The sequence below is a fragment of the Bordetella flabilis genome, from assembly GCF_001676725.1.
Classification (GTDB): Bacteria; Pseudomonadota; Gammaproteobacteria; order Burkholderiales; family Burkholderiaceae_B; genus Bordetella_C; species Bordetella_C flabilis.
In genome coordinates this window covers 5066797-5124195 of the sequence record NZ_CP016172.1, presented here as the reverse complement: position 1 = coordinate 5124195, position 57399 = coordinate 5066797, and the positions used below count along the sequence as shown (strand labels likewise).

The 57399-nt window shown below is 65.2% G+C and carries 50 protein-coding genes (2 of these 50 cut by a window edge); 33 read left to right on the top strand and 17 right to left on the bottom strand.

Going from position 1 to position 57399, the window contains the following annotated elements:
• The 6 genes from BAU07_RS22825 to mpl all read right to left on the bottom strand — a co-directional run.
• A protein-coding gene (locus BAU07_RS22825; RefSeq protein ID WP_066662863.1) for an ABC transporter substrate-binding protein crosses the window boundary here: on the bottom strand, nucleotides 1-751 show its 5' portion. 344 nt of this gene lie to the left of the window's left edge; only the first 751 of its 1095 coding nucleotides appear in the window; its start codon is at nucleotides 749-751; the stop codon falls past the left edge of the window.
• An 81-nt stretch (nucleotides 752-832) separates the two neighbouring features.
• Entirely contained in the window at nucleotides 833-3403 is a 2571-nt protein-coding gene (locus tag BAU07_RS22820) for a sensor histidine kinase (RefSeq protein ID WP_084025933.1), read from the bottom strand.
• A 1-nt stretch (nucleotide 3404) separates the two neighbouring features.
• Nucleotides 3405-4076, bottom strand: coding sequence for a response regulator transcription factor (locus tag BAU07_RS22815; protein ID WP_066662862.1), 672 nt, complete (start codon nucleotides 4074-4076; stop codon nucleotides 3405-3407).
• 49 nt (nucleotides 4077-4125) lie between these two features.
• Nucleotides 4126-6045 carry an RNB domain-containing ribonuclease gene (locus BAU07_RS22810; protein ID WP_066665654.1) on the bottom strand — a complete coding sequence of 640 codons (1920 nt, stop codon included), beginning with the start codon at nucleotides 6043-6045 and terminating at the stop codon, nucleotides 4126-4128.
• Between the two features lie 60 nt (nucleotides 6046-6105).
• A complete protein-coding gene (locus BAU07_RS22805) occupies nucleotides 6106-6720 on the bottom strand; it encodes a YqiA/YcfP family alpha/beta fold hydrolase (protein ID WP_066662861.1) in 615 nt (204 codons plus the stop codon).
• On the bottom strand, nucleotides 6717-8105 hold the full coding sequence (gene mpl / locus BAU07_RS22800; RefSeq protein ID WP_066662859.1) for a UDP-N-acetylmuramate:L-alanyl-gamma-D-glutamyl-meso-diaminopimelate ligase: 1389 nt from the start codon (nucleotides 8103-8105) through the stop codon (nucleotides 6717-6719). The genes BAU07_RS22805 and mpl overlap by 4 nt, the downstream gene beginning before the upstream one ends.
• A 65-nt stretch (nucleotides 8106-8170) precedes the next feature.
• On the opposite strand from mpl, the gene BAU07_RS22795 reads away from it, so the two are divergent.
• From BAU07_RS22795 to BAU07_RS22760, 8 genes are all read left to right on the top strand, one after another.
• Nucleotides 8171-8689 carry a TlpA family protein disulfide reductase gene (locus tag BAU07_RS22795; protein ID WP_066662857.1) on the top strand — a complete coding sequence of 173 codons (519 nt, stop codon included), beginning with the start codon at nucleotides 8171-8173 and terminating at the stop codon, nucleotides 8687-8689.
• A 170-nt stretch (nucleotides 8690-8859) separates the two neighbouring features.
• Nucleotides 8860-9294, top strand: coding sequence for a type II 3-dehydroquinate dehydratase (aroQ, locus tag BAU07_RS22790; RefSeq protein WP_066662856.1), 435 nt, complete (start codon nucleotides 8860-8862; stop codon nucleotides 9292-9294).
• 94 nt (nucleotides 9295-9388) lie between these two features.
• Nucleotides 9389-9847, top strand: coding sequence for an acetyl-CoA carboxylase biotin carboxyl carrier protein (accB, locus tag BAU07_RS22785; protein WP_066662852.1), 459 nt, complete (start codon nucleotides 9389-9391; stop codon nucleotides 9845-9847).
• Nucleotides 9848-9855: 8 nt separating this feature from the next.
• A complete protein-coding gene (gene accC / locus BAU07_RS22780) occupies nucleotides 9856-11202 on the top strand; it encodes an acetyl-CoA carboxylase biotin carboxylase subunit (protein WP_066662849.1) in 1347 nt (448 codons plus the stop codon).
• A 77-nt stretch (nucleotides 11203-11279) separates the two neighbouring features.
• Complete coding sequence (prmA, locus tag BAU07_RS22775) at nucleotides 11280-12209, top strand: 50S ribosomal protein L11 methyltransferase (protein ID WP_066662846.1); 930 nt, start codon at nucleotides 11280-11282, stop codon at nucleotides 12207-12209.
• Between the two features lie 20 nt (nucleotides 12210-12229).
• Nucleotides 12230-13819, top strand: a complete 1590-nt coding sequence (locus BAU07_RS22770) for a DUF3426 domain-containing protein (RefSeq protein WP_066662843.1) — start codon at nucleotides 12230-12232, stop codon at nucleotides 13817-13819.
• 32 nt (nucleotides 13820-13851) lie between these two features.
• On the top strand, nucleotides 13852-14799 hold the full coding sequence (locus BAU07_RS22765) for a carbohydrate kinase family protein (RefSeq protein ID WP_066662840.1): 948 nt from the start codon (nucleotides 13852-13854) through the stop codon (nucleotides 14797-14799).
• A 167-nt stretch (nucleotides 14800-14966) separates the two neighbouring features.
• On the top strand, nucleotides 14967-15473 hold the full coding sequence (locus BAU07_RS22760) for an outer membrane lipoprotein (RefSeq protein ID WP_066662837.1): 507 nt from the start codon (nucleotides 14967-14969) through the stop codon (nucleotides 15471-15473).
• A gap of 84 nt (nucleotides 15474-15557) precedes the next feature.
• Here the strand turns inward: BAU07_RS22760 and BAU07_RS22755 are convergent, their stop codons facing one another.
• The 6 genes from BAU07_RS22755 to BAU07_RS22730 all read right to left on the bottom strand — a co-directional run bounded on the left by BAU07_RS22755 (nucleotide 15558) and on the right by BAU07_RS22730 (nucleotide 23619).
• On the bottom strand, nucleotides 15558-16118 hold the full coding sequence (locus BAU07_RS22755; RefSeq protein ID WP_066662834.1) for a YggT family protein: 561 nt from the start codon (nucleotides 16116-16118) through the stop codon (nucleotides 15558-15560).
• A 217-nt stretch (nucleotides 16119-16335) separates the two neighbouring features.
• Nucleotides 16336-16848 carry a histone H1-like DNA-binding protein gene (locus BAU07_RS22750; RefSeq protein WP_066662831.1) on the bottom strand — a complete coding sequence of 171 codons (513 nt, stop codon included), beginning with the start codon at nucleotides 16846-16848 and terminating at the stop codon, nucleotides 16336-16338.
• A 269-nt stretch (nucleotides 16849-17117) separates the two neighbouring features.
• The gene (locus BAU07_RS22745) at nucleotides 17118-18296 is read right to left on the bottom strand and encodes a ribonucleotide-diphosphate reductase subunit beta (protein ID WP_066662828.1); all 1179 of its coding nucleotides are present in this window, start codon (nucleotides 18294-18296) and stop codon (nucleotides 17118-17120) included.
• A gap of 25 nt (nucleotides 18297-18321) precedes the next feature.
• Nucleotides 18322-21267, bottom strand: coding sequence for a ribonucleoside-diphosphate reductase subunit alpha (locus BAU07_RS22740; RefSeq protein WP_066662825.1), 2946 nt, complete (start codon nucleotides 21265-21267; stop codon nucleotides 18322-18324).
• Nucleotides 21268-21585: 318 nt separating this feature from the next.
• Nucleotides 21586-22548, bottom strand: a complete 963-nt coding sequence (locus BAU07_RS22735) for a Bug family tripartite tricarboxylate transporter substrate binding protein (protein WP_066665653.1) — start codon at nucleotides 22546-22548, stop codon at nucleotides 21586-21588.
• A 243-nt stretch (nucleotides 22549-22791) separates the two neighbouring features.
• Nucleotides 22792-23619 (bottom strand): alpha/beta hydrolase, encoded by an 828-nt coding sequence (locus BAU07_RS22730; RefSeq protein ID WP_066662822.1) that lies wholly within the window; start codon nucleotides 23617-23619, stop codon nucleotides 22792-22794.
• An 85-nt stretch (nucleotides 23620-23704) separates the two neighbouring features.
• Between BAU07_RS22730 and BAU07_RS22725 the strand changes: the two genes are divergently transcribed.
• Nucleotides 23705-24601 (top strand): LysR family transcriptional regulator, encoded by an 897-nt coding sequence (locus BAU07_RS22725; protein ID WP_066662819.1) that lies wholly within the window; start codon nucleotides 23705-23707, stop codon nucleotides 24599-24601.
• A gap of 204 nt (nucleotides 24602-24805) precedes the next feature.
• Nucleotides 24806-25309: a hypothetical protein gene (locus BAU07_RS22720; RefSeq protein ID WP_066662816.1), complete on the top strand. Its 504-nt coding sequence runs from the start codon at nucleotides 24806-24808 to the stop codon at nucleotides 25307-25309.
• Between the two features lie 122 nt (nucleotides 25310-25431).
• On the opposite strand, the gene gltX is transcribed toward BAU07_RS22720, so the two are convergent.
• On the bottom strand, nucleotides 25432-26844 hold the full coding sequence (gene gltX, locus BAU07_RS22715) for a glutamate--tRNA ligase (RefSeq protein WP_066665652.1): 1413 nt from the start codon (nucleotides 26842-26844) through the stop codon (nucleotides 25432-25434).
• A gap of 57 nt (nucleotides 26845-26901) precedes the next feature.
• On the opposite strand from gltX, the gene BAU07_RS22710 reads away from it, so the two are divergent.
• A complete protein-coding gene (locus BAU07_RS22710; RefSeq protein WP_066662814.1) occupies nucleotides 26902-29343 on the top strand; it encodes a bifunctional acetate--CoA ligase family protein/GNAT family N-acetyltransferase in 2442 nt (813 codons plus the stop codon).
• Here the strand turns inward: BAU07_RS22710 and BAU07_RS22705 are convergent.
• Together BAU07_RS22705 and yjgA are read right to left on the bottom strand one after the other, a co-directional pair.
• Nucleotides 29303-30019: an alpha/beta hydrolase gene (locus BAU07_RS22705; RefSeq protein WP_066662812.1), complete on the bottom strand. Its 717-nt coding sequence runs from the start codon at nucleotides 30017-30019 to the stop codon at nucleotides 29303-29305. The genes BAU07_RS22710 and BAU07_RS22705 overlap by 41 nt on opposite strands.
• Before the next feature lie 8 nt (nucleotides 30020-30027).
• Nucleotides 30028-30582, bottom strand: a complete 555-nt coding sequence (gene yjgA, locus BAU07_RS22700) for a ribosome biogenesis factor YjgA (RefSeq protein WP_066662810.1) — start codon at nucleotides 30580-30582, stop codon at nucleotides 30028-30030.
• Nucleotides 30583-30640: 58 nt separating this feature from the next.
• Between yjgA and pmbA the strand changes: the two genes are divergently transcribed.
• The 11 genes from pmbA to erpA all read left to right on the top strand — a co-directional run bounded on the left by pmbA (nucleotide 30641) and on the right by erpA (nucleotide 40636).
• Complete coding sequence (gene pmbA / locus BAU07_RS22695) at nucleotides 30641-32005, top strand: metalloprotease PmbA (RefSeq protein WP_066662807.1); 1365 nt, start codon at nucleotides 30641-30643, stop codon at nucleotides 32003-32005.
• A gap of 195 nt (nucleotides 32006-32200) precedes the next feature.
• A complete protein-coding gene (locus BAU07_RS22690) occupies nucleotides 32201-33355 on the top strand; it encodes an ABC transporter substrate-binding protein (protein WP_066662804.1) in 1155 nt (384 codons plus the stop codon).
• 88 nt (nucleotides 33356-33443) lie between these two features.
• Nucleotides 33444-34325: a branched-chain amino acid ABC transporter permease gene (locus BAU07_RS22685; protein WP_066662800.1), complete on the top strand. Its 882-nt coding sequence runs from the start codon at nucleotides 33444-33446 to the stop codon at nucleotides 34323-34325.
• Nucleotides 34326-34327: 2 nt separating this feature from the next.
• The gene (locus tag BAU07_RS22680; RefSeq protein ID WP_066662797.1) at nucleotides 34328-35194 is read left to right on the top strand and encodes a branched-chain amino acid ABC transporter permease; all 867 of its coding nucleotides are present in this window, start codon (nucleotides 34328-34330) and stop codon (nucleotides 35192-35194) included.
• Complete coding sequence (locus tag BAU07_RS22675; protein ID WP_066662793.1) at nucleotides 35187-35972, top strand: ABC transporter ATP-binding protein; 786 nt, start codon at nucleotides 35187-35189, stop codon at nucleotides 35970-35972. Before BAU07_RS22680 ends, BAU07_RS22675 begins: the two co-directional genes overlap by 8 nt.
• Nucleotides 35969-36679 carry an ABC transporter ATP-binding protein gene (locus tag BAU07_RS22670; protein ID WP_066662790.1) on the top strand — a complete coding sequence of 237 codons (711 nt, stop codon included), beginning with the start codon at nucleotides 35969-35971 and terminating at the stop codon, nucleotides 36677-36679. The genes BAU07_RS22675 and BAU07_RS22670 overlap by 4 nt, the downstream gene beginning before the upstream one ends.
• A 465-nt stretch (nucleotides 36680-37144) precedes the next feature.
• Nucleotides 37145-37573 carry a 50S ribosomal protein L13 gene (gene rplM / locus BAU07_RS22665; RefSeq protein WP_066665651.1) on the top strand — a complete coding sequence of 143 codons (429 nt, stop codon included), beginning with the start codon at nucleotides 37145-37147 and terminating at the stop codon, nucleotides 37571-37573.
• 9 nt (nucleotides 37574-37582) lie between these two features.
• Complete coding sequence (gene rpsI / locus BAU07_RS22660) at nucleotides 37583-37975, top strand: 30S ribosomal protein S9 (protein ID WP_066355857.1); 393 nt, start codon at nucleotides 37583-37585, stop codon at nucleotides 37973-37975.
• A gap of 239 nt (nucleotides 37976-38214) precedes the next feature.
• On the top strand, nucleotides 38215-39279 hold the full coding sequence (gene argC / locus BAU07_RS22655; protein ID WP_066662786.1) for an N-acetyl-gamma-glutamyl-phosphate reductase: 1065 nt from the start codon (nucleotides 38215-38217) through the stop codon (nucleotides 39277-39279).
• Between the two features lie 49 nt (nucleotides 39280-39328).
• Nucleotides 39329-40174: a DUF6776 family protein gene (locus tag BAU07_RS22650; RefSeq protein ID WP_084025932.1), complete on the top strand. Its 846-nt coding sequence runs from the start codon at nucleotides 39329-39331 to the stop codon at nucleotides 40172-40174.
• Between the two features lie 90 nt (nucleotides 40175-40264).
• Nucleotides 40265-40636 (top strand): iron-sulfur cluster insertion protein ErpA, encoded by a 372-nt coding sequence (erpA, locus tag BAU07_RS22645; protein ID WP_066662783.1) that lies wholly within the window; start codon nucleotides 40265-40267, stop codon nucleotides 40634-40636.
• Between the two features lie 165 nt (nucleotides 40637-40801).
• Here the strand turns inward: erpA and BAU07_RS22640 are convergent, their stop codons facing one another.
• Together BAU07_RS22640 and BAU07_RS22635 are read right to left on the bottom strand one after the other, a co-directional pair.
• Nucleotides 40802-41920 (bottom strand): anhydro-N-acetylmuramic acid kinase, encoded by a 1119-nt coding sequence (locus BAU07_RS22640; protein WP_066662780.1) that lies wholly within the window; start codon nucleotides 41918-41920, stop codon nucleotides 40802-40804.
• Between the two features lie 33 nt (nucleotides 41921-41953).
• The gene (locus tag BAU07_RS22635; RefSeq protein ID WP_066665649.1) at nucleotides 41954-43372 is read right to left on the bottom strand and encodes a M23 family metallopeptidase; all 1419 of its coding nucleotides are present in this window, start codon (nucleotides 43370-43372) and stop codon (nucleotides 41954-41956) included.
• 143 nt (nucleotides 43373-43515) lie between these two features.
• Between BAU07_RS22635 and tyrS the strand changes: the two genes are divergently transcribed.
• The 11 genes from tyrS to BAU07_RS22580 all read left to right on the top strand — a co-directional run.
• Nucleotides 43516-44745 (top strand): tyrosine--tRNA ligase, encoded by a 1230-nt coding sequence (gene tyrS, locus BAU07_RS22630; RefSeq protein WP_066662777.1) that lies wholly within the window; start codon nucleotides 43516-43518, stop codon nucleotides 44743-44745.
• A gap of 58 nt (nucleotides 44746-44803) precedes the next feature.
• Nucleotides 44804-45457, top strand: coding sequence for a YbhB/YbcL family Raf kinase inhibitor-like protein (locus tag BAU07_RS22625; protein ID WP_066662775.1), 654 nt, complete (start codon nucleotides 44804-44806; stop codon nucleotides 45455-45457).
• A gap of 360 nt (nucleotides 45458-45817) precedes the next feature.
• Complete coding sequence (gene glyA, locus BAU07_RS22620; RefSeq protein WP_066662773.1) at nucleotides 45818-47062, top strand: serine hydroxymethyltransferase; 1245 nt, start codon at nucleotides 45818-45820, stop codon at nucleotides 47060-47062.
• A gap of 29 nt (nucleotides 47063-47091) precedes the next feature.
• Nucleotides 47092-47571, top strand: coding sequence for a transcriptional regulator NrdR (gene nrdR, locus BAU07_RS22615; protein WP_066662770.1), 480 nt, complete (start codon nucleotides 47092-47094; stop codon nucleotides 47569-47571).
• A gap of 26 nt (nucleotides 47572-47597) precedes the next feature.
• Entirely contained in the window at nucleotides 47598-48704 is a 1107-nt protein-coding gene (ribD, locus tag BAU07_RS22610; RefSeq protein WP_066665648.1) for a bifunctional diaminohydroxyphosphoribosylaminopyrimidine deaminase/5-amino-6-(5-phosphoribosylamino)uracil reductase RibD, read from the top strand.
• A 141-nt stretch (nucleotides 48705-48845) separates the two neighbouring features.
• Entirely contained in the window at nucleotides 48846-49499 is a 654-nt protein-coding gene (locus tag BAU07_RS22605; protein WP_066662769.1) for a riboflavin synthase, read from the top strand.
• Nucleotides 49500-49792: 293 nt separating this feature from the next.
• The gene (locus BAU07_RS22600) at nucleotides 49793-51718 is read left to right on the top strand and encodes a PrkA family serine protein kinase (RefSeq protein ID WP_066662768.1); all 1926 of its coding nucleotides are present in this window, start codon (nucleotides 49793-49795) and stop codon (nucleotides 51716-51718) included.
• A 10-nt stretch (nucleotides 51719-51728) separates the two neighbouring features.
• Entirely contained in the window at nucleotides 51729-52994 is a 1266-nt protein-coding gene (locus tag BAU07_RS22595) for a YeaH/YhbH family protein (protein ID WP_066662766.1), read from the top strand.
• Complete coding sequence (locus tag BAU07_RS22590) at nucleotides 52991-54526, top strand: SpoVR family protein (protein WP_066662764.1); 1536 nt, start codon at nucleotides 52991-52993, stop codon at nucleotides 54524-54526. The genes BAU07_RS22595 and BAU07_RS22590 overlap by 4 nt, the downstream gene beginning before the upstream one ends.
• A gap of 227 nt (nucleotides 54527-54753) precedes the next feature.
• A complete protein-coding gene (locus tag BAU07_RS22585; RefSeq protein WP_066662761.1) occupies nucleotides 54754-56568 on the top strand; it encodes an ABC transporter ATP-binding protein in 1815 nt (604 codons plus the stop codon).
• A 71-nt stretch (nucleotides 56569-56639) separates the two neighbouring features.
• Nucleotides 56640-57399, top strand: the beginning of a protein-coding gene (locus BAU07_RS22580; RefSeq protein WP_066662760.1) for an ABC transporter substrate-binding protein. 770 nt of this gene lie beyond the right edge of the window; only the first 760 of its 1530 coding nucleotides appear in the window; the start codon lies at nucleotides 56640-56642; its stop codon lies off the right edge, out of view.

The following is a 57399-nucleotide window of genomic DNA, read 5'->3' as shown; positions in this document are numbered from 1 at the left end:
CTTCCGCATACGAACCGAGGATGTTGTAGCCGATCAGGTTTTCACCGGACGACACGCGCTCCATCATCGTGCCGGTGGACGACTGTACCACCAGGCCGCCCTTCGCGGTATCGCGCAGGGTGTCGAAATAGTGCGGGTCGTTGGCCTTGTCCTGTACCGCGAGCATGAAGCCCACGGCGGATTTTTCGATATCGTAGGTGGTGACCTTGTTCTTGAACTTGTCCGTCTGCGCCGCGACCAGCTTTGCCAGTTCCCCATGCGTCTTGGGGACGTCCTGCGCGGGCACGCCGTTCTTGTTGTAGATGAACACCGCCGGCTCGTAGGTCGTGCCATAGGCGCTGTCCTTCCACACCGCCCATGACGGCAGCTTGCCGGATTCCGGCGACTTGTACTGCAAGGCGTAATCCTTGGCCAACTGAAGCGCCGAATCCATCGACGAGCTCCAGATCACGTCGCCGCTGGCGCCGCCCGCGGCCTGTTCGCCGATGTAGCGGTTGTAGAGCTCCGTGCTGTTCATGTCGTTGTACTCGACCTTGACGCCGGGATAGGCGGCTTCGAAGCCCTTGATGAACGGCGCGGCGGTCTTGGTGTCCGTCGTCGAGTAGATGACGACCTTGCCTTCCTTCTTCGCGGCGTCCACGGTCTTCTGGTAATCGGCGGGGTAGCCGGCCGGCGTCTGGGCCAGTGCGTTGGCGGCGGCTAGGGAACAAACGGCGGCGCAAGCCACCGCCAGGCGTGACGGGACGGACATGGTTGTCTTCTCCATTGGAATAGTCGAGCTGACATGGCCAGCGTGGGCGCATCTTAGTGGCCGCATGCTGTCGCCGTCCTGTCATGGCGGGGTGGGGCGTTCCTGTCCTTGCGCGTCTATGGCCTGCCGGCGTGGCGCCGTGGCCGCCGCGGGCGTGTCCGTGACCAGGCGGGTCCAGTTCTGTACGAAGCGGGCATGCCGCTGCCGGTCCAGGCCCACCAGCAGCGCGGGTCCCAGCACGACGGGCTGCACGATGCCTTGCGAGCGCGCCAGGACCGCGTCGGCGCTCCAGGTGCCCGCGTTTTCGACGATGGGACCGAGCCCGCTGACTCCCGCCGCCGCGGCCTGCCCGGCCGGAGACAGCAGCCAATCGATGAATGCGCGCGCGGCGTATGCGTGAGGCGCATGGCGGGCAATCAGGGCGGAGCGCGGCAACACCAGCACATAGTCCTGGGGAAATACCACGCCTATTCGCCTGCCGGCGGCCTGCCGTGCCAGCGCATAGGAGCCCAGCACGTTGTAGCCGATATCCAGTTCATCGCGCTCGATGGCGTCGAGGATGGCGGACGTGGTGCCGCTGAGGCGGACGCCGACCTGGCCCAGGGCGTTCGTCAGTCCCCAGAAATTGGACGAGACCTGCTCATCCTCCTCGGCGAGCACCTGCCCGACGCTGCTGCGGCTGATGTCATAGGTGCCGACGCGGCCATGCAGTGAGCTCCGTTCGGTTTCCAGTAACCGCAGCAGTTCCTGCCGCGAGCGCGGGACGGTGGATTCGGTGAAGCGGCGCGGGTTGTAGGCAATCACAGCCGGTTCGAAGGCGAAGCCGAACACCTCGTCGCGCCAGACCGCCCAGGCGGGCAACTGGTCCGCGCCGGTGGCTTCGTAGCGCATGGCATACCCGTCGTTGGCCAGTCGCATTTGCAGGTCCGCCGCGGAGCTGATCAGGACATCGGCATCCTTCAGGCGCCCCGCCACGGTGTCCTCGTAGAGCTCGCGACTGCCCATTTCGCGATACTCGACCGCGATGTCGGGCTGCGTCTCCTGGAAGGCGGCGATCAGGGGTGCGGCGGCTGGCGTGTCCGTCGTGCCGGCGATGACCAGCGGGCGTCCCGGCGGCCGCGGGGCGGGAAAGGCCGTGAGGGTCGTGAGCGTCCGAGGCGGCGCGCCGGCCGCGGTATCGGCGAGCGCGGGCTCTGCGCGCAGCGGCGCGGCCGGCAAGGCGAGCAGCCCGGCCACCCCGGCGGCCGCCAGCGCCAGCACGGCGCGCGGATAGGCCGGCCGGGCGCGCGGCAGCACCACGCGCGCCGACAATCCGCCGCCGGGCCGGTCCAGCAGCCACAGGCTGCCCCCATGGGCCTGGGCCACGGTGTTGACGATGGACAGGCCCAGCCCCGAGCCCGGTTTGCCGGGGCTGCTGCGGCCGCGGGTGAAGCGGCCCAGCACTGCTTCCTTTTCGTCGTCTTCGATGCCGGGCCCGCAGTCGGATACCGTCAGGGCGACCCGGTAGCCCGAGACGGGCGTGGCATGGATTTCCACGGAGCCCTCGGGCGCATAGCGCAGTGCGTTGTCCACCAGGTTGCGCAGCATCTCGCGCAACGCCACACGGTCGCCCACCACCCGCGCGCGCCGCACTTCCGGCGCGATCCAGATACGCAGGCGCTGCGCTTCCAGCGGGCCGATGCGGCGTCGCGTTTCATTGATGGTTTCGGCGATGCCCACTGACGCATGTCCGCGCATGCCCAGCCGATGCGTGATCGTGGCGTCCATCAGCAGCTGGTTCACCAACTGGCTGGCATGGGTGGCATTTTCGTGGATCCGCGCCACGCGCGCGTGCAGGCGGGCCGGATCGGTCTCGTCCATCGCCACTTCGGCCTGGGCCCGCAACGAGGCCAGGGGCGTGCGCACCTGGTGGGCGGCATCCGCCACCAGGTTGTTCAGCGACGACATGATGCCGCTCAAGCGCCGCATGAATCCGTTCAGCGCCTCCGCCAGGCCTTTCACCTCGCGTGGCACCGGCACTTCCAGGGGAGTCAGATCATCCGGGGCGCGGGCACGCAGCGACCGCTCGATGACGGCCAGGGGGGCGAAGGCCCGCTGGATGCCGAACCACAGCAGGGCCAGCGCCACGGGCACCACCACCAGCAGCGGCAGCGCGCTGCGGTTCAGGATCTCCGTGGCCAGGGCTTCGCGGGCGTCACGCGTCTCGGCCACGCGTATGGTCACCCAGCCGGCGTGGCGGCCGGCCGATACCAGCCGGCCCACCGTGGCCACGCGCACCGGTTCGTCGTGGTAGCGCAGGTCGGCGAAGACCGGCGCGGCCGACCGCGCCAGCGGCAGGCCGGGCGCAAGGTCGTCATAGCCGGTGATGGGCTTGCCGCTGGCGTTGCGTACGCTGTAGAACACGCGGTCGTTGCCCGACAGCATTGCCAGCGAGGAAAACGGTGGTTCCGCCGTGACGCCGGTTTCGTCGATCTGGACCGACCCGGCGATGGTCAGCGCCGACGCGGCCAGCAGGCGGTCGAAGGCGCGGTCGGCGGCCCGATGGGCGTAGTCGCGCAGGAAGGCGCCCAGCGCGATCGACGCGCACAGCAGCAGCAGGCAGCCCATGGCGAACACGCGCCCGCGTATGGAGGAAGGCGCATGCAGGCTCATGTCAGGATGGCTCGTGCAGGCGGGCCTGGTAGCCCACGCCGCGTACCGTGACGATATCGATGGTCGCGCCCGCCAGCTTGCGCCGCAGGCGCGAGACCAGCAGTTCCAGGGCATTGGGCAGTACGTCGTCCAGGTCGAACAACTGGCTCATCAGCCTCTCCTTGCTTACCGTGCTGCCCATGCGGTCCACCAGGATCTCCAGCAGGCGGAACTCGCGCCGGCCCAGCGTGACGGGCACGCCGGCGATATTGGCCGTGCGTCCCGCCACGTCCAGCGTCAGGTTGCCGTGCACGGCAATGCTGGTGGTCCGTCCCGCGGGCCGGCGCAGCAGGGCGCGCAGGCGCGCTTCCAGTTCGCGCAGGTCGAATGGCTTGACCAGATAATCGTCCGCGCCCAGATCGAGCATGTCGATCTTGTCCTCGATCTCCGCGCGCGCCGTCACCACCAGCACCGGGGCTTCCATCCCGGACGCACGCAAGGCGCGGATGACTTCGAAGCCGTTCTTGCCGGGCAACATGATGTCCAGCACCAGCGCGTCCCAGGTCTCGTGCTGGCTCCAGCGCAGCGCCGTTTCGCCATCGCGCACCCATTCCACGCTGTGGCCCGAGCCGCGCAACTTGCTTTCGATGGCGTCGCCCAGATCGGGATTGTCCTCGACGAGCAGTATCCGCATCGTGTCTCCTCCTGCCGCCGCCGCGCCGGGCGGCGACCTTGCCGCGGCGCTATCCGGCCGTCGCGCCCGCGGGATCGTCGGCCTCCGCGGTCAGCGTGGACACATAGCGGCAGGCGATTTCCAGCGTTAATTCATCGGCGTCGAGCAGGTCGATTTCCACCTGGGTGCCGCGCGGCAACGCCGGCAGGCCGCCGACGCGGGTGACCAGCGGCGCATTGCCCAGCCGCACGAGGTCGTCGCGCAGCACGCTGGCGGTGGTCCGTTTGATGCCTTGCTGCGCCAGCCAGCGCAGGCACCAGTACCGCTCCATGGTGTTCTGGAACTCCGCCCAGGCCGTGTACTGCGCCTCGAACGCGCCGATGATGGCGAACAGGTCGGCGTCGCGCGGCTTGAAGGGTGCCGTCAGGCGCGCCGACACGCCGTTGTCCACGGCGGCGATCAACTGCCATTGGTTCACCAGGTCGACGTAGCGGCGCAGCGGCGAGGTGCTCCAGGCGTACTGGGGCACGCCGATGGCTTCGTGCGGCAAGGCCTGCGTGCTCATGCGTACGCGGCCGGCCTGTTGCGACCGGTAGATTCCCGGGACGTTGTGGCGCGCCAGCAGGCCACCCCACAGGTGGTTCGCCAGGATCATGTATTCGGCCACCATGCGGTCCAGCGGCGCATTGCGCTGGCGCGGCACCAGGCGCACCGGCGTGTCGGGGTCGTCCGGGTTGCCGTCCAGGTAGAAGCTGTATTCGACGCGCGTATTGTTTTCGGGCTTGCCGCGGACTTCATCGCGCCGCGCGCACAGTGCCTGCGCCAGCCGCCATAGCGGGCGCAGCCAGTCGCCATAGGGCAGGGGTGCGGCAGGGTCGTCCAGCGCGGCCTCGTTGATCGCCTGGTCGAGAACGTTATGGCGCAGGTTCTCGCGCACGACGATGCGTTCGAGACGGCTCTCGGATTCCAGGATTTCCCCGGTGTCGGGATTGGCCGTCACGTACAGCGACAAGGCGGGCACTTCGCGTCCGGCGTCCAGCGAAAAGGCCTGGATCACGCTGTCCGGTTGCATGGGAATCTTGTCGCCGGGCATGTAGACGGTGGACAGGCGCGCGCGCGCCAGGGCGTCCAGCTCGCTGCCGCGCGTGACCGCCAGCCCCGGGGCGGCGACGTGGATGCCTGCGCGGACATTGCCGTCCGGCAGCACGGTCACGGACAGGGCGTCGTCGATTTCGGTGGTGGTGACGTCGTCGACCGAATAGATTTCCGCCTCGGCCAGCGGCAGGTCACGCTCCACGGCCGGCACCGCGGCATCCGGAAAGGCGGTGCCGCGCGGAAAGTACTGGGCCAGGAAGCGGCGCTTGTGCAGGGCCAGCGCATGAGGCCAGGCCCCCAGGTCCAGCAACAGCCGGTCCGGGCTTTTCTGCAGGCGCGAGCAGGCCGATTCCAGCGCCTTCCACGGCATGCTGTTCTTGTCCGGCCGCACCAGCAGTGATTCCGCGGCCGCGGCGATTTCCGGGGGCAGGTGGCCGGCCACCATGTCGTCGACCCACCGCTGCTGCTGTTCGGCCTGTTTCTGCTTCTTCTCGATGGCGGCCAGCGCCGCGGCCAGTATGTCGGGCGGGGCAGGGCGATAGCGCCCCTTGCCGCGCCGGTGGAAATAGGCCGGCGCGCCGTGCAGGCGCATCAGCAGCGCGGCCTGTTCGGCCGGCGATGGCGCGTGCCCGTAGTAATCGGCGGCCAGCGTGGGCGTATCGAACTCATCCTGCGGCGCGCATTCCCACAGGAATTGCAGGTCGATATCGGCCGCGGCCGCTTCGGCCTGGCGCAGCAGCTCGGTCGGTTCCGGCGCCGCGAAGGTGAATATCGCGTTGGCGCGCTTGATCTTGCTGCGCTTGCCGGATTCCGACTCCACCTGAAGGCTGGCGTCCGATTCCGAAAGGATATGGCCGGCCTTGAACTGGCCGTCGTCTTCGTAAAACACGTGCATGGCGTGGTCCATCTCCGGCGCGGCACGGCAAGGCCGTCCGCGCGCGATCCTTCTGATTGATTATTGGTGTGCGGAAGGCTTGTCCAGCGCGAACGCCAGGACCTCCGGCATCCATACCGCAAAGTCGGACAAGCCGTGGTCGCTTCCTTCCACGATGCGTTGCGCGCAGCCCGCGTACCAATCGCGCATTTCCCGCCAGTCCAGGACCTCGTCGCCCGTGGCCGCCACCAGGAAGTAGCGCTCCGGGTGCGTCGGCCGCTCCAGCTGCATGGCCGCCAATTCGTCGACGTATTCGGGGCGGAACTCGAATGGCGCGCCCGAATGATACATACTCTGGTGGCCGACCTGCGTGGCGAGATCGCGCGGGGCGTGCACCGCCGGATTCAGCAGTACCGCCTTGCAGTCCACTCGTTCCGCCAGCCAGGTGGCGTAATAGCCGCCGAGCGACGAGCCGATAATCGTCAGGGCGCGCGGCGACCCCTGGCCGCGGCGGGCCAGTTCGGCCAACTGTTCCTGCGCCAGGGACATCGCCAGTTCGGCGGCTTCGCGCGGGCTGGCCGGCAACTGGGGGCAGCGCCAGTCGGCCTCCAGGCCGCGGCGTGCCATTTCGGCGGCCAGCATCCTTGCCTTGAAGGACGCGGGCGAGGACCGGAAACCATGCAGGTACAGGATCATGAGGGCTCCCGCGCCGGCCCGGGCGCGGCCAACGCATCCAGCAGCTTGCCGTGGATACCGCCGAAACCGCCGTTGCTCATCACCACGACGTGGTCGCCCGCCGTGGCGGTGCGGGCGATGGCCTGCACCATGGCGTCCAGGTCGCCGTAGCTGGACGCCCGGTCGCCCAGGGGCGCCAGGACGCGGGCGGGATCCCAGCCCAGCGCGTGCTTGCCGGTATGGGTACCGAAGCAGAACACGCGGTCTGCCGACGCCAGCGCCGGGGGCAGGCGTTCGGCCATGGTGCCCAGCTTCATAGTGTTGGACCGGGGTTCCAGTACGGCCAATATGCGTGCGTCGCCGACGCGCCGGCGCAGTCCGTCCAGGGTGGTGGCGATGGCCGTGGGATGGTGGGCGAAATCGTCGTAGACGGCCACGCCGCGCACGGTGCCGCGCAATTCCATGCGCCGCTTGACGCCACCGAAGGCGGACAGCGCCTCTACCGCCGCCGCCGGTTCGACACCGACGTGGTCGGCGGCGGCGATGGCGGCCAGGCCGTTGAGTATGTTGTGCTCGCCCAGCAGCGCCCAGCGCACCGTACCGGCCGGCTTGCCCGCGTGGCGCACCGTGAAGCTCCCGTCGGGCTGCACCGCCTCCGCCAGCCAGTCGCCATCGTTGCCGAAACGGGTCGTGCCCGACCAGCATCCGCGCGCGAGCACGCGCTCCAGTGCTTCCGATCGGGTCGGCAGCACGATGCGGCCGGTGCCGGGAATGGTGCGTACCAGGTGATGGAATTGCGTTTCGATCGCCGCGAGATCGGGGAAGATATCCGCGTGGTCGTATTCCAGGTTGTTCAGGATCGCGGTGCGGGGCCGGTAATGGACAAACTTCGACCGCTTGTCGAAGAAGGCTGTGTCGTACTCGTCGGCCTCGATCACGAACAGCGGCTGCGCCGGATCGAAACGTGCCGACACCTTCAGGTCCTGGGCCACGCCGCCCACCAGGAAATTGGGCCGCCGGCCGGTGTGTTCCAGTATCCAGGCCAGCATCGCGCTGGTGGTGGTCTTGCCGTGCGTGCCGGCCACCGCCAGCACGTGGCGGCCGACCAGGATGTGGTCGCCCAGCCACTGCGGCCCCGAAACATACGGCGCGCCGGCTTCCAGGATCGCTTCCATCAAGGGATTTCCGCGGCTGACCACATTGCCGATCACGAACAGGTCGGGACGCAGGGATAACTGCTCGGCGCCATAGCCTTCGACCAGGTCGATCCCTTGCTCGGCCAATTGGGTGCTCATGGGCGGATAGACGCCGGCATCGCAGCCCGTCACCCGATGGCCGGCGGCCCGGGCGATCAGGGCCAGGCCACCCATGAAGGTGCCTCCGATGCCAAGTATGTGCAGGTGCATGTGATTTCTCCTGCATGGCATTGTAGAGGCTGCGACGCGCGCGGGCCGGGAGGTAATATGGCGCGATGAACCGACGCACCTTACTCCGATCCCTCTGTACGCTGGGCGGCGCCGCGGCCGCCGGCGCCGCCTTGGCGAGCAAGGCGGCGGGAACGCCTTCCCCGGACCCGGCGGCTGCCTTGCTGGCGCAGGCGTATCCCGACCTGGAAGGCCGTTCGCAGGCCCTGTCCCAGTGGAAGGGCCGCCCCATGCTGGTGAACTTCTGGGCCACTTGGTGCGCGCCCTGCGTCAAGGAGATGCCGGAGCTCGATGCGCTGAGCCGGCGTTACCCGCGCGTGCAATTCGTGGGGCTCGCCATAGATACCAGTCCTAACGTCGTTAAATTTGTCGCCAAAGTTCCGGTTTCCTACCCTCTGTTGACGGCCGGAATGGCCAGCATCGGGCTCATGCGAAGCCTCGGCAATGGTCCCGGAGGGCTGCCGTTTACGGTAGTGTTGGCCGCAGATGGCAGCATTAGGAAGCAGATTCTGGGACCGGTCGATCCGTCCGAGCTTGATTCCGTGCTCGCACAGCTGTCTGGCTAACCAGAATGGACAAATAACGGGAATTGTCGTAAAAAGCGGGGTTATTCAAGGAATTCGCGGCAATAACCCTTTGGCGTCATCGGAAGGTCATTATCGCGACTCCGTTGATCCATACGGCATCCGGTCCAGGCGTTTTGGTACTGGCCACGCCGGTCCTCACTTTGGCAGCAATGGCGCAACGCATACTGGTCCTGCACGGCCCGAACCTGAATCTGCTGGGTACCCGCGAACCGGGCATCTACGGCAGTCTCACGCTGGCGCAGATCAATGACGGCCTGGTGGCGCTGGCGGCCGACCTGGGCGTCACGCTGAGCGCTTGGCAAGGCAACCATGAGGGCGCGCTGGTGGATCGTATCCAGGCGGCCCGCGAGGACGGTACCGACTTCATCGTCATCAACGCGGCGGCCTATACGCATACCAGCGTCGCGGTGCGCGACGCGCTGGCGGCCGTGTCCATACCGTTTATTGAAGTACATTTGTCCAACCTGTATAAGCGCGAACCCTTCAGGCATCATTCCTACCTTTCCGATCTGGCGGTAGGACTCATTTCCGGCCTAGGGCCGGACGGCTACGAGGCGGCGGTTCGCTACGCCGTCCGGCACTAAGCCGTCCGACCGGCCTTTCTTCAGCTCTATATATAGATATCGATACGGCGCGACCGCACGGACGCCCGTCGTCAACATACCGGGAAGCAGCTTCATGGACCTCAGAAAACTCAAGACCCTGATCGATCTGGTGGCAGAGTCCGGCATCGCCGAACTCGAAATCACCGAGGGCGAGGGCAAGGTGCGCATCGTCAAGTTCTCGCAGACGGTGCAGCCGGTGGCCTACCAGTTGCCTGAAGCCGCGGCCCCTGCTGCTCACGCGTCGGCGGCTCCTGCCCCGGCCGCGGCGCCCGTTCCCGCCGCTCCCGCCCCGATCCAGGGCCACGTGGTCAAGGCGCCCATGGTGGGCACGTTCTATCGCGCGCCCAATCCGGGCGCGGCGCCTTTCGTTGACGTGGGTGCCACCGTCAAGGAAGGCGACCCGCTGTGCATTATCGAAGCCATGAAGCTCCTTAATGAGATCGAGGCCGACAAGGCTGGCGTCATCAAGGAAATCCTGGTCGAAAACGGCGAGCCCGTCGAATACGGCCAACCCCTGTTCGTCATTGGCTGATTGCTCCCATGTTCGAAAAAATCCTGATCGCCAATCGCGGCGAGATCGCCTTGCGCATACAGCGGGCATGCCGCGAGCTGGGCATCAAAACCGTCGTTGTGCATTCCGAGGCTGACCGCGACGCCAAATATGTACGGTTGGCCGACGAGTCCGTGTGTATCGGCCCGCCGCCGTCGCGCGAAAGCTATCTGAATATGCCGGCCATTATTTCGGCCGCAGAAGTCACCGACGCCGAGGCCATACACCCCGGCTACGGCTTCCTCTCCGAAAACGCCGACTTCGCGGATCGCGTCGAGAAAAGCGGTTTCGTCTTCATCGGTCCGCGTCCCGATTCCATCCGGCTGATGGGCGACAAGGTCAGCGCCAAGCGCGCCATGATCGAGGCCGGCGTTCCGGTGGTGCCGGGCTCCGAAGGCGCGTTGCCGGACAATCCGCAGGAAATCCTGCGCATCGCGCGCGAAGTGGGTTACCCGGTCATTATCAAGGCGGCCGGCGGCGGTGGCGGCCGGGGCATGCGGGTTGTCTATACGGAAGCCGCGCTCATCAACGCGGTCAACATGACGCGGTCGGAAGCGGGCGCCGCCTTCAACAACCCGGAAGTCTATATGGAGAAGTTCCTCGAGAACCCGCGCCATATCGAGATCCAGGTCCTGGCCGACGGCGGCCGCAACGCCATCTGGCTGGGCGAGCGCGATTGCTCCATGCAGCGGCGCCACCAGAAGGTCATCGAAGAGGCTCCCGCGCCCGGCATCGCGCGACGATTGATCGAACGCATCGGCGACCGCTGCGCGGACGCGTGCCGCAAGATCGCCTATCGGGGAGCCGGCACGTTCGAGTTCCTGTACGAGAACGGCGAGTTCTACTTCATTGAAATGAACACCCGTATCCAGGTCGAACATCCGGTGACGGAGCTGATTACCGGCATCGACCTCGTGCAGCAGCAGATCCGTATTGCCGCGGGCGAGAAATTCATGCTGCGCCAGCGCGACGTGGTGCTGAAAGGCCACGCGCTGGAATGCCGCATCAATGCCGAGGATCCGTTCCGCTTCGTGCCCAGTCCGGGTCGGATCACCAATTGGCATACGCCTGGCGGCCCTGGCGTACGTATCGATTCGCACGTTTTCAACGGGTATTTCGTCCCGCCCAACTACGATTCGATGATCGCCAAGGTGATCACCTACGGCGACACGCGGGAACAGTCGCTGGCGCGCATGCGGATCGCGCTGTCGGAAATGGTGGTTGAAGGCATTTCCACCAACATTCCCCTGCACCGGGAATTGTTGCAGGATGCGCGCTTCATCGAAGGCGGCACCAGCATCCATTATCTGGAGCAGAAGCTGGCACAGCGCCCCTGACCGTACAATAAAGGGCCTCGACGGGCCCTTTTTTTCGGCTCGCCGCCCCTTCGGTATTCAGACGGAACCATTCTTTCATGCGTGAGCTCGTGCTCCATTCCTCGGAAGCGCAGGCCGAGGCCCTGTCCGACGCGCTGCTGGAGGCTGGCGTGCTGTCGGTATCCGTGGAGGACGCCGATCGCGATACCGCCGCCGAGCAGCCGCTGTTCGGGGAGCCCGGCACCGAGCCTTCCGTGCAGGCCTGGGAGCACAACCGCGTGGTGGCCTTGCTGCCCGACGGCGCCGATCCCGCCCAGATCATCGAGGCCGTCCGCGCCGCGCTGGATGCCGGCTACGCCGGCGCGTTGCGCGACTGGACCTTGCGCGACGTACCCGATGCCGACTGGGTCCGGCTGACGCAGTCGCAGTTCGGCCCTATCCATATCGGCGAACGCATCTGGATCGTGCCCAGTTGGCATCGCGACGATCCCGGTGTGCCGGAGTTCGCCGAGCAGGACGGCGCCGGGCAGGGCGTGCGCATCGAGCTGGACCCGGGGCTGGCCTTTGGTACGGGCAGCCATCCGACCACGCATCTTTGCCTGGCATGGCTGGAGGCGGAGCTGCCGCCGGGCGCCTCGGTGCTCGACTACGGCTGCGGGTCCGGCATTCTGGCCATCGCCGCCCGCAAGCTGGGTGCTGGCCGCACGTTGGCCGTGGATATCGATGAGCAGGCCGTGGTCGCCACGCGCGACAACGCGCGGGTCAACGGCGTCGAACTGCAGGCCATGCTGCCCGACGCCCTGGCGGCCGGGCATAGCGATGTCGTGGTCGCCAATATCCTGTCGAATCCCCTCAAGGTGCTGGCGCCCATGCTGTGCGGGCGTGTCGCGCCCGGCGGTTCGCTGGTGCTTTCCGGTGTCCTCGCCCGCCAGGCCGAGGAAGTCTGCGCGGTTTATGCGCGCTGGCTGCCCATGTCGGTCTGGCGCGAGCGCGACGGTTGGGTGTGCTTGCACGGGCGCAAGCCCTGATACCCCGGACGGTGGCGCACATGACCATGACGACCCGCTGCCCGCATTGCGGCACCGCCTTCAAGGTGGTGGCCGACCAGTTGCGCGTGCGCAATGGCCTGGTGCGCTGCGGTGTCTGCTCGCGTGTGTTCGACGGCTACGCCGCGGTGGTCGACGGCAGCGCGCCTCCGGCCCTGGCGCGGCCGCTCGCCGTGCGTCCGGACGCGCCGGAGTACCAGGGCGCGGCCTCGCCGGTGCTGTCCGTCCAGGCGCCGACGCCGGAGCCCTATACGCCTCCCCCATCGCCGCAGCCGCATACGCCTCACGCTTCGGCGCAGCCGCCCGCCCTTGCGTCCGGGCCGTCGCCACATGCGCCACGTGCGCGGGATGAGGCCATGTCCACGCCCGTGAGCGAGCCGGCATACCGGCAGCCGGCGCCGGCATTCCCGCACCGCCCGGCCTTCCAGGATCCGGCGGCGGTCGTGCCGTCGCGGCCAGCGTCGCCTGCGCGGGATGCCGGCCCTTCGCATCGGGTACAGGAACCGTCGTGGGACACCGGTCCGTCGCGTCCGGCGCAGCAGCCGCCGCGGGACACCGTCCCGTCGCGCCCGGTGCAGGAACCATCGTGGGACACTGGGGCATCGCGCCCGGTGCAGGAACCATCGTGGGACACTGGGGCATCGCGCCCGGCGCAGGAACCGCCGTGGGACACCGGCGCATCGGCGCCGTGGGAACGCGGGGCATCATCGCAGCCTGTTGCGGCAGCGCCGACCATTCCTCCGGCGGTCCTGCGCGGGCGGGAGGATCACCGCCGTACTGGTCCCGGACGAACGAGCGCACAGCAGGAGCGTCATCCCGATCCCTGGGCAGACGATGCCGACGGGAATGACGACGAATCCGGCTTTCGCGAGCCCTACGCGCCCTACCGGCAGGACGATGTGGGAGACGCCGAGCAACAGGCCCGCGACATGGCGCCAGCGGCGAGCGACCGGTACCGCATCTATGCGCGCCGCGAAATCATCGACGACGAGCCCGAATACGTGCCCATCCCGGGCGAGGCCCGTACGCGCTACGACGACACCGTGGACACCGGCATGGCCCCCCCGGTTTTCATGGACGAAGAGGTGCAGCGGCGCCGCAGCATCATCGCCCGGCTGTGGGCGCTGGGCTGCCTGCTGGGGCTTATCGTGCTGGCGCTGCAAGCCGTCTATGTCTATCGCACCTCCATCGCCGCGGCGGTGCCGGGCCTGCGTCCCGCGCTGGAGGCAGTGTGCCGCCAAGTGGGCTGCGAAGTCGGATATGCGCGTCGCCTGGAACGCATTTCGTTCACCGCCTCGTCGCTGCAGCCCCCCAGCGGCGCTGCGGGAATCGATGACGGTCGCATGCGGCTCGTGCTGGCGGTCACGATGCGCAATCGCTATGACAAAGCGCAGCCCTGGCCCGCGCTCGTCCTGCAGTTGACCGATCTTTCCGATACGGTGGTCGTACGCAAGGTGATCCTGCCCGAAAACTACCTGCCGCCCGGCACGCAGGGGCCTTTCCCCGCCGGCGGCGAACAAAGCATCACCGTGCCCTTGCAGGTCGTCGGCCTGCATGTGAACGGCTATCAGCTCGACAAGTTTTTTCCCTGATTTCCCTTCAAGAACATCCCAAGGATTTCGTCATGGCAGCTCCGGTTCTGGTGTGTGGTTCCATGGCTTTCGACACCATTGCGGTGTTCGAGGGCCGCTTCAAGGAACACATCCTGCCTGATCGCATACATTCGCTCAGCGTGTCGTTCCTGACGCCTTCCATGCGCAAGGAATTCGGCGGCTGCGCCGGCAATATTGCATACAACCTGAAGCTGCTGGGCGGGCAGCCCGTGCCGGTGGCAACGGTCGGCGAGGATGCCGGCGATTATCTCGGCCGCCTGGGCACGCTGGGCATAGACGCCAGCCGCGTGAAGGTCATCCCGAACACGTTCACGGCGCAATGTTTCATCACGACGGACCTGGACGATAACCAGATCACCGCCTTCCACCCCGGTGCCATGTCGCATGCCGCGGAAAACGACCTGACCGGCACGCCCGCGCAATGGGCCATCGTCGCCCCGGACGCCAAGGAAGGCATGTTTGCTCACGCGGAGCGGCTGCAGGCGGCCGGCATCCCCTTCATCTTCGACCTCGGGCAGGCCATGCCGTTGTTCGACGGCGCCGACCTTCGCCGCATGCTCGCCATGGCACGCGCGCTCACGGTCAACGACTATGAGGCCAGCGTCATCGAGCAGCGCACGGGCAAGTCGATCGCCGAACTGGCGGGAAGCTTGCAGGCGGTCGTCGTGACGCGCGGCGCGGAAGGCGCAAGCCTGTGGGCGGATGGCAAGGAACACGCGATCGAGCCCGTGCGCGCGGACGCGGTGGTGGACCCCACAGGCTGCGGCGACGCGCACCGCGCCGGGCTGCTGTACGGGCTCACCAGCGGCTGGGACTGGGTCGATAGCTGCCGGCTGGGCAATGTGATGGGCGCCATCAAGATCGCCTCGCGGGGCGCGCAGAACCACCAGCCGTCGCGGGAAAGCATAAGCGGCATGCTGCAACGGGCGTATGGCCGCTCGCTGCCGCCTGCCGCCTAGTTTTTTTGCTGGGCAAGGGCCTTGGCCTGAAACTTGCTCCGCCCCGGCGGGACTAACGTAAAGAAAACGTTGCAGCGTATTTCCGCCACCGGTTTCCGCCGGTGGACTCGCATACCGCGGGAGTATCATCCATTACGCTGGCATATACCGACAGGAGTCGCTTCACCATGAACCAAAACGTCCACTCCGTATCCCTCGGCCGTACGCGCGCCGCCCGTTGGGTGGCGCTTACCGCTGTCGTCGCGTCGGTCGCAGTGATATCCGGCTGCGCGAACCGCAGCGCCTCGAGCGCCGTGTATAGCTACGACCAGGCTCAGCGCGAGCAGATCGTGCGCACGGGTACCGTCACCGGCGTGCGCCCCATCACCATCGAGAACGACAAGTCCAGCGGCGCTGGCCTCCTTGCCGGTGGCGCATTGGGCGGCGTGGCCGGCAATGCCGTCGGCGGCGGCAGCGGGCGTACCATCGCAACCGTCGGCGGTGCCATCCTGGGCGCCCTGGCGGGCAATATGGTGGAAAACCGCGTAGGGACCACGTCGGGCCTGGAAATCACGGTCCGCCTGGACAATGGCGAAACCCGCGTTGTGGCGCAGGCGGCCGATGTGCCCGTCAGCGTCGGCCAACGCGTACAGGTCATCAGCGGCAACGGGCCGACGCGCGTCACGCCGATGTAATTGCGTAGGAGTGGGGTTCGCCCCGCTGCACGAAAAAGGCCGGCCATGCAAAATGGCCGGCCTTTTTTGCGCGGATGATGGCGGCTACAGGCCGAAAGCCGTGTACGTCACCCGGGTGATGATCATCAATGCGATCTGAGCCAGCACCAGCAGCACCAGCGGCGAAAAGTCGATGCCGGCACGGGGAAGCAAGCGCCGTATCGGATCGAGCAATGGGTCGGTCAGGGTCTGCAGCACCGGCATGATGGGCGCGCTGGGGTTGACCCAGGACAGGATCGCCTGCGCCAGCGTGACCCAGACAATGAGATTGAAGACCCACTTCACCACCGTCAGCAATGAAATGCCCAAGGCGATGGGCAGCGCGGACAAGGGGATGATCATGCCGAGCGAGGTCACCCACATCAGCAGCAGGTAGACCAGCGCTGTCAGCCACGCGCCTATCAGTGCAGCCCAGTCCACGGCGCCGCGCGACGGCACGATGCGGCGCAGGGGATTCACCAGCCAGTTGGTTGCCTGGTAGATGAAGCGCGCCACCGGATTGAAAGGATGCATGCGTACAGCGTGCATCCAGGCTCGTGCGACCAGGGCGGCGCCGAACACCGTGAAAACAGTATCGAGAAGGAAGCGGAAGATGTCGCCGAACATGGCCACCTGCTTTTGTAGAAAGTGAGATATTGAAAGGGGGTCTTACGGCGGATCAATTGTCGCACGATGTCATGGCATCCGCGCCACCATCGATCATCTTGCATGCGGCCATGTCGCGCGCGAGGTCAACGCATCACAGGCCAGCCTTCGAGCGCGCGTAAAAAAGCCACCTGGCGTGGCCAGGTGGCTTTCGTACAGCGGTACTGCGTTGCCGAGCTTACGGACGGCCGCCCGTCGGGAACGGCCACGACGCTGCGGGGTTCAACGCGGTCTTCGCGCCCGGAGCGGCAGCGGTCGAAGGCGGCGTGGCAGGCTTCTTGGCGGCAGCCTTCTTTGCAGCAGGCTTTTTCGCGGCAGCCTTTTTGGCAGGGGCCTTTTTGGCAGCCGCCTTTTTGGCGGGCGCTTTCTTGGCGGCCTTTTTCGCGACCTTCTTGGTCGCGACCTTCTTCACCGCAGCTTTCTTGGCCGGCGCTTTTTTGGCGGCGACTTTCTTGGTTGCGGTTTTCTTGGTCGCGGTCTTTTTGGTCGCGGCCTTCTTGGCCGGAGCCTTCTTCACCGCCTTCTTCACTGCCTTCTTGGCGGCGACTTTTTTCACTGCGGCTTTCTTGGCCGGCGCCTTCTTGGCAGCGACCTTCTTCACCGCTGCTTTCTTGGCGGGGGCTTTCTTCACAGCTTTTTTGGCTGCGGACTTCTTCACCGCCTTCTTGGCGGCCTTCTTGGCAGTTGCCATGACATGCTCCTTAGGTTCAGGGGTCCCAGAACTTAAACCCGTGCACCGGTCCGCCTTGCGGCGGACCGATGCCCGGGCTATTCATCGGCGCATGCCGCTGCCCCTGTTAAGGCGACAGCTACTACGGTTTGCGCTAATGAATACGGCACTGCCATTTGATATGGCCCCCGCTCCTCATGGCGCGAGCCATTTCAAATGGCGCCGATAGGCGACACGCTCATGCGCGCCGCCTATCGCTACGTTACTTGCCTTCCGGCACCCTGAACCGTTTACTCCCAGCTCAGCGTGCCTCCGGTTTGATATTCGATTACGCGGGTTTCGAAAAAGTTTCGCTCTTTCTTGAGATCGATCATCTCCGCCATCCACGGGAAGGGGTTCTCTTCCTGCGGGAACAGTGCCTCGATGCCGATCTGCTGGCAACGGCGGTTGGCGATGAAGCGCAGGTACGACTTGAACATCGGCGCGTTCAGGCCCAGTACACCGCGCGGCATTGTGTCTTCGGCGTAGGCGTATTCGAGTTCGACGGCTTTCAGGAAGAGACCACGGATCTCTTCGCGAAACTCCGGCGTCCAGAGGTGCGGGTTTTCGAGCTTGATGGTGTTGATCAGGTCGATGCCGAAATTGCAGTGCATGGATTCATCGCGCAGGATGTACATGTACTGCTCGGCAGCGCCGGTCATCTTGTTCTGGCGGCCAAGCGCCAGGATCTGCGTGAAGCCGACATAGAAAAACAGGCCTTCCATCAGGCACGCGAAGACGATCAGCGACTTCAGCAGCGTCTGGTCGGCCTCGGGCGTGCCGGTATGGAAGTTCGGGTCGGCGATCGCGTCGATGAACGGGATCAGGAATTCGTCCTTGGCGCGGATGGACGGGACTTCGTTATAAGCATTGAAGATTTCCGACTCGTCCAGGTCCAGGCTTTCGACGATGTATTGATAGGCGTGGGTGTGGATCGCTTCCTCGAATGCCTGGCGCAGCAGGAACTGGCGGCATTCGGGCGCCGTAATGTGCCGGTAGGTGCCCAGCACGATATTGTTGGCGGCCAGGGAGTCGGCCGTCACGAAGAAACCCAGGTTGCGCTTGATGATGCGGCGCTCGTCCTCGGTAAGACCGTTCGGGTTCTTCCACAGCGCGATGTCGCGCGACATATTGATTTCCTGCGGCATCCAGTGGTTGGCGCAGGTGGCCAGGTACTTTTCCCAGGCCCATTTGTACTTGAACGGCACCAACTGATTGACGTCGGTCTGGCCGTTGATGATTCGCTTGTCGGCAACCTTGACGCGGTGCGCGGCCGCCGCGGGTTGCGCGTCGGCCTGCTGCTGCACCGCCGCAGGCAGCGCGGCGTCGTCGAAGGCGCCGGTCGCGGCGCGCACCGGCATGCCGCCCGCCGGAGTGGCGGTGGGCTGGGCCGGTTGCAGCGCGACGTTATCGTCTTCCCAATTGATCATGATGAAAGTCTCCGGAGGCGGTCGATTACTGGCAGGCTTCGCACTCTTCGAAGCCGGGATCGCCCGGCCGCATGGTGCAAACCGCTCCGACGATTTCAGGTTCGGGCAGGTGCGGAGCCGATGACGCGCCCGACACAGCCATCGGGCTGGCCTGGCCGCCAGCGGTGACGGCATTCAGTTCGCCGCCCCGTCCGGTTGATTTTTCGGCGCTGGTGGCACCCAGCGTACGCAGATAGTAGGTGGTCTTCAGGCCGCGTTGCCACGCCAGCTTGTAGGTTTCGTCGAGCTTCTTGCCCGAGGCTCCCGCCATATAAATATTGAGCGACTGCGACTGATCGATCCACTTCTGGCGACGCGACGCGCATTCCACCAACGCGGTCGGTGGAACTTCGAACGCCGTGGCGTAGATGGCGCGGAGTTCAGCAGGCACGCGATCGATACGGGACAGGCTGCCGTCGAAGTACTTAAGGTCGGCGACCATGACTTCGTCCCAGAGACCGAGTTTCTTCAGTTCGCGAACGAGATACTCGTTGACGACAGTGAACTCGCCGGAGAGATTCGATTTAACGTACAAGTTCTGGTAAGTAGGTTCGATGCACGCAGATACACCAATGATATTGGAAATCGTCGCAGTTGGGGCGATTGCCACGCAATTGGAGTTACGCATGCCATGCGCTTTGATGCGCGCACGCAACGTATCCCAATCCAGCGTCGACGATGCATCGACTTCAACATGGCCGCCACGTTCTTCACGCAGCAGTTCCAACGTGTCTTGGGGAAGAATGCCGCGGTCCCACAGCGAGCCTTCATACGACGGATAGCGGCCACGTTCCTGCGCGAGTTCGCTGGACGCCCAGTATGCGTAATAGCACACCGCTTCCATCGAGCGATCGGCGAAATCCACTGCTGCGTCGGAGGCATACGGTACGCGCATCAGATGCAGGCAGTCCTGGAAACCCATGATCCCGAGACCGACGGGACGATGGCGCTGGTTGGAGTTCTTCGCCTTGTCGACCGCGTAGTAGTTGATGTCGATAACGTTGTCGAGCATGCGCATGGCGACGCTGATGGTGCGCTTGAGCTTCTCGTGATCCAGCTCGTAGCCGCCGTCCGCAGTGGGTTTCATGTGGGCGACCAGGTTCACGGAACCCAGGTTGCACACGGCAATTTCCGATTCGTTCGTGTTGAGCGTGATCTCCGTGCAGAGATTGGAGCTGTGCACCACGCCGACGTGCTGTTGCGGCGAGCGGATATTGCAAGGATCCTTGAACGTGATCCAGGGATGGCCGGTTTCGAACAGCATCGACAGCATCTTGCGCCATAGCGTCAGCGCCGGCATCTTCTTGAAGAGCTTGAGCTCGCCGCTGGCCACGCGGGCTTCATAGCCGAGGTAGGCCTGCTCGAACGCGCGACCGTATTTGTCGTGCAGGTCGGGGCAGTCGGAGGGCGAGAACAGCGTCCACTCGCCATTCTCCATGACGCGCTTCATGAAGAGATCGGGTATCCAGTTCGCGGTGTTCATGTCGTGGGTGCGGCGGCGCTCGTCTCCGGTGTTCTTGCGCAGCTCCAGGAATTCTTCGATGTCCAGGTGCCACGTTTCCAGATAGGTGCACACGGCGCCCTTGCGCTTGCCGCCCTGGTTGACCGCGACCGCGGTGTCGTTGACGACCTTCAGGAACGGAACCACGCCCTGGCTTTCACCGTTGGTGCCCTTGATGTGGCTACGCAAGGCGCGTACCGGGGTCCAGTCGTTGCCCAGGCCGCCGGCGTATTTGGCCAGCAACGCGTTTTCCTTGATGGCGTCGTAGATGCCTTCCAGGTCGTCCGAGACGGTGGTCAGGTAGCAAGACGACAATTGGGAATGCAGGGTGCCGGAATTGAACAGCGTCGGCGTGGAGCTCATGAAGTCGAAGGACGAGAGGATCTCGTAGAACTCGATGGCACGCGCTTCGCGATCGACTGCCGGTTGCGTTTCGCCCAGCGCCAGGCCCATGGCCACGCGCATGAAAAAGACTTGCGGCAGCTCGATGCGCTGGCCGCGGATGTGCAGGAAGTAGCGGTCGTACAGGGTCTGCAGGCCCAGGTAGCCGAACTGCAGGTCGCGCGTGGCGTCCAGCGCAGCAGCCAGTCGGGGCAGATCGAATTGCGCCAGCTTGGCGTCCAGCAGTCCGCCTTCGATCCCGCGCGAGATGAACGCCGGGAAATATTCGGCATAGCGCTGCACCATTTGCGCTTGCGAGACTTCTTCGCCCAGGACTTCGCGGCGGATCGTATGCAGCAGCAGGCGCGCCGTGACCTGGCTGTAGGCCGGATCTTTTTCGACCAGCGCGCGCGCCGACAGGATCGCGGATTTGAAGACTTCGTCGACCGGGATGCCGTCGTACAGGTTCTTGACCGTTTCCTTCAGGATGGATTCGGCATCGATATAGTTCGACAGGCCCACGCCGGCAGCTTCGATGGTGGCGCGCAGTGCGGTCAGGTCCAGCGGGCGCTTCACTCCCTGGTCCGTGACGTTCAGCACATGCTCGGCCTGCGGCGCGTCGGTCGGCTTGGCCTTGTGGTCGGCGGCAGCACGTTCCTGCGAGCGCTTTTCGCGATACAGCACATAGGCACGCGCGACATCGTGCTCGCCCGAACGCATCAGGGCGAGTTCGACCTGGTCCTGGATATCTTCAATATGGAAGGTGCCGCCGTTGGGGCGGTTGCGCACCAGCGCGTTGACGGCCTGCTGCGTCAGGGTTTCGACCAGTTGGCGCACACGCGCGGAAGCGGCGCCCTGGCCGCCGTTGACGGCCAGAAAGGCCTTGGTCAGGGCGATGGCGATCTTGCTGGGTTCGAAACCGACGACGGCGCCATTGCGGCGGATGACCTGATAGCCCGCCCATTGCCCGGTGGAGGCGGCGGGAGCATCGGATTGAGAAGGCGGCACGGCGCTGGGCCGGGTCACAGAGGCGATCGAAGTCTGCTGCATGGAAGCTCCTGTGCGTAGAAGAAAGCGCGACTGACGTCGCGCCCGGATGTTCGTTGACTGTTGCGAAGGATAGGGTGGCGGTTACCAGCGGACGTGCAGGCCGAGCGGCCTGTAGCCTCGTCCCAACCACAAGATGTTGTGTTTCGCCCCGTTCCCAAGCCCTAATTCTAGTGGTGGTTGGGGGGCGCTACAAGCGTGAAGTGAAACGCGATACTTCTTTAAGTTGTTACTAGACACTACGTGCTGGCGCGGCCACGCTATGCGGCGAAGTGCCTGCTCCGGTGCGCCATTGTCGCATGGTAGCCTCCCGGGTTCACGTCACTGCGGGGTGATGCCGGCGGTCTCGATCCACTGTTTCCAGCGGCCGGCGTCCTCGCGCACGAAAGCGTCGAACTGCGGCACGTCCATGTGCCGCGGTTGCAAGCCGAGCCGCGCCAGCTTGTCGCGGATCTCCGGGTCCTGGACCGCCTGGGCGATGTAGCGGTTCATGGTGTTCACGACCGCCTCCGGCGTGCCCGCCGGCGCCGACAGGCCCAGCCACCCCACCACGACGAAGCCCGGATAAAAGGACGACATGGTGGGCACGTCCGGCCAGGCCGGATTGGGCGTCTCGCCCGACACCGCGATGGCCCGCAAGCCCTTGCCGTCGATCTGTCCCATGGCGGTCAGGTAGTCCACGAACGCAAAATCGATCTGGCCGCCGCGCAGGTCGGTGATGATCTGCGTGACGTTCTTGTAGGCCGCGCCGTCGATCTGGATGCCGGCCCGCGCCTTGAGCAGCGCGGACGGCACCTGCGACGATGAACTGTAGTAGCCGTAGAAAACCTTGCCGGGATGCCGCCGCGCGTGCTCCACCAATTCGGGCATGCTGCCGAAGGGACTCTGGGGGGCGACGACCGCGACCGCACCGAAGGTGCCCAGCATGCCGACCTGGCGGAAGTCCTTCAGCGGATCGTATGGCAGCGATTTGTACAGGTACAAGTTCGCCGCCTGTGTCGAGTTGGTGGACAGCAGGAAGGTATAGCCATCGGCTGGCGCGGATTTCACCGAATTCGTGCCGACGATGCCGCCCGCGCCAGGGCGGTCTTCCACCACGACGGTACGCTGCGTCCGAGCGCCCAGGTATTGTGCGAAGGTGCGCGCGGTCAGGTCGGCGGCGCCGCCCGCGGCGGAAGGCACGACGATGGTGACCGTGCGGTCCGGCCATTGCTCCGCGTGCGCGGATGCCGATGCCCAGAGGCCGCACGCCAGCAGCAGTGCCAACCGCGTCATGTATCGCATGCCCGTCTCCCCGTTCCCCGCTGCGGACGCGGGCGGTTTGGCGGCGCCCGCGCTGCGGCCGTGCGCGTCCGGCGCGCCCGCCACGATATATAGGCCGGTCCGTTCCGGCACGCCGCGATGCGGACGTCCCATGGAACCGGCGGCTTCTCTATGAGCGGCTATTCTGGCAGACCCTTGCTGTTCGTGGAGGCCTCTCTCTATATATATAGAGGCTGCCCATATTCGGCACGAACGCATGCAGCCTCAGCGCCGGAACCTCCGTTCGTGCCATTCCCGGATCACCTCGGCGCTGTCCTGCCACCCCTTCGCGTACATCATGCAATGGGGCAGATCGGCAAGGCGGCGGTATTCGAAGTCGTAAAGCTCCGCGATCGCCTTGTCCTGTCCCGAGGGGTGCCTGTCGCCGTCCTCTTCGCCGGCCTCCAGGCACAAACCTGGGACGCTGACGGCGCAAGGCGGAATTTCCATGCGCAGCAGATAACGGTCGTTCAAGGCTTCGGGGCTTTCCGGGCAAAGGCGTGCCGCGATCGCGGCGATCTCGTGGCACGCGAGGCCGCCGACGAACCTGCGCCGTATTTCGTCCGGTCCCGGCGGCGCCCGGCTGGCGCCCAGCGGTACCGGCGGCAGGGATTGCGCACCCGGTACGTTGGAAGGCGGGGAGGGCGCGATCAATACGACGCCCGCGACGTCGCGCTGGGTCGCTGCCCATAGCGCGGGCAGCGCACCCAGGCTGTGCCCCACCAACACGACGGAGTCCGCCATCAGGTCGACCGCATCCACCACGCACTGGCCGAAGTCGCGCACGCCATAGCGGGCGAAGTCCCGTGGCGGTGGCAGCCAGCCGTGGCCTGGCAGATCCAGCGCCGCGCAAGCGATGCCATGCGTGGCGAAGTAGTCCAGGTAGCCCGCATAGCACCATGCACCGTGATAGGCCCCATGCACGAACAGCAGCGCAGGACCCTTGGCGCCGGACTGCGAGCCGACGACAAGGCGCCCCTGCCCGGCAGGGAAGGCAGGCAGCGAGTCCATCCGGTCGAAGTCGGGTACGGTCGGCAGCAAGTCGATGTCCATGCGGCGAATGGTAGGCGGCTGCGCTACGATCAGAAAAATTTATTTTTTATATCTCCCGATAAATCACGCAAATAGGCGGCCAGCCATGAGCCTGATTCCGGATCTGTCCATCTCGCACTATCGTCACTTCCTGCTGGTGGCGGAGTTGCGCAGCTTTCGCGCCGCGGCCGCGCGTGCGTTTCGATCCCAGCCGGCCCTGTCGCTTTCGATCCGGGAAATGGAGCAGCGCCTGGGTCAGCCCCTGTTCGAGCGGGGCAGCCGCGTCAGCCTGACGCGCTTTGGCGAAGCCTGCCTGCCGCTGGCCCGCGAACTGGTGGAACACCACGAACGCGTGTCCAGGAGCATGGGCGGCATGGCACGCAGCGAAACCGGCCTGCTGACCCTGGCGGCGGTCGCCACTGCCGCGACGCTCTGGATACCGGAACTCACCGCCCGCTATCGGGCCTCGTATCCCGGGGTGGCGATGCGGCTGTACGACGACAACTCGGAAGGCGTGGAGCGCATGGTGTTGTCCGGCCAGGCCGAACTGGGCATCTGCAGCCCGGTGCTGAGCGACAAACGGCTGGTGTTCGAACCGTTGTGGCGCGATGCATTCGGGCTGGTTTGCCGCGACGACCATCCCTTCTCCGGGCGCGCGTCGGTGACATGGAAGGAAATCTCCGCGCTGCCGCTCATCGGGACCATGGCGCACCGCCAGTTGCTGGGGCACCGCGCGGCCGCCTTCATGATGGAGCTGCCGCTCTTCGTCTCCAACATGATGTCACTGGTCGCCATGCTCGAACGCGGCGTGGGGGCGACCGTGCTGGCGGAACTGGGCATGCCCACGGATGCGGCGCGCCTGGTCTTCGTGCCCTTGCGCAGGCCGCGCATCGTGCGGGAGTTGGGCATTACGCGATTGGCGGGCCGCACCTTGTCGCCTGCGGCGTCGGCCATGGAGGCGCTGTTGCGCGAGAAGGCCGCGCAGTCACGGGTACGAACCTAGTCGTGGTCCTTGGCGTGCAGTTGCGATGCCGCCGCGCGGCGGCAAGCGCCATGCCTGCTTCCAGGCATCCGCATGTGTTGCGCCGTTCGCACAATCGCCGGCGCCGTCGTTGCGTCTTCACGCTGCGCTCTTCAGAATCGATGTCTCGCACCGATGCGCTTTTTTCCGCGGCATGCGGACGCTTCGGTGGCCTGTGAGGAACTCATGAGCAGTGCTTTTTCGCGTTTCGCCGGCCTTGCATGCGCGACCCTGATCGTAGCGGGTTGCGCGACGAAGAAAGAAACGTCGTCGTCCACGCCCCAGCCGCCCGCGCCCCCCAAGCCCGTCGTCTGCGCGCCCAGCGCCGGCGCCGACGCCTTCGTGGGCACCTGGTATTCCGTTTCGACGCCACGCGGTATCGGCGGCACCCAGGAAACCTTGCTGGTGCTGTCGCCCGACGGCAAGATGCGTTACCAGACGCAGTTGAAGATCCGCAACAAGAAACGGCCCGGCCTGGACGAAACAGGCTGCTGGACCTTTGCCAACGGCACCTACACGATGCAGACGACCGAGTCCAATGGGGACCAGGTGGATCCGGCGGATCCAATCTACACGAATCGCTACCGCGTCGAGACCATAAACAAGACGACGCTGGTGCTGCGGGATCTCAAGGCCGCGGGCCAGGTGCTGAAGGCGCGCAAAATGCCCCAGGGTTACGCGCTGCGCTGACCGGCCGGCGGCGGTTCGAGCCGCTCAGGTCCGTCGCGCACCGGCGCCGGGCCCGTGGCCCTCTTGCTTAGCCTGGCACAGCCGCGGCCACCACATCGTCGTGGCCGCGGCCGTGCCGGCCTTCATGCCAGCGCTGCCTCCAGCCGCTGCAGCACCTTTTCCTTGCCCAGCAGCGCCAGCACGGCGTCGATGGCCGGCGTCTGCGTCTGCCCGGTAACCGCCACGCGCAGCGGAATGGCCAACTGCGGCATTTTGATGCCGCGCGCGGCCAGTACTTTCTTGATGGTGGCCGACAGGGACTCCCGGCTCCAGTCGGAGGTGGCGCTCTCCCGCGCGAAGTCGCGCAATGCCTCGCGCGCCGCATCGGTGAGGTGCTGCGCTGCCAGTTCGGCCGGCACGCCCCCGAACGGCCCGCAGAAGAGCATCGCGCCTTCGGCCAATTGCTCCAGGGTTTCGGCGCGGTCTTTCAGCAGCCCTACAACTGCCGCCAGGTCGGCGGCCGCGGGGTCGCCGCCACGCCGCGCCAGGCGGGGCGCGACGTGCGCGGCCAGGTCGGCATCGCTCATCTGCCGAAGATAGTGCGCATTCACCCAGTTGAGCTTCTTGGGATCCCACTGCGATGCCGACTTGGACAGGTGCCGCGTGTCGAACCATTCCACCAGTTGGGCGCGCGTGAACAGTTCGTCGTCGCCATGGCTCCAGCCCAGGCGGGCCAGATAGTTGACCATGGCCTCGGGCAGGTAGCCTTCCTTGTCGTACTCCATGACGTTCACTGCACCGTGGCGCTTGGACAGTTTTTCGCCGTCCGGGCCCAGGATCATGGGGACATGGCCGTACTCGGGCAGTGTGGCACCCAGCGCGCGCAGGATATTGATCTGGCGCGGCGTATTGTTGACGTGGTCATCGCCGCGCAACACGTGGGTGATTCCCATGTCCCAGTCGTCGACCACGACGCAGAAGTTATAGGTCGGCGTGCCGTCCGGCCGCGCGATGATCAGGTCGTCCAGTTCGCCGTTGTCGAAGCTGATCGGGCCCTTGACCATATCGTTCCAGCTGGTGACGCCCGTGAGCGGGTTCTTGAAGCGGACGACCGGCTGGCGCCCTGCCGGTACGGGCGGCAGGGTCTTGCCCTGTTCGGGGCGCCAGGTGCCGTCGTAGCGTGGCTTCAAGCCTTGCGCGCGGGCACGTTCGCGCATGGCTTCCACTTCTTCCGGCGTGCAGTAGCAGTGATAGGCCGTACCGGCGGCCAGCATCTGGGCCACCACTTCGCGATAGCGGTCCATGCGCTGCATCTGGTAGAACGGACCTTCGTCGGGCTGCATGCCCAGCCAGTCCATGCTATCGAGGATGGCTTGTACCGCTTCCGGGGTGGACCGCTCGACGTCGGTGTCCTCGATGCGCAGCACGAAGACGCCGCCGTGGTGGCGGGCGAAGGCCCAGGAGAAAAGCGCGGTGCGCGCGCCGCCCAGGTGCAGGAAGCCGGTAGGCGATGGTGCGAAGCGGGTGCGGACGCGGGAATTCGGGGTCTGGGTCATGGAATGCCGGATGGTTATATTGCGCGGTGGCGCCATTTTAGAATAGGGTAGGTGTCCATGCTCCGACACGCGCTGGCTTCTCTGTTCGAACCCCGTTCACTGGTCATCATCGCGGACCGGCCCTTGCCGGGCGTGCAGATGCTGCCGGACGGCCTGCGCGTCCGCACCACCTGCGTGCCCTGCATTGCCGGCAGCGTGCCGGACATGCCGCAGCGCTGGACAGGCCTGCCCGAGGGTGAACGGCCGGATCTGGGCCTGGTGTGCGTGGCTCCCGGGGTTTTCGCGGAAACCCTGCGGCGGCTCGGCGCATGCGCACCGCGCGCGCTCATCGTACTGCCGCACGAGCAGGTGGATCCCTATCCACGCGGTACGGCCGCCCTGTGCCAGGCGTGGGCGCAGGAGCATCGCTGCAAGCTGCTGGGGCCGCGAGCCTTCGGCGTGCAGCGCCCGCCGGCCGGCCTGAACTTCAGCCAGCATCCCGCGCTGGCCCGCACCGGGCGGGTGGCGCTGGTCGCGCAGTCGCGTTCCATCATCGCTGCCGTCATGGACTGGGCCGAGGACGTGCATTTCGGTTTCTCGACGGCCGTCGCCCTGGGCGATGAAGCCATCGTCGGACTGGGACCGGTCCTGGACTACCTGGCGACCGACCCCCGCACCGACAGCATTGCCTTGTACCTGGAGGACGTGGGTCCGGCGCGCGCCTTCATCAGCGCCTTGCGTGCGGCCGCGAGCGTCAAGCCGGTGGTGGTGTTGAAGGCGGGGCGCGGCAGCGACGACGACGCGGTGTTCGATGCCGTGCTGCGCCGCGCGGGCGCGGTCCGCGTGCGCTATTTCGTGCAACTGTTTTCCGCCTTGAAAGTGCTGGGTTACGCGCGACGCCCGCGCGGTCGCCGCGTGGCGCTGTTTTCGAACGGCAGCGGGCCGCCCCAGTTGGCGCTGGATCTCATTGGCCCCGACGCGGCCGTCCAGCGCGCGGAATTGTCCGCCAGCACCCGCCGCACGCTGGAAAGCCTGCTGGAGCCCGGCTGTGCCGCCGACAATCCCGTCATCACCCATGCGCCGCTCACGCCGGACACCATACAGGCCGCGCTGGATGCCCTGATCGACGATGCGGGCGTCGACGGCGTGCTCGTGCTGCTGGCGCCCGACGCGCTGGCCGATCTGCGCGCGGTGGCGGAGCGCCTGGCGCAGATCGCGCCGCGGGCCCGCAAGCCCATTGTCTCCTGCTTCATGGGAGATGCCGGCATGCGTCCGCTGCGCCGCATGTTGGACGATGCCGGTACGTCGGCCTTCCGTACCCCGGAGTCGGCCGCCGATGCCTTCGGCGTACTCTCCACGCACTTCTACAACCAGCAATTGCTGCTGCAGACCCAGCCCCCGCTGCCGCAGGGGCCTTTGCCCGGGCTGCGGGCGGCCGCCGATATCGTCGCCGCCGCGCGCGGCGAGCAGCGCAACGCGCTGGCCCCCGCCGAAGCGCGCGACCTGCTGGCCGCGTTCCTGGTGCCCATCCATGACGCCATGCCGGTGGGCGCGTACGAGCCCTTGTCGCGGCCGATGGCGATCCATGTGTATCGCGACGCCCACTTCGGTCCCATCATCCGCTTCGGCGCCGGCGGCCCGGACGCGGTGCTCGGCGCTGTCGACCGCGGCATGGACCTGCCGCCGCTGAACGGCTTCCTGGCGGGCCAGTTGATCGAGCGCAGCCGCATCTGGCGCAAGGTGCTGGCCGCGCGCCTGGGCACGGCGGCTTTCGAAGCCTTGCAGCAGGCGCTGGTTCGGATATCGGAATTGATCACCGACATGCCGGACGTGGAGACGCTCGATGTGGACCCGCTCTATGCCGGCGAAGCGCGTCTCTACGCCCGTTCCATGCGTGTCACCTTGACGGCGGAGCCGGCGGCCGCAGGGCAGCGCCTGGGCGGCTACCCGCATATGGCGATCCACCCATACCCCGCGCAGCTGGTACAGGTGCGACGTTTCGCCGACGGCACGCCGTGGGTGGCGCGGCCCATCCGTCCGGAAGACGCGGAGTCGCTGCAGGCGTTCATACGCGGGCTGTCGGAACGCTCGCGCTATATGCGCTTCGTTTCCATGATGCGCGAACTCACGCCACGCATGTTGGCGCGCTATACGCAGGTCGACTATGACCGCGAAGTGGCCCTGGTCGCGACCACGGAACTGCCGAACCCTGCGCATCGCGGCCATCGCCATGACGCGGTTATCGGGCTGGCGCACTATTTGCGCAATCCCGATGGGCGCGGTGCGGAATACGCGCTCGTCGTGGCCGACGACTGGCAGGGACGCGGTCTGGGCCGCCAGCTGATGGCCACGCTGATCGAGGCGGCTCGTGAACAGCGCCTGGAATATATCGAGGGGCTGGTGCTGTCCGACAACCGCCCCATGTTGCGGCTGATGACCAGCCTTGGCCTGAAGAACGATCCGGATCCCGAAGACCCGACTATGCGCCGCGTGTGGCTGGACCTGGGCCGCCAGCGCTGAGGATTTCGACCAGGAAGCCGCGCAGATCGGCGATTTCCTCCGCGCAGACCGAATGCTGCATCGGATAACTGTGCCAGCGCACGTCATGCCCCAGCGCCTGCAGGGCGTCCCGGCTGGCGGTGGCCCTGGCGATATCGACCACCGGATCGTGTTCACCATGCGCCAGGAAGATCGGCGTGTGGGCATTGGCGCCGTGGCGCTCCGCTTCAGCCAGGTCGCGCAGCGGCAGGTAGCCGGACAGCCCCACCATGCCGGCCAGTTTCTCCGGCAAGCGCAGGCCCGTATGCAAGGTCATGGCGCAGCCCTGGGAAAAGCCGGCCAGGATGATGCGCGAAGTGGGGATGCCCCGCGCATTCTCGCGCGCAATCAAGGCCCGCACGGCGGCTTCGGAACGCCGGATGCCGGCGGCATCCTCCTGGCGCACCAGGTCCATCACCAGGATGTCGTACCAGGAGCGCATGTGCATTCCGCCGTTGATGGTCACCGGCTGCACGGGCGCGTGCGGGAAGATGAACCGGATGGCCGGCGCGGCCGGCAGTCGCAGTTCGGGAACGATGGGCGCGAAGTCATTGCCGTCCGCGCCCAGGCCGTGCAGCCAGATCACCGCATGGGTGGGCTGGGGGCCGGTTTCGCGTTCGATGCAGTCGAGCAGGTCGGATGGGGTGCTGGCGGTCATGGGCGGGTTCAGTTCGAGGCGGCGGAGGGCAGCGCCTTGAGCGCCTGGAAAAGTGCCCGGTAGTGTTTGCGGCGCGGTTCGTGGCCCTGCGGCAGTTCGGCGTTGGCGCGGGCTTCCTTGCGGGCCTCGCGGATCATGGTGCGCAATTGCTGCGCATCCGTCTGCGGGTGCCTGGCCAGCAGTTCCGTCAGGGCGGCGTCGTCTTCCAGAAGACGGTCGCGCAGGTTTTCCAGGCGGTGCATCGCCGCGGTTTCCTCGCGCGAGCCGTTCTGCCAGGTGTCCAGTTGCTGGCGGATGGCGTCGGCCGGCGCGTCGCGCATCAGCTTGCCGACGAAGTGCGTCTGCCGGCGCAGGCCTTCGCGGCTGGTGGTGCGCTGCGCCTCGCGGATCGCCTCGTACAGGCGTTCGGCCAGCGGCAACTGGCGCAGCCGCTCGGGGGACAGCCCGATCAATTGCTTGCCCAATTCGGTCAGGGCAAGCATTTCGCGCTTGACCTGGGATTTGCTCGGACGGTCGTAGCCGTCGTCCTCGTCGTCGAGGGACTGGCTGGTATCTGACATCATGAAAAACTGCGGGATTGCGGACTTGGCTATGATACCCGTCTCTCTGAAGCGAGTATCAATGGTCAACTACTCATCCTCCCTGCCGATCGCCGAGAACCGGGCGCGATTCAGCGAACTGGTCGAAAACGTGCTGGCCCACGCCCGCAAGGTCGGCGCCAGCGACGCCGTCGCCGAGGTCTCCGAAAGCCTGGGACTTTCGGTTTCGGTGCGCAAGAACGATATCGAAACGGTCGAACAGACCCGCGACCGTTCGCTGGACGTCACCGTCTATGCCGGGCAGCGGCGTGGTTCGGCGTCGACCTCCGATTTCTCCGAGGCGGCGCTGCGCGAGACGGTGGAGGCCGCCTGGCACATTGCCCGCCACACTGCGGAAGATCCGGCCGCCGGCTTGCCGGACGAGGAAATGCTGGCGCGCGACTATCCCGACCTGGCCTTGCACCATCCCTGGACCATCGGCACGGAGGAAGCCGCCGAACTGGCCCTGCGCGCCGAGCGTGCGGCCCGGGACGTCGACCCCCGCATCACCAATACGGAGGGCGCGTCCGTCGGTACCTACGAAGGCCAGTTCGTCATGGGCAACACCCGCGGCTTCCTGGGCGGATATCCGTATTCGCGCCATAGCCTGTCGGTGGCGCCGATTGCCGGGCGCGGCAACGGCATGCAGCGCGACTACTGGTACAGCAGCGAACGGGATGCGGCCAATCTCGCCGCGCCCGAGGCGGTCGGGCGCTACGCCGCCGAGCGCGCCTTGTCGCGCCTGTCGGCGCGCCGCATCCGCACGGGCAAATTCCCGGTACTGTTCGAAGCCCCGCTGGCCCTGGGCCTGCTGGGCGCGCTGACGCAGGCGGCCAACGGCGGCGCCCTGTATCGCAAGGCCAGCTTCCTGCTCGACAGCCTGGGCAAGACCATCTTCGCCGACCATATCGATGTCGTGGAGGATCCGCACGTGGTGGGAGGCATGGGCAGTTCGCCTTTCGACGACGAAGGCGTCATCACGCGGGCGCGCGACGTGGTCAAGGGCGGAACGCTGCAAGGCTACTTCCTGTCCACCTACACCGCCCGCAAGCTGGGCATGCCGACCACCGGCAATGCCGGCGGCTCCCACAACCTGACGCTGCGGTCCCGCTATACCCAGCCCAGCGACGATCTGCCGGCCCTGCTCAAGAAGATGGGCACCGGCCTGCTCATCACGGAGCTCATCGGCCAGGGCGTGAACTACGTCACCGGGGACTACTCGCGTGGGGCATTCGGGTATTGGGTGGAAAACGGCCAGGTCCAGCACGCGGTGGAGGAATTCACCATCGCCGGCAATCTGCAGGACATGTTCCGGCAGATCGCCGCGGTGGGCGCGGACACCATTACCCGCGGCACCAAGACCACCGGCTCCATCCTGATCGCCGAGATGGCGATAGCCGGCCAGTAGCGGCCGGTTGAGCTGCACAAAGGTGTAAATCGCCGCCTTTTGCCCGATCTTCGGGCTTTCCAAGGGTTTCAACCCGCAACAAATCGAGTAATAATGGCGGACTGTCCGCGCCGCGCATGCCGGGCGCGAGTCCGCACGTCCAGCGGGGCGCAGATCCTCGCCTACTACATAACACGCGTGAGAGAGGGTGTTTCCATGAAGAACGTATCCAAGCAAGTGCTGCTCGCCCTGGTGGCCGGCGCGGTCCTGCCCGCTGCCCATGCGGCCGACATCAAGCTGGGCGTGGCGGAAGCCTTGTCCGGCGGCGCCGCCCAGTACGGCATCTCCATCCGCAACGGCTTCCAGCTGGCCGCTGACGAGATCAACGCGGCCGGCGGCATCAACGGCAACAAGCTGGCGCTGGTCATCGAAGACGAGCAGGGCAAGAAAGAAGAGGCGATCAACGTCTTCAAGAAACTGATCTTCCAGGACCGGGTGCTGATGGTGTTCGGCCCGACCCTGTCGAATTCGGCGCAGGCCGCCGACCCGATCGCGCAGGCCGCGAAGATCGTGGCCTTCGGCACCTCGAACACCGCGGATGGCATTACCTCCATCGGCAACTATGTCTTCCGCAACTCGGTGACGGAAGCCGACGTGCTGCCCGCCACCCTGACCATGGTCAAGAACAAGGTCGGCCTGAAGAACGTGGCCGTGCTGTATGGCAATGACGATGTCTTCACCAAGAGCGGCTACGACAACTTCAAGAAGGCGCTGGAAGACCTGAAGATCCCGGTCACGACCACCGAAACCTTCGCCAAGGGCGACGTCGACTTCAAGGCGCAACTGACGAAGATCAAGGGCACCAATCCCGACGCCATCGTGCTGTCCGCACTGCTGGCCGAAGGCGGTCCCATCATGGTGCAGGCGCGCCAGCTGGGCCTGAATGTGCCCGTGATCGGCGGCAACGGCATGAACTCCGTCAAGATTTTCGACCTGGCGCCGGGCACCGCCTCCAACGATCTGTGGATCGGCAGCCCCTGGTCCATCGAGAACAAGACGCCGGAGAACACCAAGTTCATCGATGCGTACAAGGCCAAGTACAACGTCGCGCCGGACCAGTTCTCCGCCCAGGCGTATGACGCCATGTACATCGTGGCCCAGGCGCTGAAGAAGACCCCGCTCAAGGGTGATCTGGCCGCCGACCGTGCCGCCTTGCGCGATGCGCTGCCCGCGGTGGAATGGACCGGCGCCACCGGCGGCTTCAAGTTCCGCCAGGCCAAGGACCGTGCCGGCAAGCCGGCCGGCTACGACGCCGAGCAAGCGCCGATCATCAGCAAGACCGAGAACGGCAAGTACGTCATACAGAAGTAAATCCACGCGCGAGCCTGGCGCTCACGCCGACGCCTTGCAGGCGGCTTGACCGCGGCCCGCAAGGCGTTTTTCGATTCGGAAGCCCGGTATGTTGGAACAACAATTCGTCAATGCCCTGTCGCTGGGCTGCGTATACGCCCTGTTTGCGCTGGGGTTTACGCTGGTCTTCGGCGTGCTGGGCATCATCAACCTGGCGCACGGCGCGGTCTTCATGGTAGGCGCCTATGCGGCGCTGTCCATCATCACCAAGCTGGACGTCCCGCTGTGGCTCGCGCTGATCCTGACTTTCATCGTGTCCGGCATCTTCGGCGGCCTGATCGACCGGCTTATCCTCAAGCCGCTGCGGCGGCGCAATGCGCCGCACCTGATCCCCATGATCGCCACCATCGGCGTGGGCATCGTCCTGAACAACGGCATCCAGGGCCTGTACGGCGCCAGCAATCTGCGTTTTCCGCCCGGTGTGGTGCCGGACGAGACGCTGCTGATCGGCGGGATCCATGTGACCGCGATCGAACTGGCGATCATTTTCCTGTCGTTCGCGCTGATGGCCGTGCTGATGGTGGTAATGCGCCGCACGCAGTTCGGCCGTGCCCTGCGCGCCGTCGCGGAATCCCCCAAAGCGGCCTGGCTGCTGGGCATCAACGTGGAGCAGTTGTTCCTGCTGACGTCCGTGCTGGCCGGTGGCCTGGGCGGCGTGGCGGGCCTGCTGATTGGCCTGTACTCCAACGCGCTGTATCCGCTGATGGGCCAGCCCATGCTGCACAAGGGCATCGCCGTCATCATCCTCGGCGGCATGGGCGATATCCGCGGCGCCATGCTGGGCGGGCTGTTCCTGGGCTTCGCCGAAGTGCTGTCGGTGGCGTATGTCGGTTCGACCATGCGCGACGCCGTGGCTTTCGGCCTGCTTTTCCTGATTCTGCTGGTGCGCCCCCAGGGCCTGTTCGGCAAAGTGGTGCAACGCAAGGCCTGATCATGAATGGATTCGAGAATTTCTGGGCCATCTACGGCAATGTCGTGCTTTCGCTCGGCACCAACGCCCTGCTGGCCCTGTCGATCTGGCTCACGCTGGCCTGCGGCATGCTGGCCATGGCCAATGCGGCCTTCATGGGCATCGGCGCCTATACCGCCGCGCTGCTTACGATGAATTACGGCGCGCCTTTCTCGGTCGCCCTGGCCGGCGGCATGGTCGCGCCGGCCATCGTGGCGGCGCTGATCGGGCTGCCGACCATACGCCTGTCCGGCGTCTACCTGGCCATGGCGACGCTGGGCTTCGGCGAGGTCGTGCGCGTCGCGGTGCTGAACACCGAATCGATCACTGGCGGCGCGCTCGGCCTGAACGGCATCCCGCAGTCCACCCAATGGTGGCACGTGCTGGTGTCGGTGGTCGTCGTCCTGCTCCTGCTGTGGCGCGTGCGGGTATCCAAGATCGGCCGCGCCTTCGACGCCATACGCGGCGACGAGACCGCGGCGGGCCTCATGGGCATCAATGTGCGCGCCAACAAAATGCTGGCCTTTATCCTCGGCGCTGTGGTCGCCGGCCTGGCGGGCGCCCTGAACGCGCATTTGACCTTCTTCATCGGGCCGGGAGAATACGGCTTCGACCGCGGCGTGGAAATCCTGACCATGGCCATCCTGGGCGGCATCGGCGGCCTGCCCGGACCCCTGCTGGGCAGCGCCATCATCACGCTGCTGCCCGAAGTGCTGCGCGGCTTCAGTAGTTTCCGCCTGGTCGCGAACGGCCTGATCCTGGTGCTGATCGTGCTGTTCCTGCCGCAAGGGATCTGGGACCCCGTGCGTTTTTCACGCTGGGCGCGACGCGGAGGCAAACGCCATGCTTGAGCTTTCCTCCATATCGATGCATTTCGGCGGGCTGCACGTCCTGCAGGACGTCAATCTGAGCGTGCCGCAAGGGGCGATCTACGGCTTGATCGGCCCCAACGGCGCGGGCAAGACGACGGTATTCAACATCATCACCGGGCTGCTGCACCCCAGTGGCGGCGATGTGCGCCTGGACGGCCGCAGCCTGCTCGGTGCCGCCCCGCACCAGATCACGCGCACCGGCATCGCCCGCACCTTCCAGAACATCCGGCTCTTCAAGGAAATGACCTTGCTCGAGAACGTGGTGGTGGGCGCCTACCGGCATATGGGTTACGGCGTGGCAAGCATGCTGCTGAGCCTGCCGGGTTTTCGCCGCACGGAGGCCCGGGCCCGGGAACGCGCCCTGGAGCTGTTGTCGTGGATGCGACTGGACCACAAGGCGCACGACCTTGCCGACAATCTTTCCTACGGCGAGCAGCGCCGCCTGGAACTCGCGCGCGCGCTGGCCACCGAGCCGCGCCTGCTGCTGCTCGATGAGCCGGTCGCCGGCATGAACACCGGCGAACGCGCGGAACTCATGCGCGAAATCCTGGCTATCCGCGAGCGGGGCTACACGATCCTGATGATCGAGCACGACATGCGTTTCGTCATGGGCCTGTGCGAGACCATCGCCGTGCTGAACTTCGGCAAGATCATCGCCAGCGGCCCCCCGGACGCCATCCGCAGCAACGAGCAGGTGATCGAGGCCTACCTGGGCCGTGACGACGAGGAAGACGCCGTGCAAGAGGTGCGCGCATGACCGCCATGCTTGAAGTCCGCGGCCTGGAGGTCAACTACGGCCATATCGAAGCGGTGCGAGGCATCGACTTGTCCTTGCAAACGGGTGAAATCACCGCGCTCGTCGGTGCCAACGGCGCCGGCAAGTCGACGACCCTGCTGGCCTTGTCCGGCCTGCTGCCCAAGGCCAAGGGCGCGGTGCTCTTCGAAGGCGAGGACATCACGCGGCTCGCGCCGCACCAGGTCGTGGCCCGGGGCATCGTGCAAGTGCCCGAGGGGCGGGCGATCCTCACCACCATGACGGTGCGCGAGAACCTCGAGCTGGGCGCCTATCGCCGCGGTCGCGCCGACACGGGCGCCGATCTCGACTATGTTTTTTCGCTCTTCCCGCGACTCAAGGAGCGGCTGGACGGCGTCGCGGGCAATTTGTCCGGGGGCGAACAGCAGATGCTCGCCATCGGGCGCGCCCTCATGGCCAAGCCGCGCCTGCTGCTGCTGGACGAGCCGTCGATGGGGCTGGCGCCCATCGTGGTCCAGGAAATCTTCCGGGCCTTGCGCGCCATCAACGCCAACGGGTTGACGCTGTTCCTGGTTGAGCAGAATGTGCGGCAGGCGCTGAAGATCGCCCAGCACGGCTATGTGCTGGAGAACGGCGCGCTTGCCTTGGCGGGCAGCGGCCGCGAATTGCTGGGCCATCCCCGCGTGCTGGAAGCCTATCTGGGCGCCTAGCGGGCCACGGTGGCGCTTGCAGGATCGCGCCGCCATTCGTGCTGGCGGCTCCCCGGTCCGGGCGGCCTTTCCGGCTTTGGCGCCTGGGACCGGCAGGTCGGGGCCGTCCCGGCGCAGCCGTGGAGCGGGGCGGGTGGCCGCGCGTCGCGCCACCGCCCGGTTCGAAACCTGTGTGCTGAATCGCGCAAACATTGAGCGATTCCGTGCTAGAATCGTCGACTTTCCCTCATTTTGGCCAGCACGGGCGGGTAATAACGCTTAGGCGGGGCAGACAGACGCAGGGCATAGGCGCGAAGCAAAGCGCATGGCTACAGGCTGGCCATGGGTTGGCGAGAGCCCAGACGGTGGCCGGTGTACGGGTCGTCGCAACGGGCTTCGAAGCGCGTTCGCAGTCCATGCATGCATTGGGAAAAGAACGTCCTGGCCGGTGTTCGGCTGGGGGAATTCATTCATCTAGGAACCATCATGAAGACCTTTGTGGCAAAGCCGCATGAAGTCAAGCGTGAGTGGTTTGTGATCGACGCGAAGGGCAAGGTCCTCGGTCGTGTGGCCAGCGAAGTCGCACACCGTCTGCGTGGTAAGCACAAACCCGAATTCACGCCACACGTCGATACTGGCGATTACATCGTCATCATCAACGCGGCGGAAATCGTCGTCACCGGGAACAAGGCGCAAGACAAGAAGTACTTCCGCCACACGACGTACCCGGGCGGCATCCGCGAGACCAACTTCGAAAAGCTGCAGCAGCGCTTTCCCGGCCGTGCCATCGAAAAGGCGGTCAAGGGCATGCTGCCGAAGGGTCCCCTCGGCTATGCCATGATCAAGAAACTGAAGGTGTACGCCGGTGCCGAGCATCCGCACACCGCCCAGCAGCCGAAGGCGCTGGAAATCTAAGGAATCGCCATGATCGGTAACTGGAATTACGGAACCGGCCGCCGCAAGACGTCGGTGGCGCGCGTGTTCCTCAAGAAGGGCACGGGCAAGATCGTCGTCAACGGCAAACCCGTCGACGAGTTCTTCGCGCGTGAAACCGGCCGCATGGTCGTGCGCCAGCCGCTCGAACTGACGGGTCACCTCGAATCGTTCGACGTCAAGGTCAACGTCCATGGCGGCGGCGAGTCCGGCCAGGCTGGCGCCGTGCGCCACGGCATCACCCGCGCCCTGATCGACTACGACGCCACGCTCAAGCCCGCCCTGTCGCAGGCCGGCTTGGTCACGCGTGACGCGCGAGAAGTCGAACGTAAGAAAGTCGGCCTTCGCAAGGCACGTCGGCGCAAGCAGTTCAGCAAGCGCTAATGTCCAGCAAAAAGGCCGCGAAAGCGGCCTTTTTGTTTGGGGACTGTCGCCGTGGTGGGGCGGCGGGGGCAGGGGTCGGGGCACATCGCCCACGTGCCGGGGGCACGGTCTTCCCACCAGGACAGGCCGCTGGCGGCGCAGGTTGGCCGCCGATGGTTCGGGGGCCACTGTCCTGAATCGATCCTCGGGGCCGCGCGGTGCGGCGATACAATCGAAATTCGTCCATTGGAACCAGCATCATGGCACAAGCATCCAGCACGCGCGTCAAGGTGGGTATCGTCGGCGGAACCGGATATACCGGCGTCGAACTGCTGCGCCTGCTGTCGCAGCACCCCCATGCGGAACTCACCGCCATCACGTCCCGCAAGGAGGACGGCATGGCGGTATCGGATATGTTTCCCAATCTGCGTGGCCGCGTGAAGCTGGCTTTCTCCACACCGGAGAACGCACCGCTGACGGATTGCGACGTAGTGTTCTTCGCCACCCCGCATGGCGTGGCGATGGCGCAGGCGCAGACGCTATTGGCGGCCGACACCCGCATCATCGACCTGGCCGCCGATTTCCGGCTGCAGGACACGGCGATCTTCGAGCGGTGGTACAAAATGCCGCATTCCTGCCCGGACATCCTCGCGGAAGCTGTCTACGGCATTCCGGAAATCAACCGCGCGCGCCTGTCGGGCGCGCGCGTGGTGGGCAACCCTGGCTGCTATCCGACCACGGTCGCGCTGGGCCTGGCGCCGTTGCTCGAAAATGGCGCCCGCCTGGTCGACGTTCAGACCCTGATCGCCGACTGCAAGTCCGGCGTGTCGGGGGCGGGCCGCAAGGCGGAAATCGGGACCCTGTTTTCCGAAGCCAGCGACAACTTCAAGGCGTATGGCGTACCGGGCCACCGGCATCATCCTGAAATCCTGGAGCAGCTCCAGCGCATGGCGGGCGGCAAGGTCGGCCTTACCTTCGTGCCGCACCTGGTGCCCATGGTGCGCGGCATGTTCTCGACCATCTACGCCCGCATCCTGCCCGACGCGCGGGGGACGGATTTCCAGGCCTTGTACGAGCAGCGCTACGCCGGCGAAGCCTTTGTGGACGTCATGCCGCCCGGCAGCCTGCCCGAAACGCGGTCGGTGCGCGCCTCCAATGACCTGCGCATCGCCGTCCACCGGCCCGACGGCGGCGATTTGCTGATCGTACTGGTCGTCCAGGACAACCTGGTCAAGGGCGCCGCCGGCCAGGCCGTACAGAACATGAATGTGATGTTTGGCTTGCCGGAAACCGCCGGACTGGGTCACGTGGCTGTACTCCCCTGATGGCTCAGGGGGAGGGGCGCGGTGCCGCGCCCATGCGGACGGACCTTGCATGACCGCCTTGTCGCCCCCGGGCGCGGGGCCGGCCGAACCTCGGGGCCGGCGCTGGCGCCCGATCTTTATCGGCGGCCTGTGCGTCGGCGCCGTGGTGGCGGCGGCCGTGGTCATCGGCGTGCGGCCCGCCTTGCCGGACGGCGCGATCACGGCCGACCAGGCGGCGGCGCTGCGGGCAAGGTTGGAGCAGGCCGAAACCCAACAGCAGGCATTGCGTGGCCAACTGGTCACGGCGGATGCCGAACTGGCCATCGAGCGGGCGGCCCGTCGGGCGCTGGAGGATAATCTTTCCGCCTTGCAGGTCCAGGCGGGCCAGTTGCGCGACCGGGTGGCCTTCTACGACCAGCTGCTGCCTGCAGGTCCCGCGGGAACGGTATCGATCCGTGCGGTGGAAATGACCCGCGTGCCGGCGGGCTTGCGCTACCGCGTACTACTGATGCGCAGCGCTCGTCCCGGCCTGCCGCCGTTCACCGGCGCACTCCATTTCATGGCAACTGGAACGCTCGTCGGCAAGGACGTGCGCATCCCGTTGGCGGCGCTGCAGGCGGCGCCGGATGTGCCGGTCGCGGTGGCCATCGACACTCCGGCGGATAGCAGGCGCCCAGGCGCTGAAACCCTGGAGCAGCCCGGGATTGCGGCGCAAGCCGCGTCTGCACCGATTACTTCGCTGCCTGCATCCACGCCGGAGCCCATGGCCGCCGGGGTGCCAGTGCAGGTGGACCAGTATCTGAGCACCGAGGGGATGCTTGCTCTACCGGAGGGGTTTTCCCCTTCAAGCGCCGACGTGAACGTCGTCCAGGATGGCGTCGTGCTGGCGACTCAGCAGGCGGCCGTGTCATTTTGAATCGGTCCTTCGCTGCGCTATAGTAGGACCATATTCAGGGCGTTTTCGATGCCCTACCGGATTTGCCCCACACGGGCAGGAGTCAAGACCATGAATGCCGTTACCGAAACCGTCGATCTGCAAGCGCCGCCGCCGGCGCCGATCGTTTTTACTGATGCCGCCGCCGCCAAGGTGAAGGATCTGCTGGCTGAAGAGGGCAACCCCGAACTGAAGTTGCGCGTGTTCGTACAGGGCGGCGGGTGCTCCGGTTTCCAGTATGGCTTCACCTTCGACGAAGTAATCAACGAAGACGACACCACCCTTGACAAGGCTGGCGTGCAGTTGCTGGTCGACCCCATGAGCTTCCAGTATCTGGTCGGCGCCGAGATCGACTACAAGGAAGACCTGGAAGGCGCGCAATTCGTCATTCGGAATCCGAACGCCACCACGACGTGTGGCTGCGGTTCGTCCTTTTCCGTCTGATCCCGGCGCGACCAAAAGACCCGCAATACCCGCAAGGGCCGGACGTCCATGACGGCCGGCTCTTTGTTTTTGCACATGGATTTCGGCCCTTCGCCAACGGCGTGGCCGTGATCCGCCGGGCGGCCACCAAAGCCCTCGAGGCGCGGCAAGCGCCCCCTGCGCCGCTTATGCGGGGTAGCAGGCGCCCAGGATGCGAGGCCCCCGCGCCCCGGTGACATCGGGCAGTCCCGCGGGAATCCGTTGGACGTGTGCGTAAGCCAACCACGCAAAGGCCAGCGCCTCCACCGACTGTGCCGGGATGCCGTGTGCGTCCGTCGGCGTCAGCGGACGATTCAGCGTTTCCGCCAGGTCGCGCATGAGCCCGCCGTTGCGGGCGCCGCCACCGCAGACCAGTACATCGCGCGTGTCGGGTGCTTCCCGGTCGATGGCTTGCGCGATGGTGACCGCGGTGAAGCGCTGTAGCGTCGCCTGGATGTCTCCCGGCGCCAGGCGCCGGCAATATCCTTCCCAGGCATTGAGGCGGCTATCCAGCCATGCCGCGTTGAACAGGTCCCGGCCCGTCGATTTGGGCGGGCGCCGGGTCAGCCAGGGTTCGCTGGACACCAGATAAGCCAGGATCTGCTCATCCACCTTGCCCGCGGCGGCGAACGCGCCGTCGTCGTCGTAATCCCTGCCCGTATGGCGTCGGCACCATTCGTCCAGCAGCATGTTGGCCGGGCCCGTGTCGAAGCCGATGATGGGACGACCCGGCGCCAGCAGGGTCACATTGGCAATCCCGCCAAGGTTCAAGACCGCGCGTGGCGCATCGCCGGCAAAGACGGCCGCATGAAAGGCGGGGACCAGCGGTGCGCCTTGTCCGCCGGCAGCCACATCGCGTGCCCGGAAGTCGGCGATCACCGCGATGCCGGTGCGTTCGGCCAGCAAGGCCGGCGCGTTCAACTGCACGGTGTAACCCAGGTCGGGCCGATGCCGCACGGTTTGTCCGTGCGCGCCGATGGCCGTGATCGCAGACGGGGGCAGTGCGGCATCCTGCAGCAGTTGCGCGGTGGTATCCGCGTAGCAGTGCGCCAGCGCCTGCGAAGCCAGCGACGCACGTCCCAGTTCATCCGGTCCGGACGCGTTCAGGGCCAGCAGGGTGGTGCGCAAGTCCGCCGGCATGGGCAGGCTGGCCTGGGCCAGGACCTCGGGGCGGGCGCCCGGCACGATTCGCGCCAGAACGCCGTCGATGCCGTCCATGCTGGTGCCGGACATCAGGCCGATATACATGCAGGCCGGCGTCGTCATGCTTACCTCGCCTTGGCGGGTTGGCGGCCAGGTTCAGTTGGCCGCTGCGCTGGCCAGTGCGGCGCCCGGCATGGACTGCTGGAACTGGGCCAGCATATTCAGTTGCTGCTTGTAGGCGGAGGATTCCTGGGCGAAGGCCACGGCGTCCTTGCCCTCCAGTTTCTGCGCCACGGGCAGGTCGACCGATAGCGGGTCCACCGGCTTATCGTTGATGCGGAATTCGTAGTGCAGGTGCGGCCCGGTGGCCCACCCCGTCGCCCCGACATAGCCGATCAGTTCGCCTTGCGTGACATGGACCCCCTTGCGGATACCGGGAGCGATGCGGCTTTGGTGGCCGTACAGCGTGGAATATTTGTTGTCGTGCTTGATGATCACCACATTGCCGTAGCCGCTTTGCGTGCCGGCGAACTCGACTACACCGTCCGATGTGCTGTGGATCGGCGTGCCTGTCGGAGCGGCGTAGTCCACACCCTTGTGGCCCGTCCAGGTCTTGTGGATGGGGTGCACGCGCATGCCGAAGGTGGAGCTGATACGGCTGAACTTGAGCGCAGTACGCAGGAAGGCGCCACGCAAGCTGGTGCCGTCGAAGTCGTAGTACGCGCCCGCGCCATTGCCGCCGCGGTCGAACCATACCGCTGTGTACAGCTTGCCCTGGTTTTCGAACTCCAGGGCCAGCACGCGTCCCGCGCCGGCGTAACGGCCGTCGTGCGACCGGGTTTCATAGACGACGCGGAATTGGTCTCCCTGGCGCAGAGTGCGCAGGAAGTCGATCTTCGAGCTCAGGATGTCGGCCATCTGCATGGTCACGGAATCCGGGACCCCGGCGGCGTCCGTGGCGGCAAACAGCGAGGACTCGATGGTGCCCATGGCCACGCGCACGTGCCGGTCGGTGTTCTCCGTCATCTCCTGGGCGGCGTAGCTGTCGCCCTTGGGCACGACCTCCAGGAAGCGCGTGACCACTTCGCCGTCGGAATCATTACCCGGGGTATGGACATAGCGCAGCCATACCAGATTACCGTCACCGTCCGTGGCGGCCTGTACCGAGCGCCCCGGGTACAGCTTGTAGATGCTGCGCGCCCCCGGATCGTGCGTCAGGAAAGCCTGCAGGGCATCGTTGTCCAGGCGCAGGCGCTGCAGAACGGCCGCCAGCGTGTCACCGCGGCGGATGCGGGTCTCGTTGATATAAGGGGCGGATGACGCGTCGCTGACCTTGAACTCATCCGGCGAGAGCGACATGACCTTCTCGATCATGCGCGTGGGAGGCAGTTCAGTCCGGTCGGGCTGCTGCACCATGCCGACGGCGGCGGCGGCAGCGAACAATCCTATCGCGGTAGCGAGGGCGGCCGCGCGGACGATTCGGGAGCGGCGGGAAGAGGGGGCAGGGATGGAAAGGGTGGCGGGGACTTCGGGCGCGGCGGCGCCGTTCCCCGTTTCTTGGGACCCTTGGATCATCGTGAATAAAACCTTGGGGCGTACGCCCCACATGACAGTTGCGTATGATTAGGGCGGTATCCTAGCCGATTCAGCTAGAATTTTCGACAACTTTTGTGATTTTTACCTCCTGCTGTCCTCTGTTCGCCTAGCCGTCCCCCAATATGCCCCAGACCGAAGCTCCCATCACCCCCGAGGTTGAAGCCGATCTCCGCGTTGCCAAACGCGGTTGCGACGAACTGCTTGTCGAATCGGAATTCGTCCGCAAACTGGCTCGCAGCCGCGCGACCGGGGTTCCCCTGCGCATCAAGCTGGGGCTGGACCCCACCGCCCCCGATATTCACCTGGGCCACACGGTGGTGCTGAACAAGATGCGCCAGTTGCAGGACCTCGGCCACACCGTCATTTTCCTGATCGGCGATTTCACCTCGATGATCGGCGACCCCAGCGGCCGCAACAGTACCCGTCCCCCATTGACGCGGGAGCAGATCGAATCCAACGCAAAAACGTACTACGCGCAGGCCAGCCTGGTGCTCGACCCCGCGCGTACAGAGATCCGCTACAACTCGGAGTGGTCCGATCCGCTGGGCGCGCGCGGCATGATCCAGCTGGCGTCCCGGTACACCGTGGCGCGGATGATGGAGCGCGAAGACTTCACCAAGCGCTTCAAGGGCGGGATACCGATCTCCGTGCACGAGTTCCTGTATCCCTTGATGCAGGGATACGATTCCGTGGCCTTGAAATCGGACCTGGAGCTGGGCGGGACGGACCAGAAATTCAACCTGCTGGTCGGCCGGGAGCTGCAAAAGGAATACGGCCAGGAGCCGCAGTGCATCCTGACCATGCCGCTGCTGGAGGGCACGGACGGCGTCGAAAAGATGTCCAAGTCCAAGGGCAACTACATCGGTATCTCCGAGCAACCGGAGTCGATGTTCGGCAAGCTCATGTCCATTTCCGATACGCTGATGTGGCGCTATTACGAGCTGCTGTCTTTCCGCACGCTGGAAGATATCGCGGCGTTGAAGGCCGCGACGCAGGCCGGGCGCAACCCGCGTGACGCCAAGGTCGAATTGGCGCAGGAAATCGTCGGCCGTTTCCATGGCGCGCAGGCCGGGCGTGACGCGTTGGCCGCCTTCGAGGCGCGCTTTCGGGACGGGGCCATCCCGGAGAACATGCCCGAGATCGCCATCGCCGGGGCGCCCCTGGGCATTCTGAAGATTTTGCGCGAGGCCGGCCTTGCCGCTTCGGGCGCCGAAGCCCAGCGCAACGTGGAGCAGGGCGGCGTGCGGGTGAACGGCGAAAAGGTGGAAGACAAATCGTTGCAATTGTCCGAGGGCCTGTATGTGATCCAGGTAGGTAAACGCAAGTTCGCGCGTGTTACCTTGAGGCCGTGAAGCGTATCTTCAGCGACGCAGACGACACAGAATTTCGGTACTTTTCAGGAGGCACGCCATGAAGCTCTCGAGCTTGTCTTTTTCCGATAACGAGTCCATCCCCGAGCGCTATGCTTTCGCGCGGATCGACCCCCAGTCGCACGTCGCCTTGGCTGATAACTTCAACCCGCAGTTCTCCTGGGATGAGGTTCCGGATGGAACCCAATCGTTCGCGCTGGTCTGCGTGGATCCTGACGTTCCCAGCAAGCCCGACGACGTCAACCAGGAGGGGCGTGAAGTGCCGGCCGACCTGGCGCGGGTGGACTTTTTCCATTGGGTTCTGGTGGACCTGCCCGCCAACATGCGCGAAATCGAGGAAGGTGCGTTCTCCAACGGGATTACGCCCCGCGGAAAGGGTGGCCCTCTGGCCGCGCACGAGGCCAGGCAGGGGATCAACGACTACACCAGCTGGTTCGCCGCCGACCGTGACATGAACGGCGATTACTTCGGGTATGACGGCCCGTGCCCGCCCTGGAACGACGCGCGGGTCCATCGCTATATCTTTACCCTGTATGCCCTGAGCACGCCGCGGGTGGAGGTGGAAGGCACTTTCAACGGCAAGCAGGTCCTCAGCGCCATCCAGGGCAAGATCCTCGCGCAGGCCTCGCTTACCGGCACCTATACCCTGAATCCGGCACTGGCGCCCAAGGTCATCGGGACCACCTCCGCCTGACCCCGGTCGCGCTGCCGGTTCGGCGCACGGGCCCGCCGTCCGGGGCCCGCCCCGGGCGGATCCTGCCGACCTTCCGTCCACGCCGGCTTATGCCGGCGTGCTGTTTTTATGGGGACGGCCTGCGCCCATCACGGCTCGATTCTCCTTCGGTATTGGGGGACCGCGTCACGGGCCCGCCCCGCTGCTGCATGAGCCAGGCTCACCTTGGTTATGAGCCGGCTTTCCATAAGCGCCTCGGCGCGCAAAAAAACCGCTGAATGGAGATTTTTCGGCCCCATCAGGGTCAAAAAGCGGGAGAACCGCACGGTAAACTATGGCCGATCCCGCGTTTCCGTTTTTTGACTCCGCTCAGGAACCTCCATGTTTGACCGCACCCGCACGATCTCCCAGGTTGACGAAGAAATCTGGTCCGTCATCCAGAAGGAAAATCAACGCCAGGAACAGCATATCGAGCTGATTGCCTCCGAGAACTACGCCAGCCCGGCCGTCATGCAGGCGCAGGGCACGCAGCTCACTAATAAGTATGCGGAAGGCTATCCGGGCAAGCGGTATTACGGCGGCTGCGAGTTCGTCGATGTGGCGGAGCAGCTCGCCATCGACCGTCTGAAGGAGTTGTTCGGGGCGGAGGCGGCCAATGTGCAGCCGAATTCCGGTTCCCAGGCCAACCAGGGTGTCTACATGGCCGTCCTGAAGCCGGGCGACACCGTGCTGGGCATGAGCCTGGCCGAAGGGGGCCACTTGACGCACGGCGCCGCGGTGAACGCATCCGGCAAGCTGTACAACTTCCTGCCCTACGGCCTGGATGCCGACGAGGTCCTGGACTACGGTCGCGTCGAGGCGCTGGCACAGGAGCACAAGCCCAAGCTCATCGTGGCGGGCGCGTCCGCGTACTCGCTGCATATCGACTTCGAGCGCATGGCGCGTATCGCGCGCGACAACGACGCCCTCTTCATGGTCGACATTGCCCATTACGCCGGCCTGGTGGCCGGCGGCGTGTACCCCAACCCCGTGCCCCATGCCGATTTCGTCACGTCGACCACCCACAAATCCCTGCGTGGTCCCCGCGGCGGCGTCATCATGATGCGCGCCCAGTACGAAAAAATCGTCAATTCGGCGATCTTCCCCGGCATCCAGGGCGGTCCCTTGATGCATGTGATCGCCGCCAAGGCGGTCGCCTTCAAGGAAGCGCTGCAGCCGGAATTCAAGGACTACGCCCACCAGGTCGTGAAGAACGCCAAGGTGCTGGCCGACACCCTGGTGCAGCGCGGACTGCGCATCGTCTCCGGCCGCACCGAAAGCCATGTCATGCTGGTCGACCTGCGCGCCAAGGGCATCACCGGCAAGGAAGCCGAAGCCGTGTTGGGCCAGGCCCACATCACGGTGAACAAGAACGCCATTCCGAATGATCCTGAAAAGCCTTTCGTGACCAGCGGGGTCCGGCTGGGTACCCCCGCCATCACGACGCGCGGTTTCAAGGAAGCGGAAACCGAACTCACCGCCAACCTGATCGCCGACGTGCTCGACGATCCCCGCAATGAAGCCAACATCGCCGCCGTGCGCGAACGCGTCAACGCGTTGACGGCGCGTTTGCCGGTTTACGGTTGAGCGGGCGCGGGCCTTAGCGGAACAACCAGGTGCGCTGCCCATTCTGCGGCCATGCCGATACCCAGGTGATCGACAGCCGGGTATCCGAGGAAGGCGACACCATCCGCCGGCGCCGCCGTTGCCAGCATTGCGACAAACGGTTCACCACCTACGAGCGCGTGGAACTGGTGATGCCGTCCATCGTCAAGCGTAACGGCAGCCGCAGCGAGTACGACCAGGGCAAGCTTCGCGCCAGCTTGTCCCTGGCGCTGCGCAAGCGCCCGGTCAGCACCGAGGACGTCGATGCTGCCGTGTCCCGCATCGAGGAAACCCTGCTGTCGAGCGGCAAGCGCGAAGTCCCTTCCGCGTATGTGGGGGAACTGGTCATGACGGAGCTGAAGAAACTGGATAAGGTGGCGTATGTCCGCTTCGCCTCCGTATACCGCAGCTTCGAGGACATCGGCGAGTTTATCGAGGCCATCCGGGAGATGCAGGGACCGCTGCTATCCGGCAAGCTGCGCAAGGACTGATGACCGACGACCTGGATCGACACTGGATGGGCCAGGCCCTGGCGCTGGCGCAGACCGTGCTCTACATCACCGCGCCCAATCCGCGCGTAGGCTGCGTTATCGTCCGCGATGGCCGTGTCCTGGGCCAGGGGGCGACACAACCGCCTGGCGGTCCGCACGCCGAGATCTGCGCCTTGCGCGACGCCGCCGCGCGCGGCGAATCCGTGGCCGGGGCCACGTTTTATGTGACTTTGGAGCCTTGCAGCCACTACGGACGTACACCGCCGTGCGTGGACGCCGTGGTCGCGGCCGCGCCGGGCCGCGTGGTGGTTGCCATGGGCGATCCCAACCCCCAGGTCAATGGCAGTGGGCTGGCACGGCTGCGCGCGGCCGGCATACCGGTCACCACCGGCGTCTGCTTTCAGGAAGCCTTGGAGTTGAACGCCGGTTTTGCGGCCCGCATGAGCAGGGGGACGCCCTGGACCTGGATCAAGATGGCGGCATCCCTTGATGGGCGGAGCGCCCTGCATAGCGGCATGTCCCAGTGGATAACCGGTGCCCCGGCCCGGGCCGACGGGCACGCCTGGCGTGCCCGCGCGGACGTCGTGCTGACCGGCATGGGAACGGTGTCCAAGGACGATCCGCAACTGACGGTGCGCGATGTCGCCGTACCGCGGCAGCCCCGCAAGGCGGTGGTCGACGGCCGGCTGCAGATATCCGAAAGCGCGCGCCTGTTCGACGGCGCGGAAGTATGGCTGTTCACCGCCCATGACGATCCCGTCAAGGCGGCGCGGCTGGCCCGTCGCAACGCGCGCGTCATCGTGCTGCCCGGCCCAGAGCCCGGGCGTGTCGATCTGGCCGCGATGATGCGCTGGATGGCCCGCAATCACGTCAACGAAGTCCATGTCGAAGCCGGTGCCGGCCTGGCTGGCGCGTTGCTCTCCGCCGATTGCGTGGACGAAATCGTTGCCTATGTTGCTCCAGTCCTGCTGGGCGACGCGCTGGGCATGGTCAAACTGCCCATGCTGTCGCATCTGGATGGCGCTCGCCGCTTCGATTTCGTGGATGTCCATGCCGTCGGTAAGGACGTCCGCCTGCGCGGCCGCTTCCCGGACCGCTGGCAGACCCTGCAGACTGCTGCCACGCCCCGCTAGCGGGTTCCGCCGTCAGCCGCTCATCCTTGCGGCGCGGGTATCCTTATCCCTATCAGGTCCGGGATGGTCCCGGGCGCGCCGTATGCGCATATGCAAGCGACGGCGCCACCGCACCCTGTAGAACCCATCAAGGAGTGTTTCATGTTTACCGGCATCGTCGCGGCAGTCGGCCGTATCGTGCAAGTGCAGCCCTACGCCTCTCCCGATGGAGGCGGCGGCGTACGGCTTCGGATCGACGCGGGCGGTCTCGATTTATCCGATGTTGCGATGGGCGATTCGATCGCCGTGCAAGGAGCCTGCATGACGGTGGTTGCCCTGCACGACCGCGCTTTCGACATCGATGTTTCGCGCGAAAGCCTGAAGTTGACGGTTGGCCTGGACCGCGAAGGGGAAGTCAACTTGGAGAAATCACTGCGGCTGGGCGACGCCTTGGGCGGGCATCTGGTGTCCGGTCATGTCGATGGACTGGGTCAGGTGGTGAGCTACGCAGCCGTTGGAGAATCGCGTGAATTGATCATCCGCGCGCCCAGGCAAATCGCCAAATACCTGGCCTATAAGGGCTCTGTTACGGTCAATGGAATCAGCCTTACGGTGAACCGCGTAATAGACCAGGTGGAGGGTAGTGACATCACCATTAACGTAATTCCTCATACCCAAAGCATGACCACGTTGCGTAACGTAAAGGTGGGCGACAAAGTGAACCTGGAGATCGACATGATCGCGCGATACGTCGAACGCATGATCACTTCATCCGAGTCCCCGGACGCCGGCGCCGCCCGTCAATCGTTCGCATGAGGCGCCCGTTTTGGTCCGCTGATTTTCCCGTTCATTTGCACCATGGAGAAAACCCACGCTAAAGCAAAAAACCCCCTTTAAATGGCGGTCCGCGCGGAACTTGTGACACATGTCGCCGGACTAAACAAGATGCCGTAAAACCTGTTGCGATAGCTGTGTGTGGGGAAAGCAACATAGCAGCGCTTTGAATCAGAATATGGTGATCTCTTCTGGCGACACGGAGCCATTTAGGGCACACAATGGAATGACGGAAGCGCTGCCAGCCCTTTTCTGATGTTGTTGGAGGTATCCCGATGCTGAACATCGTCGAAGGCTTCAAATCGCATTACGCCAGAGATCAGGAAACCGAGCTCTCGCTCGAGGAATATCTGAGCCTGGCGAAGCGCGACCCGATGGCATACGCCAGCCCCGCGGAACGCATGCTGGCCGCGATCGGCGAACCGGAAATCATCGATACGCGCAACGATCAGCGCCTGTCCCGGCTGTTTTCCAACCGGATCATCCGGCGCTACCCGGCCTTCAAAGAATTCTTCGGCATGGAAGACGTGATCGGGCAGATCGTCGCGTTTTTCAAGCACGCGGCGCAGGGTCTGGAAGAACGCAAGCAGATCCTCTATCTCCTGGGACCGGTCGGCGGCGGCAAGTCGTCCATCGCCGAGCGCCTCAAGGCGTTGATGGAGACCTACCCCATCTACGCGTTGAAGGGGTCGCCGGTGAACGAGTCGCCGCTGGGCCTGTTCAATCCGATCCGCTTCGGCGAGCAACTGGAACAGGAATACGGGATTCCCCGCCGCTATCTCAGCGGCATCATGTCGCCGTGGGCGGTCAAGCGCCTCAAGGAATTCGACGGCGATATTTCGCAGTTCCGCGTCGTGCGGCTGACACCTTCCGTGTTGCGCCAGGTGGCGATCGCCAAAACGGAACCGGGCGACGAGAACAACCAGGATATTTCTTCCCTGGTCGGCAAGGTGGACATCCGCAAGCTGGATCGCTATTCGCAGGATGACCCGGACGCCTACAGCTACTCCGGCGGCTTGTGCCTGGCCAACCAGGGGCTGCTGGAATTCGTGGAAATGTTCAAGGCGCCGATCAAGATGCTGCATCCGCTGCTGACGGCGACGCAGGAAGGCAACTTCAAGGGAACCGAAGGGTTCTCCGCCATTCCCTTCAACGGCACCATCCTGGCGCACTCGAACGAGTCGGAGTGGCAGACATTCCGCAACAACCGGCACAACGAGGCCTTTCTCGACCGCATCTATATCGTCAAGGTTCCGTACTGCCTGCAGGTATCCGAGGAAGTCTGCATCTACAGCAAGCTGCTGCACAACAGTTCCCTGGCGGAGGCGCCGTGCGCGCCGGGTACCCTGGACATGATGGCGCAGTTCTCGGTGCTTACACGCTTGAAGGAGCCCGAGAACTCCAGCATCTACTCGAAGCTGCGCGTCTACGACGGCGAGACACTGAAGGACGTGGACCCCAAGGCCAAGGCGCTGCAGGAGTACAAGGACTACGCCGGAACCGACGAGGGCATGACGGGCGTCTCGACGCGGTTTGCGTACAAGATCCTGTCCAGCGTATTCAACTATGACCAGACGGAGGTGGCAGCCAACCCGGTGCACCTGATGTACGTCCTGGAGCAGCGTATCGCACGCGAGGATTTCCCCGAGGAAACGCGGCGTCGCTACCTCGAGTTCATCAAGGGTTACCTGGCGCCCCGTTACGCCGAATTCATCGGCAAGGAAATCCAGACTGCCTACCTGGAGTCGTATTCCGAGTACGGGCAGAATATCTTCGACCGCTACGTCACCTTTGCCGATTGCTGGATCCAGGACGAGGAGTTCCGGGATCCGGAAACTGGCGAGAGTTTCGACCGTTCGGCGCTGAACGACGAGCTGGAGAAGATCGAGAAGCCGGCGGGCATCGCGAACCCGAAGGACTTCCGCAACGAGATCGTGAACTTTGTCCTGCGTGCCCGGGCCAATAACAGCGGGCGCAATCCGACGTGGACCAGCTACGAGAAGCTGCGCGAGGTCATCGAGAAGAAAATGTTCTCCAACACCGAGGATCTGTTGCCGGTGATCTCGTTCAACGCCAAGGCATCGGCGGAAGACAAGAGCAAGCACCAGAGCTTCGTGGAGCGCATGGTCGAGAAAGGCTATACCGAAAAGCAGGTTCGCCTGCTTTGCGAATGGTACTTGCGGGTGCGAAAGTCCTCCTGAGCGAGGTAATATGAATTCACTTATCGATCGGCGTCTCAACGGACGCAACAAGAGCACGGTCAACCGCGAGCGATTTCTGCGGCGCTACAAGACCCAGGTCCGGAAGGCAGTGCGGGACTTGATACGGGAACGTTCGATCGAAGAGATGGACCAGGGCGGTGAAATCAACCTCCCCACCCGGGACATCTCCGAACCGCGCTTGCGCCACGGCGAGGGGGGCGATCGGGAGATCGTCCACCCGGGCAATCGCGAATTCGCCAAGGGCGACACCATCGACCGCCCCGAAGGCGGAGGTGGCGCGGGCGGCAGCGGCGATCCGGGCGAAGACGACTCGGTAGACCAATTCACCTTCACTCTTTCGCGCACCGAATTCCTGAACTTCTTCTTCGAAGACCTGGAGCTGCCGCATCTGGCGCGTACGCAATTGGGCGAAGTCCACCAGAAGAAGTGGCAGCGGGCCGGTTACACGACGACGGGCGCTCCCAGTTCACTCAGTGTCGGGCGCACCCTGAAGGCATCCCTGTCGCGCCGCATCGCCCTGAGCCTGGGGGCGCGCCGCGAGCTGTCCGAGGCGGAGCAAGCCCTGGAGGAACTGGAACGCAAGGGCGCGCCCGCCGCCATGCTGGCGGCCGCGCGCGCCGAGGTCGAGGAATGCCGCGGCCGGCTCGCCCGGGTGCCTTTCCTTGACGAAATCGACCTGCGCTACCGGCACCGCGTGTCGGTATCGGTGCCCATGGCCCGCGCCGTCATGTTTTGCCTGATGGATGTATCGGGGTCGATGGACGAGAACAAGAAGGACCTGGCGAAGCGCTTTTTCACCTTGCTGTACCTGTTCCTGATGCGCAAGTATGAGCATGTGGACCTCGTCTTCATCCGCCATACCGACAATGCCGAGGAAGTGGACGAGGACACGTTCTTCCATGATCCCAAGAGTGGCGGGACGGTGGTGCTGTCGGCGCTGGAACTGATGCGCGACGTCATTGCGAAGCGGTACTCCCCCTCGACCTGGAACATCTATGCCGCGCAGGCGAGTGACGGCGACTCTTTCGGCGCCGACGCCGCGCGCAGCGCGCGTTTTCTGTCCGAACACCTGCTGCCCGGCGCCCGCTACTTCGCGTATATCGAAATCCACGATACGCACGACGTGCGCAAGAGCAGTCTCTGGGCCGAGTACGAGCGCGAGCCGGCCGAGCATTTCGTGATGCGCCGCATCTCGGAGCGCGGCGAAATTTTCTCGGTATTCCACGAGCTGTTCCGCAAGGAGGCAGCAGTATGAGCAACATCCTGAGCAGCCTGGAGGCGCCGCCCGCCGGCCGGGCGGCCGCACCCATTTCGCGGGGGTCGGAGTGGACCTTCGACCTGATCCGCCAGTACGACGAAGCCATTTCCCAAGTTGCGGCGGAGTTTGGTCTCGATACCTATCCCAACCAGATCGAGATCATCACCTCCGAGCAGATGCTGGACGCCTACGCCTCCGCCGGCTTGCCGGTCGGATACCCGCACTGGTCGTACGGCAAGGAATTCATCCGTAACGAGCAGGCCTATCGGCGCGGCGCGCAAGGCCTGGCGTACGAGATCGTCATCAATTCGAACCCCTGCATCTCCTACCTCATGGAAGAGAATTCCATGGCGATGCAGGCGCTGGTGATCGCGCACGCTTGCTACGGCCACAATTCCTTCTTCAAGGGCAATTACCTGTTCCGGCAGTGGACGGACGCGGACGGCGTGCTGGATTACCTTGTCTTCGCGCGCAACTACGTCATGGCATGCGAAGACCGCTACGGCATCGAGGCCGTGGAGGAAATCCTTGATTCATGCCACGCGTTGTCGTCGCACGGCGTGGACCGCTACAAGCGGCCCAATCCGGTCTCGTACAAGGAAGAGGCGCAGCGCATTGCCGAGCGCGAGGAATACCAGCGCGTGCAGTACAACGACCTTTGGCGCACGGTGCCCAAGACCGAGCAGCCCGGGACCGAAAAGCGCCAGGTCTTTCCGGCCGACCCTGAAGAAAACATCCTGTACTTCATCGAGAAGTACTCCCCCAAGCTGCAGACCTGGCAGAAAGAACTGGTGCGCATCGTGCGCAAGGTCTCCCAGTACTTCTATCCGCAGATGCAGACCAAGGTCATGAACGAAGGGTGGGCCACTTTCTGGCATTACACCTTGCTGAACCGGCTGCACGAGAAAGGGCTGGTCGATGACGGCTTCATGATCGAGTTCCTGCAAAGCCACACCAATGTGGTGTGCCAGCGCGGGTTCGACCAGCGTGGCTACGGCGGTATCAACCCGTATGCGCTCGGTTTCGCGATGATGCAGGACATACGGCGCATTTGCGAAAACCCCACCGAAGAGGACCGGCGCTGGTTCCCCGACATCGCGGGTGGCGACTGGCAGAAGACGCTGGACTTCGCCATGCGCAACTTCAAGGATGAATCCTTCATTTCCCAGTACCTGTCGCCCCGGTTGATACGGGAATTCCGTTTGTTCGCCATCGCGGACCATGAGGAAAACCCGCAATTGGAAGTGGTCGCCATACACGACGACGAAGGGTACCGGCATGTGCGCAAGCTGCTCGCCGAACAGCACAACCGCGACAACCTCGTGCCGGATGTGCAGGTGGTGCGCTATCACCGCGACTCGGATCGGTCGTTGGTGCTGCGGCATCAGCAGACCCGTGGCCGCCCACTGGTGCCGGAAGACGCCGACCAGGTGATGAAGCACCTTGTACGCCTGTGGGGGTTCAAGGTCCGCATGGAAGAGACCGATTCCAACGGACAGACCTTGGCGTTCAGGGAGTTGTCGCCCTGACAGCCTGAATCAAGACCGTCGGATCGCCGGTACGCGATGCGGGGGGCATGCCCCCCGCTTTCTTTTGTGTTGGCAACCCGGGTTTGTCCTTAATTGGTACTGGCCACGGTAAGGGTAAAGAATCAGTCGCCGGTGTTTAAGATTTACCGATAAATCGTTAACATTCGGTTTTCCTTTTCTGTCGTATCCCTTTGCCTACGCCTCCAGATACGGTTTTGCCGCTGCTCATGCTGCGCGGTGTGTCGGTGGACTTCCCGACCGAGGACGGCATCTTCCGCGCCGTCGACGCGCTGGATCTCGACGTGTACCCGGGCCGTACCTTGGCCATCGTCGGGGAATCCGGTTCCGGCAAGTCGGTGACGTCCATGGCCATCATGCGCCTGACGGACTATACCGGTGGGCAGATCAATGGCGGCAGTATCGTCCTGCGCAGCAAGCAGGGCCACGAGGTCGATCTTACGCAGGCGTCGGATGACACGATGCGGGCCATTCGCGGCAACGACGTGGCCATGATCTTCCAGGAACCGATGACGTCGCTGAACCCGGTCTTCACGATAGGCGACCAGGTCACCGAAGCCATCATCCTGCACCAGAAGCTGTCGCGCGCGGCGGCACGCCAGGCCGCTCGTGGCTTGCTGGAGAAAGTGCGGCTGCCGGACGCGGAGCAGATGCTGGATCGCTACCCGCACCAGCTTTCAGGCGGCATGCGCCAGCGCGTGATGATCGCCATGGCGCTCTCGTGCAAGCCACGGCTGCTGATCGCCGACGAACCCACCACGGCGCTGGACGTGACCATCCAGGCGCAGATACTCAACACCATACGTGAACTGCAGCGCGACCTCGGCACGGCGGTCATCTTCATTACCCATGATATGGGCGTGGTCGCGGAGATGGCCGACGATGTCATAGTCATGCTGCGCGGTCGCAAGGTGGAGCAGGGGCCGGTGGCGCGTATTTTTGGTGCGCCGGAGCATCCCTACACCCGCGCGCTGCTGGCCGCCGTGCCGCGGCTGGGCGCGATGACGGGGCGCGATCTGCCCGTGCGCACGCCCCATGTCGTGCTGGAGGACGGGCAATTACGCGAAGTCGGCGCGACCCATGAGCAGGACACCGCGGATTACGGCACGCCCTTGCTGAGTGCCCGCGCGCTGACCACCCGATTCGATGTGGGCCGCGGCTTCCTGGGGCGCGTGACGCATCGCGTCCACGCCGTCGAAGGCGTCAATTTCGATATCTATCCCGGTGAGACGCTGGCACTGGTTGGCGAATCCGGCAGCGGCAAGTCGACGATCGGCAAGACGTTGCAGCAATTGGTCGAGCCCACGTCGGGACAGGTGCTGTACCGCGGGCGCGATATCTTCACGATGGACGGGGCTGGGCGGCGGCGTTTGCGGCAGGAGATCCAGTACATCTTCCAGGATCCGTACGCATCGCTGGATCCGCGCAAGACGGTAGAGTTCAGCATAGCGGAACCCATCGTCACGCATGGCCTGCTGCATGGGGATGCCGCGGTCGCCAGGCGCGTCGCGGAGCTGCTGGAGCAGGTCGGCCTGCAACCCGAACATGCGCGGCGCTATCCGCACGAATTCTCCGGCGGCCAGCGCCAGCGTGTCTGCATCGCACGGGCCTTGGCCAGCAATCCCAGCCTTATCATCGCGGATGAGTCGGTCTCCGCCCTGGATGTTTCCATCCAGGCACAGATCCTGAACCTGCTGATGGATCTGCAGAAGGACCGTAAGCTGTCCTATCTGTTCATCACGCACGATATGGCCGTGGTGGAAAAGGTCAGCCACCGGGTCGCGGTGATGTACCTGGGCCAGATCGTCGAAATGGGCAGCCGGCGCCGGATCTTCGAGTCGCCGCAGCATCCGTATACGCGCAAGCTGTTGGCTGCCGTTCCGGTGGCCGAGCCGGGTCGGCATATCGATACCACGCTGCTCTCCGGAGAGATTCCGAGTCCGGTACGTCGCGTGGGCGACGCGCCGCGCATTGTGCCGCTGGTGGAGATCGCGCCGGGGCATCTGGTTGCGCAACCCGCGTGAAACGGCTCAGGTCCGTCATGCAGAGAATTTCTTCATCATCATCGAATAAGCAACCGTCCCGGGAGGCGACCATGTTTACCTTCACCAAAAATGCCCGTGCGCTCGGCGCAGCGCTGGCCCTCGGCAGTGCACTGGCCGTGGCGGCACCCGTGCAAGCTGCGGGTACCCTCACCGTGGCGGTCACGCAGGATGCAGGAAGCTGGGACCCGATCGATACCTTCGTGACGTGGTGGGGCTCCGTGGGCAGCAATCTGTTCGACGGCCTGACGATGCGCGGCGCCGACATGAAGCTGCAGCCGGGCCTGGCGACCAGCTGGGAGTTCCTGGATAACGACACCCGGATCCGCTTCAAGCTGCGCGAGAACGTCAAGTTCCATGATGGCGAGCCTTTCGATGCCAATGCCGTCAAGTTCACCTTCGATCGCCTGCTGGGCGCCGAAGGCGCCAAGGGGCCGCAACAGTCCAACTACAACTCCATCGACAAGATTGTCGTGGTGGACGACCATACCGTGGACTTCCTCATGAAACGGCCGGACCCGGTCATCCTGACGAAACTGGCCGGTTACGGCGGCATGATCGTGCCCCCGAAATACATCCAGGACAAAGGCGAGGCCTATTTCAACGAGCATCCCGTCGGCACAGGTCCGTTCAAGTTCGTCGAATACAAGCCCAAGGTCAGCCTGACGCTGGCGCGCAACGACGACTACTGGGGCGGCAAGCCCAAGCTGGACCAGGTGGTGTACCGCTTCGTGTCGGAGCCGGCCACGCAGGTGGCCGAGTTGCAGGCCGGCCGTGTCGATATCGCCACCGCCGTGCCCCTGGGTCTGGTCG

Bases quoted from the DNA above. Each gene is read 5' to 3' on its own strand.
- BAU07_RS22820 (WP_084025933.1), bottom strand. From the start codon at position 3,403: ATGAGCCTGCATGCGCCTTCCTCCATACGCGGGCGCGTGTTCGCCATG.
- BAU07_RS22815 (WP_066662862.1), bottom strand. From the start codon at position 4,076: ATGCGGATACTGCTCGTCGAGGACAATCCCGATCTGGGCGACGCCATC.
- BAU07_RS22810 (WP_066665654.1), bottom strand. From the start codon at position 6,045: ATGCACGTGTTTTACGAAGACGACGGCCAGTTCAAGGCCGGCCATATC.
- BAU07_RS22805 (WP_066662861.1), bottom strand. From the start codon at position 6,720: ATGATCCTGTACCTGCATGGTTTCCGGTCCTCGCCCGCGTCCTTCAAG.
- mpl (WP_066662859.1), bottom strand. From the start codon at position 8,105: ATGCACCTGCACATACTTGGCATCGGAGGCACCTTCATGGGTGGCCTG.
- BAU07_RS22795 (WP_066662857.1), top strand. From the start codon at position 8,171: ATGAACCGACGCACCTTACTCCGATCCCTCTGTACGCTGGGCGGCGCC.
- aroQ (WP_066662856.1), top strand. From the start codon at position 8,860: ATGGCGCAACGCATACTGGTCCTGCACGGCCCGAACCTGAATCTGCTG.
- accB (WP_066662852.1), top strand. From the start codon at position 9,389: ATGGACCTCAGAAAACTCAAGACCCTGATCGATCTGGTGGCAGAGTCC.
- accC (WP_066662849.1), top strand. From the start codon at position 9,856: ATGTTCGAAAAAATCCTGATCGCCAATCGCGGCGAGATCGCCTTGCGC.
- prmA (WP_066662846.1), top strand. From the start codon at position 11,280: ATGCGTGAGCTCGTGCTCCATTCCTCGGAAGCGCAGGCCGAGGCCCTG.
- BAU07_RS22770 (WP_066662843.1), top strand. From the start codon at position 12,230: ATGACCATGACGACCCGCTGCCCGCATTGCGGCACCGCCTTCAAGGTG.
- BAU07_RS22765 (WP_066662840.1), top strand. From the start codon at position 13,852: ATGGCAGCTCCGGTTCTGGTGTGTGGTTCCATGGCTTTCGACACCATT.
- BAU07_RS22760 (WP_066662837.1), top strand. From the start codon at position 14,967: ATGAACCAAAACGTCCACTCCGTATCCCTCGGCCGTACGCGCGCCGCC.
- BAU07_RS22755 (WP_066662834.1), bottom strand. From the start codon at position 16,118: ATGTTCGGCGACATCTTCCGCTTCCTTCTCGATACTGTTTTCACGGTG.
- BAU07_RS22750 (WP_066662831.1), bottom strand. From the start codon at position 16,848: ATGGCAACTGCCAAGAAGGCCGCCAAGAAGGCGGTGAAGAAGTCCGCA.
- BAU07_RS22745 (WP_066662828.1), bottom strand. From the start codon at position 18,296: ATGATCAATTGGGAAGACGATAACGTCGCGCTGCAACCGGCCCAGCCC.
- BAU07_RS22740 (WP_066662825.1), bottom strand. From the start codon at position 21,267: ATGCAGCAGACTTCGATCGCCTCTGTGACCCGGCCCAGCGCCGTGCCG.
- BAU07_RS22735 (WP_066665653.1), bottom strand. From the start codon at position 22,548: ATGCGATACATGACGCGGTTGGCACTGCTGCTGGCGTGCGGCCTCTGG.
- BAU07_RS22730 (WP_066662822.1), bottom strand. From the start codon at position 23,619: ATGGACATCGACTTGCTGCCGACCGTACCCGACTTCGACCGGATGGAC.
- BAU07_RS22725 (WP_066662819.1), top strand. From the start codon at position 23,705: ATGAGCCTGATTCCGGATCTGTCCATCTCGCACTATCGTCACTTCCTG.
- BAU07_RS22720 (WP_066662816.1), top strand. From the start codon at position 24,806: ATGAGCAGTGCTTTTTCGCGTTTCGCCGGCCTTGCATGCGCGACCCTG.
- gltX (WP_066665652.1), bottom strand. From the start codon at position 26,844: ATGACCCAGACCCCGAATTCCCGCGTCCGCACCCGCTTCGCACCATCG.
- BAU07_RS22710 (WP_066662814.1), top strand. From the start codon at position 26,902: ATGCTCCGACACGCGCTGGCTTCTCTGTTCGAACCCCGTTCACTGGTC.
- BAU07_RS22705 (WP_066662812.1), bottom strand. From the start codon at position 30,019: ATGACCGCCAGCACCCCATCCGACCTGCTCGACTGCATCGAACGCGAA.
- yjgA (WP_066662810.1), bottom strand. From the start codon at position 30,582: ATGATGTCAGATACCAGCCAGTCCCTCGACGACGAGGACGACGGCTAC.
- pmbA (WP_066662807.1), top strand. From the start codon at position 30,641: ATGGTCAACTACTCATCCTCCCTGCCGATCGCCGAGAACCGGGCGCGA.
- BAU07_RS22690 (WP_066662804.1), top strand. From the start codon at position 32,201: ATGAAGAACGTATCCAAGCAAGTGCTGCTCGCCCTGGTGGCCGGCGCG.
- BAU07_RS22685 (WP_066662800.1), top strand. From the start codon at position 33,444: ATGTTGGAACAACAATTCGTCAATGCCCTGTCGCTGGGCTGCGTATAC.
- BAU07_RS22680 (WP_066662797.1), top strand. From the start codon at position 34,328: ATGAATGGATTCGAGAATTTCTGGGCCATCTACGGCAATGTCGTGCTT.
- BAU07_RS22675 (WP_066662793.1), top strand. From the start codon at position 35,187: ATGCTTGAGCTTTCCTCCATATCGATGCATTTCGGCGGGCTGCACGTC.
- BAU07_RS22670 (WP_066662790.1), top strand. From the start codon at position 35,969: ATGACCGCCATGCTTGAAGTCCGCGGCCTGGAGGTCAACTACGGCCAT.
- rplM (WP_066665651.1), top strand. From the start codon at position 37,145: ATGAAGACCTTTGTGGCAAAGCCGCATGAAGTCAAGCGTGAGTGGTTT.
- rpsI (WP_066355857.1), top strand. From the start codon at position 37,583: ATGATCGGTAACTGGAATTACGGAACCGGCCGCCGCAAGACGTCGGTG.
- argC (WP_066662786.1), top strand. From the start codon at position 38,215: ATGGCACAAGCATCCAGCACGCGCGTCAAGGTGGGTATCGTCGGCGGA.
- BAU07_RS22650 (WP_084025932.1), top strand. From the start codon at position 39,329: ATGACCGCCTTGTCGCCCCCGGGCGCGGGGCCGGCCGAACCTCGGGGC.
- erpA (WP_066662783.1), top strand. From the start codon at position 40,265: ATGAATGCCGTTACCGAAACCGTCGATCTGCAAGCGCCGCCGCCGGCG.
- BAU07_RS22640 (WP_066662780.1), bottom strand. From the start codon at position 41,920: ATGACGACGCCGGCCTGCATGTATATCGGCCTGATGTCCGGCACCAGC.
- BAU07_RS22635 (WP_066665649.1), bottom strand. From the start codon at position 43,372: ATGATCCAAGGGTCCCAAGAAACGGGGAACGGCGCCGCCGCGCCCGAA.
- tyrS (WP_066662777.1), top strand. From the start codon at position 43,516: ATGCCCCAGACCGAAGCTCCCATCACCCCCGAGGTTGAAGCCGATCTC.
- BAU07_RS22625 (WP_066662775.1), top strand. From the start codon at position 44,804: ATGAAGCTCTCGAGCTTGTCTTTTTCCGATAACGAGTCCATCCCCGAG.
- glyA (WP_066662773.1), top strand. From the start codon at position 45,818: ATGTTTGACCGCACCCGCACGATCTCCCAGGTTGACGAAGAAATCTGG.
- ribD (WP_066665648.1), top strand. From the start codon at position 47,598: ATGGGCCAGGCCCTGGCGCTGGCGCAGACCGTGCTCTACATCACCGCG.
- BAU07_RS22605 (WP_066662769.1), top strand. From the start codon at position 48,846: ATGTTTACCGGCATCGTCGCGGCAGTCGGCCGTATCGTGCAAGTGCAG.
- BAU07_RS22600 (WP_066662768.1), top strand. From the start codon at position 49,793: ATGCTGAACATCGTCGAAGGCTTCAAATCGCATTACGCCAGAGATCAG.
- BAU07_RS22595 (WP_066662766.1), top strand. From the start codon at position 51,729: ATGAATTCACTTATCGATCGGCGTCTCAACGGACGCAACAAGAGCACG.
- BAU07_RS22590 (WP_066662764.1), top strand. From the start codon at position 52,991: ATGAGCAACATCCTGAGCAGCCTGGAGGCGCCGCCCGCCGGCCGGGCG.
- BAU07_RS22585 (WP_066662761.1), top strand. From the start codon at position 54,754: ATGCTGCGCGGTGTGTCGGTGGACTTCCCGACCGAGGACGGCATCTTC.